The sequence below is a fragment of the Leptolyngbya sp. DQ-M1 genome (genome assembly GCF_039962505.1).
Classification (GTDB): Bacteria; Cyanobacteriota; Cyanobacteriia; order Leptolyngbyales; family Leptolyngbyaceae; genus Leptolyngbya.
The window spans coordinates 634,117-691,787 of record NZ_JAMPLJ010000002.1; the positions used below are offsets into that span (position 1 = coordinate 634,117).

45 protein-coding genes (2 of these 45 only partly in view) are annotated in these 57,671 nt (G+C 48.2%); 18 read left to right on the top strand and 27 right to left on the bottom strand.

Annotation, left to right across the window (positions count from 1 at the left end):
* The 4 genes from NC981_RS08920 to NC981_RS08935 form a co-directional block, all read left to right on the top strand.
* Window positions 1–123, top strand: the end of a protein-coding gene (locus NC981_RS08920; RefSeq protein ID WP_348242504.1) for a glycosyltransferase family 2 protein. Its footprint begins 633 nt before the window's first position; the window shows 123 of its 756 coding nt (coding positions 634–756); the start codon falls outside the window, past its left edge; its stop codon occupies window positions 121–123.
* Window positions 120–1,064 carry an SDR family oxidoreductase gene (locus NC981_RS08925; RefSeq protein WP_348242505.1) on the top strand — a complete coding sequence of 315 codons (945 nt, stop codon included), beginning with the start codon at window positions 120–122 and terminating at the stop codon, window positions 1,062–1,064. The genes NC981_RS08920 and NC981_RS08925 overlap by 4 nt, the downstream gene beginning before the upstream one ends.
* Window positions 1,065–1,131: 67 nt before the next feature.
* Window positions 1,132–2,172 carry a glycosyltransferase family 4 protein gene (locus tag NC981_RS08930; RefSeq protein ID WP_348242506.1) on the top strand — a complete coding sequence of 347 codons (1,041 nt, stop codon included), beginning with the start codon at window positions 1,132–1,134 and terminating at the stop codon, window positions 2,170–2,172.
* 286 nt (window positions 2,173–2,458) lie between these two features.
* On the top strand, window positions 2,459–3,160 hold the full coding sequence (locus NC981_RS08935; protein ID WP_348242507.1) for a response regulator: 702 nt from the start codon (window positions 2,459–2,461) through the stop codon (window positions 3,158–3,160).
* A gap of 327 nt (window positions 3,161–3,487) precedes the next feature.
* Here the strand turns inward: NC981_RS08935 and dnaN are convergent, their stop codons facing one another.
* The 4 genes from dnaN to NC981_RS08955 all read right to left on the bottom strand — a co-directional run bounded on the left by dnaN (window position 3,488) and on the right by NC981_RS08955 (window position 7,512).
* Window positions 3,488–4,621, bottom strand: a complete 1,134-nt coding sequence (gene dnaN, locus NC981_RS08940; protein WP_348242508.1) for a DNA polymerase III subunit beta — start codon at window positions 4,619–4,621, stop codon at window positions 3,488–3,490.
* 520 nt (window positions 4,622–5,141) lie between these two features.
* Window positions 5,142–5,918, bottom strand: a complete 777-nt coding sequence (locus NC981_RS08945; protein ID WP_348242509.1) for a hypothetical protein — start codon at window positions 5,916–5,918, stop codon at window positions 5,142–5,144.
* Entirely contained in the window at window positions 5,852–7,123 is a 1,272-nt protein-coding gene (locus tag NC981_RS08950) for an NACHT domain-containing protein (protein ID WP_348242510.1), read from the bottom strand. The genes NC981_RS08945 and NC981_RS08950 overlap by 67 nt, the downstream gene beginning before the upstream one ends.
* 2 nt (window positions 7,124–7,125) lie before the next feature.
* Entirely contained in the window at window positions 7,126–7,512 is a 387-nt protein-coding gene (locus NC981_RS08955) for a hypothetical protein (RefSeq protein ID WP_348242511.1), read from the bottom strand.
* 95 nt (window positions 7,513–7,607) lie between these two features.
* Between NC981_RS08955 and NC981_RS08960 the strand changes: the two genes are divergently transcribed.
* The gene (locus tag NC981_RS08960) at window positions 7,608–7,817 is read left to right on the top strand and encodes a hypothetical protein (RefSeq protein WP_348242512.1); all 210 of its coding nucleotides are present in this window, start codon (window positions 7,608–7,610) and stop codon (window positions 7,815–7,817) included.
* A gap of 140 nt (window positions 7,818–7,957) precedes the next feature.
* Window positions 7,958–8,347: a hypothetical protein gene (locus tag NC981_RS08965; protein WP_348242513.1), complete on the top strand. Its 390-nt coding sequence runs from the start codon at window positions 7,958–7,960 to the stop codon at window positions 8,345–8,347.
* A gap of 75 nt (window positions 8,348–8,422) precedes the next feature.
* Here NC981_RS08965 and NC981_RS08970 read toward each other — a convergent pair whose 3' ends face one another.
* From NC981_RS08970 to NC981_RS09000, 7 genes are all read right to left on the bottom strand, one after another.
* Entirely contained in the window at window positions 8,423–9,397 is a 975-nt protein-coding gene (locus NC981_RS08970; protein WP_348242514.1) for an S-layer homology domain-containing protein, read from the bottom strand.
* 109 nt (window positions 9,398–9,506) lie between these two features.
* Window positions 9,507–10,187, bottom strand: a complete 681-nt coding sequence (locus tag NC981_RS08975; protein WP_348242515.1) for a Coq4 family protein — start codon at window positions 10,185–10,187, stop codon at window positions 9,507–9,509.
* Window positions 10,188–10,250: 63 nt separating this feature from the next.
* Complete coding sequence (locus NC981_RS08980; RefSeq protein ID WP_348242516.1) at window positions 10,251–10,592, bottom strand: urease subunit beta; 342 nt, start codon at window positions 10,590–10,592, stop codon at window positions 10,251–10,253.
* A 12-nt stretch (window positions 10,593–10,604) separates the two neighbouring features.
* Window positions 10,605–10,907: an urease subunit gamma gene (gene ureA / locus NC981_RS08985; protein ID WP_190376903.1), complete on the bottom strand. Its 303-nt coding sequence runs from the start codon at window positions 10,905–10,907 to the stop codon at window positions 10,605–10,607.
* Window positions 10,908–11,166: 259 nt separating this feature from the next.
* The gene (locus tag NC981_RS08990; RefSeq protein ID WP_348242517.1) at window positions 11,167–13,119 is read right to left on the bottom strand and encodes a HEAT repeat domain-containing protein; all 1,953 of its coding nucleotides are present in this window, start codon (window positions 13,117–13,119) and stop codon (window positions 11,167–11,169) included.
* A 79-nt stretch (window positions 13,120–13,198) separates the two neighbouring features.
* Entirely contained in the window at window positions 13,199–14,641 is a 1,443-nt protein-coding gene (locus NC981_RS08995) for a hypothetical protein (protein WP_190376901.1), read from the bottom strand.
* Window positions 14,642–14,788: 147 nt separating this feature from the next.
* On the bottom strand, window positions 14,789–15,643 hold the full coding sequence (locus tag NC981_RS09000; protein ID WP_348242518.1) for an urease accessory protein UreD: 855 nt from the start codon (window positions 15,641–15,643) through the stop codon (window positions 14,789–14,791).
* A gap of 153 nt (window positions 15,644–15,796) precedes the next feature.
* Here NC981_RS09000 and NC981_RS09005 point away from each other — a divergent pair, with 153 nt between their 5' ends.
* Entirely contained in the window at window positions 15,797–16,258 is a 462-nt protein-coding gene (locus NC981_RS09005) for a DUF2141 domain-containing protein (RefSeq protein ID WP_347272604.1), read from the top strand.
* 3 nt (window positions 16,259–16,261) lie between these two features.
* Here the strand turns inward: NC981_RS09005 and arsS are convergent, their stop codons facing one another.
* The 3 genes from arsS to NC981_RS09020 form a co-directional block, all read right to left on the bottom strand.
* Window positions 16,262–17,290 (bottom strand): arsenosugar biosynthesis radical SAM (seleno)protein ArsS, encoded by a 1,029-nt coding sequence (gene arsS / locus NC981_RS09010; protein ID WP_348242519.1) that lies wholly within the window; start codon window positions 17,288–17,290, stop codon window positions 16,262–16,264.
* A 3-nt stretch (window positions 17,291–17,293) separates the two neighbouring features.
* Window positions 17,294–17,626 carry an arsenosugar biosynthesis-associated peroxidase-like protein gene (locus tag NC981_RS09015; protein WP_068393759.1) on the bottom strand — a complete coding sequence of 111 codons (333 nt, stop codon included), beginning with the start codon at window positions 17,624–17,626 and terminating at the stop codon, window positions 17,294–17,296.
* A gap of 63 nt (window positions 17,627–17,689) precedes the next feature.
* Window positions 17,690–18,352, bottom strand: a complete 663-nt coding sequence (locus NC981_RS09020; RefSeq protein ID WP_348242520.1) for an L-threonylcarbamoyladenylate synthase — start codon at window positions 18,350–18,352, stop codon at window positions 17,690–17,692.
* 48 nt (window positions 18,353–18,400) lie between these two features.
* Between NC981_RS09020 and larC the strand changes: the two genes are divergently transcribed.
* Window positions 18,401–19,777: a nickel pincer cofactor biosynthesis protein LarC gene (gene larC, locus NC981_RS09025; RefSeq protein ID WP_348242521.1), complete on the top strand. Its 1,377-nt coding sequence runs from the start codon at window positions 18,401–18,403 to the stop codon at window positions 19,775–19,777.
* On the opposite strand, the gene NC981_RS09030 is transcribed toward larC, so the two are convergent.
* Window positions 19,774–22,239: a PAS domain S-box protein gene (locus NC981_RS09030; protein ID WP_348242522.1), complete on the bottom strand. Its 2,466-nt coding sequence runs from the start codon at window positions 22,237–22,239 to the stop codon at window positions 19,774–19,776. The genes larC and NC981_RS09030 overlap by 4 nt on opposite strands.
* A gap of 328 nt (window positions 22,240–22,567) precedes the next feature.
* On the opposite strand from NC981_RS09030, the gene NC981_RS09035 reads away from it, so the two are divergent.
* Window positions 22,568–24,028, top strand: coding sequence for a protein kinase (locus NC981_RS09035; RefSeq protein ID WP_348242523.1), 1,461 nt, complete (start codon window positions 22,568–22,570; stop codon window positions 24,026–24,028).
* Window positions 24,029–24,096: 68 nt separating this feature from the next.
* On the top strand, window positions 24,097–24,807 hold the full coding sequence (locus NC981_RS09040; protein ID WP_190376894.1) for a MarC family protein: 711 nt from the start codon (window positions 24,097–24,099) through the stop codon (window positions 24,805–24,807).
* A gap of 389 nt (window positions 24,808–25,196) precedes the next feature.
* On the opposite strand, the gene NC981_RS09045 is transcribed toward NC981_RS09040, so the two are convergent.
* The 12 genes from NC981_RS09045 to NC981_RS09100 form a co-directional block, all read right to left on the bottom strand.
* Window positions 25,197–25,619: a hypothetical protein gene (locus NC981_RS09045; protein WP_348242524.1), complete on the bottom strand. Its 423-nt coding sequence runs from the start codon at window positions 25,617–25,619 to the stop codon at window positions 25,197–25,199.
* Between the two features lie 13 nt (window positions 25,620–25,632).
* Window positions 25,633–25,845, bottom strand: a complete 213-nt coding sequence (locus tag NC981_RS09050; protein WP_348242525.1) for a hypothetical protein — start codon at window positions 25,843–25,845, stop codon at window positions 25,633–25,635.
* Window positions 25,846–25,862: 17 nt separating this feature from the next.
* Window positions 25,863–29,300 (bottom strand): DUF6519 domain-containing protein, encoded by a 3,438-nt coding sequence (locus NC981_RS09055; protein ID WP_348242526.1) that lies wholly within the window; start codon window positions 29,298–29,300, stop codon window positions 25,863–25,865.
* Window positions 29,301–29,312: 12 nt separating this feature from the next.
* Window positions 29,313–35,462: a hypothetical protein gene (locus NC981_RS09060; RefSeq protein ID WP_348242527.1), complete on the bottom strand. Its 6,150-nt coding sequence runs from the start codon at window positions 35,460–35,462 to the stop codon at window positions 29,313–29,315.
* Complete coding sequence (locus NC981_RS09065) at window positions 35,459–41,761, bottom strand: putative baseplate assembly protein (RefSeq protein ID WP_348242528.1); 6,303 nt, start codon at window positions 41,759–41,761, stop codon at window positions 35,459–35,461. The genes NC981_RS09060 and NC981_RS09065 overlap by 4 nt, the downstream gene beginning before the upstream one ends.
* Complete coding sequence (locus NC981_RS09070) at window positions 41,758–44,433, bottom strand: putative baseplate assembly protein (protein WP_348242529.1); 2,676 nt, start codon at window positions 44,431–44,433, stop codon at window positions 41,758–41,760. Before NC981_RS09070 ends, NC981_RS09065 begins: the two co-directional genes overlap by 4 nt.
* Window position 44,434: 1 nt before the next feature.
* Window positions 44,435–44,791, bottom strand: a complete 357-nt coding sequence (locus NC981_RS09075; protein ID WP_348242530.1) for a GPW/gp25 family protein — start codon at window positions 44,789–44,791, stop codon at window positions 44,435–44,437.
* Window positions 44,792–44,793: 2 nt separating this feature from the next.
* Window positions 44,794–45,117 (bottom strand): hypothetical protein, encoded by a 324-nt coding sequence (locus tag NC981_RS09080; protein WP_348242531.1) that lies wholly within the window; start codon window positions 45,115–45,117, stop codon window positions 44,794–44,796.
* A 111-nt stretch (window positions 45,118–45,228) separates the two neighbouring features.
* A complete protein-coding gene (locus NC981_RS09085) occupies window positions 45,229–46,032 on the bottom strand; it encodes a phage baseplate assembly protein V (protein ID WP_348242532.1) in 804 nt (267 codons plus the stop codon).
* A gap of 8 nt (window positions 46,033–46,040) precedes the next feature.
* The gene (locus tag NC981_RS09090; RefSeq protein ID WP_348242533.1) at window positions 46,041–47,180 is read right to left on the bottom strand and encodes a hypothetical protein; all 1,140 of its coding nucleotides are present in this window, start codon (window positions 47,178–47,180) and stop codon (window positions 46,041–46,043) included.
* A gap of 10 nt (window positions 47,181–47,190) precedes the next feature.
* On the bottom strand, window positions 47,191–47,481 hold the full coding sequence (locus NC981_RS09095) for a hypothetical protein (RefSeq protein WP_348242534.1): 291 nt from the start codon (window positions 47,479–47,481) through the stop codon (window positions 47,191–47,193).
* Between the two features lie 80 nt (window positions 47,482–47,561).
* On the bottom strand, window positions 47,562–48,251 hold the full coding sequence (locus NC981_RS09100; RefSeq protein WP_348242535.1) for a hypothetical protein: 690 nt from the start codon (window positions 48,249–48,251) through the stop codon (window positions 47,562–47,564).
* 883 nt (window positions 48,252–49,134) lie between these two features.
* On the opposite strand from NC981_RS09100, the gene NC981_RS09105 reads away from it, so the two are divergent.
* The 8 genes from NC981_RS09105 to NC981_RS09140 all read left to right on the top strand — a co-directional run.
* Window positions 49,135–49,569, top strand: a complete 435-nt coding sequence (locus tag NC981_RS09105; RefSeq protein WP_348242536.1) for a hypothetical protein — start codon at window positions 49,135–49,137, stop codon at window positions 49,567–49,569.
* 70 nt (window positions 49,570–49,639) lie between these two features.
* On the top strand, window positions 49,640–51,193 hold the full coding sequence (locus tag NC981_RS09110) for a phage tail sheath C-terminal domain-containing protein (protein ID WP_348242537.1): 1,554 nt from the start codon (window positions 49,640–49,642) through the stop codon (window positions 51,191–51,193).
* A 64-nt stretch (window positions 51,194–51,257) separates the two neighbouring features.
* A complete protein-coding gene (locus NC981_RS09115) occupies window positions 51,258–51,791 on the top strand; it encodes a phage tail protein (RefSeq protein WP_348242538.1) in 534 nt (177 codons plus the stop codon).
* Between the two features lie 6 nt (window positions 51,792–51,797).
* Entirely contained in the window at window positions 51,798–52,535 is a 738-nt protein-coding gene (locus NC981_RS09120; RefSeq protein ID WP_348242539.1) for a phage baseplate protein, read from the top strand.
* The gene (locus tag NC981_RS09125) at window positions 52,532–54,097 is read left to right on the top strand and encodes a hypothetical protein (protein WP_348242540.1); all 1,566 of its coding nucleotides are present in this window, start codon (window positions 52,532–52,534) and stop codon (window positions 54,095–54,097) included. Before NC981_RS09120 ends, NC981_RS09125 begins: the two co-directional genes overlap by 4 nt.
* Complete coding sequence (locus NC981_RS09130; protein ID WP_348242541.1) at window positions 54,094–55,350, top strand: DUF4255 domain-containing protein; 1,257 nt, start codon at window positions 54,094–54,096, stop codon at window positions 55,348–55,350. The genes NC981_RS09125 and NC981_RS09130 overlap by 4 nt, the downstream gene beginning before the upstream one ends.
* Entirely contained in the window at window positions 55,347–57,380 is a 2,034-nt protein-coding gene (locus tag NC981_RS09135; protein WP_348242542.1) for an ATP-binding protein, read from the top strand. The genes NC981_RS09130 and NC981_RS09135 overlap by 4 nt, the downstream gene beginning before the upstream one ends.
* 252 nt (window positions 57,381–57,632) lie before the next feature.
* Window positions 57,633–57,671, top strand: partial view of a DUF4157 domain-containing protein gene (locus tag NC981_RS09140; RefSeq protein WP_348242543.1) — the 5' portion only. 1,653 nt of this gene lie beyond the right edge of the window; the window shows 39 of its 1,692 coding nt (coding positions 1–39); its start codon is at window positions 57,633–57,635; the stop codon falls past the right edge of the window.

Below are 57,671 nucleotides of genomic sequence, written 5' to 3' on the forward strand. Positions count from 1 at the left end.
AACTGGATTCTGAACCGCGAGATTGTTCGAGGATGCCTTGAGAACGGTATTCAAACCAATATGACAAAGGTGCTCTCGAAATACTTTGTCAAAGTCTTCCAACTCGTTGTACGTCCAGCATGAACTTCTTGATTACTGGAGCGACAGGCTTTGTTGGCTCAGCCCTTTGTCAGCTTTTAGAATCCTCAGAACATACCCTCTATGGTGTGATTCGTAATCCTGATGCAATCTTACCGGCATCAGTAAAGCCAATTCTGGTGTCCTCGATCGCACAACTCAGCGACCATCCAATTTTGCCCAAGATTGATGTAGTGATTCATCTGGCTGCAAGAGTGCATCAGATGAAAGATACTGCAACTGATCCACTGACTGAGTTTCGGTTAGTTAACACTGAAGCAACAAAAAATCTAGCGATCGCGGCAGCAGCAGCAGGTGTAAAGCGATTTGTCTATCTCAGTTCGATCAAAGTCAACGGCGACGGACAAGCGGAACCCTACACCGAACAGAGCCAACCGCAGCCCAACGATCCCTATGGCATCAGCAAGTGGGAAGCAGAATGTGCCTTAAAGTCGATCTCCGATGAAACGGGTTTAGAAGTGGTGATTCTCCGTCCGCCGCTTGTTTACGGTGCTGGAGTCCGAGCTAATTTTCTTAATTTAATCAAGCTTGTCGAGAAAGGCATTCCTCTGCCCTTGGGAGCCGTCCATAATCAGCGCAGCTTAGTCTATGTCGGAAACCTCGTTGATGCGATCGCCACCTGCGCTACGCACCCAAATGCGACGGGACAAACGTTTCTCATCAGTGATAACGCGGAAGTTTCAACGGCTGAATTAATTCGGAATTTAAGTATATTTCTCAATCAACCTGTCCGGTTAGTGGCAATTCCTCCCGTAATACTAACCATGCTCGCCCAGATCTTCGGCAAAACGGCAACGGTCGATCGCCTACTTGGTTCACTGACGATCGACAGTTCAAAAATTCGCCAAACCCTCGATTGGCAACCTCCCTTTAGCCTAGCTCAAGGTCTGGAACATACCGCGAGATGGTTCAAAAAGATTGATTGACTTGTCAAAGTAACAGTCGCCTTGGAGGTTGTGCCCTGACCAGTTAGAGCAAATAAGTGTTCTCCTGATGAATATATCTCTCAGTCTTTTGCTGGCGAGTGGCGGCTTGAGTTTTCTGCTGGTTGCCTCAATCAAGCAGTATTTCAGTCGCTTTCTATTGGACATTCCCAACGATCGCAGTTCTCACACCCAACCGACTCCCCGTGGAGGTGGACTTGGCTTTGTCGTGGCATTTGCGATTACCAGCGCAGCAATTGCATATTTCAATTGGCAGACGGTCGGTCGTGATGTTCTCTCAATTTGGGCAGCTTTAATTCCGCTCGTGGTTGTTGGTCTTTTTGACGATCGCGGTGATGTTCCTGCTCGGATTCGGTATCTAGTTCAACTCAGTTCAGCAGGAATTGCGATCGCAGCTTTCAGCGCGTTTCCGCAACCCTGGCTAACTCAATTTGGCATGATTGGGATCGCGGTCGCAATCGTTCTAACGATGATCGGCATGACTGCACTGATCAATTTCTACAACTTCATGGATGGACTCGATGGACTGGTGGCGAGCGTTTCTGCCGTGCAGTTGTCGTACTTAGCGATCGCGCTCAATCAACCCCTTTTGTTTCTACTCGTTGTAGCACTGCTGGGTTTTTTGTGGTGGAACTGGTCGCCTGCCAAGATTTTTATGGGCGATGTGGGCAGTACAACGCTGGGTGCAATGGTCGCGATCGCGCTGTTGCATCAGTCCGATGATCCCGTTCGTGCTTGGTCATCTTTAGCCATTACCTTGCCGCTCACCGCCGATGCTATTTACACGCTGATCCGCCGCTTGCTGCGTCACGAAAACATTTTTAAGCCGCACCGAACTCACCTGTATCAGCGTCTTCAGCAATCGGGCTGGAATCATGCTCAAGTTGCAACAGCTTATGTCTTGGTGACGATCGCCATTGCTCTAAATCTGTACTTCTTGCACGAAGTTGGAGCGATGCTTAGCGGAGTCGAAGTGATTTGCGCGATCGCGCTCCTAGAGCGTTATCTCAGCCATCAGCAAGGCGTAAGAATGCGAACAGTTATCTATTCTTCGGTACGCAATCTAATTACCGGACTCCGAGCCAGTTAATGCTAGATCTCTAACTGCTTGCTACAGATCCGGGTAAAGACGCGAACACTTTCGGTGCAGCGAAGCTCCTAATTGCGTCTTTATGAAGGGGGACTGATGTGTTGCAGAACTTCTAGGAATTCGCATAAAGTCTTGCTCAAATACGGAGAAACCTCTGCAACTCTGCAAGATTTCTCCGTGTTTACCGAATTGCTTTAATGAAAAACTCAAAATATCTACTGATATCGATCGAATCTCTCTGTAGAAGTAAGCAGCTTATATTTACTGCAACTTACCGGGGTAGTTGATGAATCGCGTTTTGGTAATCGAAGACGATCCAGAAATTTTAGAAAATATTGAAGAAATTTTAGAGCTGCAAAGCTACCAAACTTTAGCGACGAGTAGCAGTCTTACGGGATTACAGCTTGCAAAAGAAATGCTTCCCAGCCTAGTGATTTGCGATGTGATCATGCCTGGACTTGATGGCTATGCCGTTTTGAGTGAACTCCGTCAGCAAACCGAGACGGCAACGATTCCGTTTATTTTTCTCACAGGTCGCGCCGATCGCGCCGATATCCGCCTTGGTATGGAGTTAGGGGCAGACGATTACCTTACTAAACCTTTCACTCAAGCGGAATTAATTGGCGCAGTGCAAAGTTGCCTCACCAAATACGATCGCTTATCGCGCCAATATAAGAGCCTAGCTCAACAAACACAAAGCCTTGAGAAACAGCTACAGACCCTGCAAGAACTCGTAGATTTAAACCGGCTATTGTTGCAGCAGCTCTGCCAGGGATTGCGGCATCCCGTCTCAAACTTGACGATCGCAACTTATCTGCTGAAGCAAGATATCCCGAAAAAAGACTTCGATCGCTACCTTACGATTCTTGAAGAAGAATGTACCCGCAGTACAGCTTTGCTCAGTGAAGTTGCCAGCTTACAGGAATATCTTCACCCCTCTAAACTTAATTTGCTCCGCAGCAAGCTCAACATCCGCCTATCGCCCTGACTTATCTAAATGGAACGTGAGTTCGAGTGAAATGCTTCGGCGCGCTCTGCAACTCGATGCTGAATCATTGTCGAGTGCCTAGCGATCGTCTACATTTGGTCGCACTCTTTAACCGTTATTGAACTCCATCACAGATTTGGGCGTTCCTGAATATAAGGATGAACCGCCCTCATCCCCAACCCTTCTCCCTGAGGAGAAGGGAGCTAGAACGCTCTTGTTCCCTCTCCCTGGGGAGAGAGTTAGGGTGAGGGTAAATCCAGATTCATGCTTCAATTCAGCAACGCCGAAAAGTTATGCTTCCATCGACAATCCTGGAAATGGGTGAGATTACGATCGCACTTGGACAGGCATCACCAAATAAGTCATCTTCAGATTTCCGAGCGGCGAGAGAACCACAGGACTGGTTGAAGTGTTCAACTGCATTTGGATTTCTGACGTGTTGATTGCTTTCAAGCCATCGAGCAAGTATCGCACATTGAAGGCAATCTCCATGCCATCACCAGAGATTTGTGCGGGAACTGCTTCTCGTCCACTTCCCACATCTTGAGCATCAACCGCCAGCGTAAGTTGCTGATTCGTCGGGTCAAGCTGAACTTTGACGATGTTGTTTTTCTGATCCGCAAGCACCGAGATACGCTCTAATGCACTCAGGAAAGATCGACGATCGACTGTCATCTGATGCGTAAACTGGCGCGGCACAAGCTGGCGATAGTTGGGATACTGCCCTTCCAACAATCGGCTCGTCAGACGCTGACCCGTCCACTCAAAGATGACCTGTCCTTGATCAAACTGCACATTGATCGCGTTACCGCTCTGGCGATCGAGCATTTTCATCAATTCCTGCAACGCCTTAGCTGGAACCGTGACATCGAACTGAGAATCTGCTTCTGGAGCATCCTCTTCGACTGTTGTGACCACCGCGAGTCGATGCCCATCGGTTGCAGCAAACTCCAATCCATCAGGCTGCATACTGACGTGAACTCCGGTGAGTACCTGTTTCGTTTCATCGGCACTCGCTGCAAACAGCGATCCTCGTAACCCATCCACCAAACGATCGGCAACTAACTGGGTTTGCTCTCCTTCTTCAATTCTGGGAAGTTCGGGAAACTCTTCAGCGCCCATGCCGCGCACCTGATAGCGTCCAGAGGCAGAGGTGATGGTTGTGACGTGATTGGATTCGATATCGCTTTCGATCGTAATGTCGCCTTCGGGAAGTCGCGATATGATGTCTCCCAGGAGTTTTGCCGGGAGTGTCAGAACGCCGCTCGTTTCGACGTTCGCCGGAAAGCTAGTTTGAATCCCTAAGCTGAGGTCGAAGGCGCTAAGAATGACGCGCTGAGTTGCAGCATCGGCTCTCAGCAGAACGTTCGCCAGGATTGGATGGGTGGGGCGCGAAGAAACCGCCCGACTAACCAGCGACAAGTGTGAATTGAGGTGAGTTTGAGCGCAGACCAGTTTCATAGGAGTTGCCAGAGTATGGAACAGATGGGGGGTTGTGGAAAAGTAAAGCGTACTCTATATAGGTGTAGCTCTAAAATTTGGGGTGCTATATCTAGCGTTTTAATCGATGTTTGAGCATAGTAACACCCTTCGTCGGATCGATCCACTCCCTCTTTAACCTAAGCGCGAAGCTAGAAAGAAACAGTGGTTATAAGTACTATTGTACGATCTGTGGAAATTGTGGAAAACGCAGCAAATCTCGATTCTTGCGGGGGAGTTGCGATCGCAGTCTGTGGAAAACTCTGAATCAATCGATCGCGGCTTCAAAGATTTCCGCAACTTGAGAGTATTTTTCCCACAGGTTTTCCACAGAAACATAAAAGTTTTCCACAGAGGGGGTTTGATAGATAGGAAAAAACTATGGATTGGCAGGGTAATAATAACGTGCGCTTTCGTTGGAGACTCACGTTAATGAGGCTGGTTCAGTTGTTGCAAGGTGCGGATTGGGTTGGAAGAGAGATCGCGCCTCGCTCTCTACCCCTCACTCTTCCATCTGGGCGAAGTGGTCTTGTAAGAGTTTGTGGATGAAGCGGTAGCGACCGCCAATGCGCTGGAGAAACATTCGCTCGGTGGTGTAGTTGAGGAAGCGGGCGTAGTTCCAGGGGATGGAGCGGTTGAAGAAGAGGACGAGGCGGAGAGAGAAGTGTTGAATGCAGGCTAGACCACCGCCAGCAAAAAGGCTGAACCAAATTAGGAAAGGAAGACAATTGGTTAAAACGATAGATGTTTCATCTCTGCTCAAGACTTGACCGATCAATTGAGCTAAGAAGCCTTGCACTAGAAAAGCAATCAACAGAGAAACGCTAATGACAATGATCATATTCTTAGCAGAACTGATTATTCCCTGATTGGGGCGAGTTCGCAGCGTGATCTCAGTTTTTGAAGCATTAATCAGCCCAAACACCAGCCCAAACACCAGCCCAACAATCAGCCCAAGAATCAGCCCACCAATCGCCCCACCAATCCGCCTAACACCAATCGGCCCAAACATCAGCCTAACACTCAGCTCACCAATCAGCCCAACAATTGGCCCAACAATCAGCCCACCAATCAGCCGCCGGATGATTTCTCGTCGAGCGTCGCTCGACATCGAAATTTTGATAGCTTCGATTGGCTCAATACTATTTAGCCCACCAATCAGCCCACCAATCGGCCCATCAATCGGTCCCAGCTCAACAATCAGCCCAAGACTCAGCCCAAGTATCGGCCAAGAATCAGCCCAAATATCAGCGCACCAATCAGCCCAGATATCAGCCAATTAATCAGCCCAAATATCAGCCCAAATATCAGCCCAAATATCAGCCCAAATATCAGCCCAAATATCAGTCGATATGCCCACTTCTGATGAGCGTTTTCTAACCAAGTTGGCTGCATCTTCTCAATCAGAAGTTCTGTTGCATCATCATGCCGTAGCTGCCTTGCCAGGATAATTAACCACTGACGAGTTTGTTCGGCAATCGGTTCTGTGTTCGTAGAGTAGAACCGACTATTGAGTTGACGATGCAGCATTTTGTCAACATAGGCATCGAGCAGAAACGTGAGCCGCTCCTGAGTCGATCGCAGTTGCTCCCACTGTCCCGCAAGCTCTTTTCGGTACGCCACCAGCGTAATGCTCAACAATAAGGGTTGTCGCACCAGATCCAACAATGCTGCATCTGCTTCAAGAACTTGCCAAAGCGAAGCACGATCGACCTGATTCAAATAGCGTTCAATCTGTCGTTCGTTCAATTCTTGTAAATGAATCGCCCCATTCAGATTAAGCTTTTCGGGATACAGTTCATACTCCTCACGCCGACTGCATACGACGATCGCTCTCGGTTGCTCCTCAGCGCTCATCCACTGATTAATCGCTTTCACACAAGCAGGCTGAAGATCCGATCGCACTTCATCTAACCCATCCAGCAAGGGCAGCATCTTTTGATCTTCAAGCCACTTTGCCCCAATCTTGGAGCCAATTCCTTTGGTCGTCAGTTCCGCGATCGCCCAATCTTTGATGGTTTGCTTCGGATCTTTCCAAGATGACAAGTTCAGCAAAAACGGTATTGATTCGTTTGGATCGTCGATCGCGCTTCTCACCAAGGCTCTTGCAAGCTCCAGTAACGTTGTCGTTTTTCCCGCTCCCGGTTTTCCCAAAATCAACAACTTACCTGCAATTTCAGGACGATCGAAGATCTCTAAAATTCCCGTCTCTGGCAAAATTGTTTCGGTAATCTGTCCGCTTTTAACCTCCATATCCCAGAGGCGATTCACCTGTTCTGGCTGCGCCTCCATGCCCAGATTAATTAAGATTTGATTGTGCAGTGAACTCGTTAACCGCCCCTCGATTTCTTTTTCAAAGGCTTTGAGCCAAGTCAATTCTTTATCGGGACGCTTTCTCGATCGAGCCTCTCCGACATAGACATTGCCGTGAACATTCTCGATCGGAATTTGATCGCGCCCTCGATTGTCATACTGCCGTGACACTACTAAGATCCGCCAATTCTAGGATTACCTGTGATGTTATCGATATTAATCTGATCGCGTCCTTGATTGATATATTGGCGATCGGCAGTATTTTGCACATTCGTAATCTGATTCGCAAGCTGTTGCAAGCTTTGGGCAAATTGCACATCGTCCATTTCATCTTCCAAATACACCGAAAGCTTATTCAACGCTTCAGGCGATTGCTCTTTCTCGATTTTCTCGATCGCTTCCTCTGCCTTCTTATTCCCAGCAAACCGCTTTTTAATCAATTCTCGTAGTGGTGCGATCGAGCCGACAGTTTTCTTGGCAATCTCTCCCGCTCCAGCTTTAACAAACTCGCCAAACGCAAGCATCGCAATTCCAGCCGCCGTCATCGTCACAGGTTCCATAAGGCTTCTGCTCAAGGACTACATTTCTCTTGTAACTGATTCTCCCTATTCTGTCTGCCAGCTTCAGCAAAACGACACAATTTAGCCGTGTAACAGTGACGATCGACCCAGTGCTTGTATCTCCTAACCCTGTCGCCGCAACTGGGTTTGTTGTCACCGCGACTTGGTTTCTGATCGTCGCCACAACAAACCCAATCCTAGTGAAAACCGCAACGTTCACCGTATCTCCTAACCCTGTCGTCGCGAATGGGTTAGCTGTCGCGACCAACGGGTTAATTTTCTCAGCAACAATACCGATCGACTAGAAATCAGCTAAAGAAATCACGGCTTTCACTGCCAAACTTTCATTGAATCAACATGACTTTTTGCGCGATTCACTCAACCGCACTGCAATTCAAACCAGCCAGACTAGCATTATCCATTTATCGCAAGGAAGCATTTACCTATGCCTCGTTTACACCGCACCTCGCGGATGCTCGACAAAGGGCAACTGCGAATCTTGAGACTCAAAAACATTGATCCTTACATGAGCTTCGGCAACGATCGCAATCTTTCCACCCTCGAACAGCAGATCGAGCAGCTACACGACAAATTGACTGAGTACAACACCACCCTTGCAGCACTCGACACCGCCAAACAAGAGATCGAGCAGATGGAGAAAAACATGGGTAATCTCCTCGATCAACTGCTTCAAGGCGTGGCGGCAAAATACGGCAACGACAGTCGTGAATATGAAATGGCAGGCGGAACGCGCAAAAGTGATCGTGTTCGCAAAAGTGCTGCAAGTCGGACAAAAAACAGCACAAGAAAGCTTGCTCTAGCTACAAGCAACTAAGCATCCTTGATCGTCCGAAGGAGCATTGTTCTAAAATGCTCCTTAGTGATTCGTGCAAGAAATTCTGCAAGCAGTTTAGCGCGATCGACTAACATTCTCAGCCCGCACCACATACTTCGATGCTGGAACATCCTGCGGTATCGGTTGAGCATAGCCTTTACGCACCATCGCTTGATAAACGATCGCCGCAACTTCCCCGCGAGTTGCAGGGCGTTGTGGCTCAAGCTGTCGAACATTGGGATGATTGACGACTACGTTCAATCGCGTGGCTTCTGCAACCGAGCTAACCGCATACTTTGGAATGCGATTCGCATCGGTGTAGTATTGATTCAACGACAGGGAAGGCTGATTTTTAGGAGTGCTGGCTTTTGCGGTAGAGGCAGCAGTTTGTTGGGCTGGAATTGCAGCAGCAACGCGATTTGCAACCGGAGTCACAAAGGGCTGAAGTAGCATCATGCTTGCCATTGGAAAGGGGAACATTAAGCCGCGATTGGCTCGCCCTTGCGGAGCGGCTTGATTGTTAGCAGGTTGAGTATTCGTGTTTTGAGTAGTGGCAGCTTGATTGTTAGTCGGTACTTTTGAAGTTAGCTCTAGATTTCGTGCCAGTGACACTAATGCTTCCACTTTCGTCACAGGCTGATTCGGGCGAAAATAACCGCCGGGATAACCGCGCATAAATCCGGCTTCGTAAGCTTCTTTGATTGCAGGAGCCGCCCAATAACCCTGTGGAACATCGCGATAGTCGCTACCACTTCTGATCTGTCGTTCTTGGGGTTGGTTGAATGCAGTTCTCAAAATTGCGGCAAACTCATCGCGATCGACGGGCTGATCAGGGCGAAAGGTTCCGTCTGGATAACCTTTGATCACATCGCGACCCGCTAAGGCTTCGATAAACGGTTTTGCCCAGTAATTTTGTGTGTCGCGGAAGCTTGTGTTTTGAGCGGTACTGGGTGTAAAGAGTGAAGATAAGAGGGCAGCAGAACTCGCTGTGATTCCAACTCCAAGTAATGCAGCATTTCTCACCCAGCGATTACTTCTTAAGTTAGACATCGAATTTCCTCCTCAATGGCATTTACCCTTATCAGGGTTTATGCTAGTCGCTTTTGCGAGTAATTTTCTCTGCCGTATGATAGAGACTACGAACGTAATTGCTGCTTTGTCAGGGAATGTAAACGGGCAGCGGTTCAATCCCAAGTTCCGATCGCCAGTGTGCAAGTGGTCTTTCCCAGTGTTCTTCCCATCGTTGCGCAAGAAGGGGCTTGGCTTTTGCGCCCATACGATAGCCCGCAGCAATACGATCGAGCAATCCGCCTAATTGCTCTGGTTGGTTCAGCAGGGTATTGAGAAACGCACCCGCAACGAGTACACCTGCAAGTGGACGACGAGTTTGAGCAATTTCAAACGCTTTTAGCCCAATCTCACCGGGAACATCCACACTCATGCCTGTGACGACGTGCCAAATATCATGGGTTTGGCGCAATCGGAACAGCAGACAAGTTGCATCATCTACGACATCAATCTTGCGATAAAACCCCGGATCAAAGCCTGAACTAGAGATGTATTGAGCAAACGCATACCCTAACGAGGCCGGGGGATAAGTCATTAATTTCTCAATATCTGGTACCGGAGCAGAGTAGCGATCGCTTACTAAAGCAGCAACTCCTGGATCGTTCAGCATGTGCTTGACGGATGCCGCCATTGTTTGGGGATGCGATCGCAAGAGTGCGTCTTCGACATCGTAAACAGATTCAGTTCCGCTTGAACTTTTTAATAAATTGAGAACTGATCTCAGCGTGTTCAAATAATTCAGATTAAGACGACGCATTTCTTTAAAGTGCATAACCTTAGAATTGGGTTAAACGTCATGCTCACCATAGTCGATCAACCTTTTCGATGTGATCGATTATTTAGATTTCTTTTTACCTTTCTTGGGTTTCTCGTCGAGTGCGCCTTCGATCTTGGCATTAAAGCCGTAGACTTGACGCGAACCCGCGAGGGCAACGAGTGTGACTTCTCGATCATCTCCAGGTTCAAAGCGAACGGCGGTACCTGCGGGAATATCGAGGCGCATTCCACGGGCACGATCGCGATCAAACTCCAACGCCGCATTCACCTCGAAGAAATGGAAATGTGACCCGACTTGAATCGGTCGATCGCCTCGGTTTGCCACGCTCAAAGTCACGGTTTCTCGTCCTGCATTCAGTTCGATCTCACCGTCTTCGACGAACATTTCACCTGGAATCATGGCGCTATTCTCCTATCGAATTGGGTTGTGAACGGTGACAAGCTTGGTTCCATCCGGGAAGGTGGCTTCGACTTGGACTTCGTGAATCATTTCGGAAATTCCGTCCATTACGTCGTCTTGCGTCAGCAGCGTGGTTCCGTAGTTCATCAACTCGGCAACGGTTTGCCCGTCTCTTGCGCCTTCGAGAATTGCCGCAGAAATGTAGGCGATCGCTTCGGGATAGTTGAGTTTCAATCCTCTCGCTTTGCGACGTTCTGCGACTAAAGCGGCAGTAAAAATGAGAAGCTTATCTTTTTCTTGGGGCGTGAGTTGCATCGATTCTGTCTCTGGTCGGCTCGGAATTAAATGTATGACAAAAGCAGAGCAGATGTTGTGAAGAATTTTGGAAATCTTGGATGCGTCCAGCTTATGCCCAATTGATCTTTTGATCTTTGAGCGCCACAGATCTTGGTGGCCCCCTAAATCCCCCACGAGTGGGGGACTTCAAACCAAAGAATTATTGGATTCTCAAAGTCCCCCAGAATGGGGGATTTAGGGGGCGAAGAATCTGTAGCATTAACAAACTGATTGAGTATTACAATTGCGCCCCAAGCGTGGAAAGCAGGCTACTTGCTGCTTCTCGCACTTCTTCGGATTCGTCTTTCTCTGCAAGTTGCTTCACAATCTGCTGCACTTCTGGAAATTGGGCTTGAACTTGCCACAGGTTTCTAAGCAGCGCCATTCTGACCTTAACGGATTTATCCGATTGAATGGCTTGTTTTTGGCTTTGGTAATTCTCTGGCGACATTTCGCGGAATCCTAATGCAACTGCCGCTTCAGCGCGCACCGCTTCTTCTGTGTCGCTCTGTAGGGTTTGAGTTAAGCGTCGATCGATCGTTGGCTCAGGAATTAGGCGCAGAGATGAAACAGCGATCGCTCGAATCTCTGCCTGCGGTGAATTTGTCAGCTTTGTAATGGCATCGAGCGATCGAGCCGAGCCAATATTCCCTAACACCAGTAAGTTTTGCTTGATGTCATCGGAAGATTGCGATTTTTGCAGTCGCTCAACAAAGCGATCGGCGATCGGGTTCGCCCGATTCGGCGCAGACTCAAGTAAGTTGTGTGCAGCTGTACCGAGGGCGAGTTGCGCGGTTGAGGCAACTTGCGAGTTGTCAGAGTTGAAGGCGAAATTGCTTAAGAGCGCGATCGTTTCTGGAGTTGGAGATTTTACGGTTGCAAGACTGGGAATTAGTGCCGCGAGTGTTTTCCAATCCTGAGTTTGAGAATTGATGATTTGAACTAAAGCAGCTTGTGCTTGTGAATGTCCAACGGCACTCAGCGCACCTACAACTAATTGCATCGCTGGAGTGGCTTCACTCTTGAGAATGCGTTGAGCAAAAGCTTCACTGGTTTCTGGTTTGAGATAAATCAAAGCTTTGATCTTGAGATACAGATCAGTGGTGTTCTGAGCTTTGTCGGGTGATTTGCTCAGCGCGTCTAACTCAGATAACAAGCTTTCTAAGGTGCTTTCTCCTAACTGTTGGCGCTGAATTTTTGCTTCCGCTTCTTCTTCAGGGATGGTATAGGAGAGCGCGATCGCTTGCGTTTGCCGCGATGCACTAGCTTTTTGTAAGGCTGCTAAATCCGTCGCGTTTAATTGTGTCTGTGCAGAATAACTTAGATTTAGTGTTGTTTCGCTTTGTCCAATCTTTTTCTTAGAGACTTCAAAGCTTTGAGTCTCCTTCCCACTCAGGCTTAGAAGGCGACCTGCTTTGATGTCAAATTTTGCGGTTAATTGTCCTTGTGGAGTAATAATGGGTGTGAGTTTGGTGCTTCTAGGTTTTTTATCGGGTTGTAGATAGCGTAGTTTTGACTTTTGGAACTGATCAAAGTTACTGCGATATTGAGCAATGTACTGTCCGTTCGGATCGTCTTCCTGTGTTTCCCAAGTGCTAACTGTGGGAGATTTTGCGGTGACAAACTGAGTCGAAGCCAGCAGCGATCGTGCAAAACTCTGAGCAATGTTGCTCATGTTCGGATCAAACCGCACCGATAGAATCTTGCCCTGAGCATCAACCTCAGCAAAGATATCTTGAGCGAGATCTTTCTGAATCAATTGAGACTGTTCTGCAATCAATTGACCATTCGAGAGAATCTGCACATTGAGATTTTGCAAACGATAAGCAACTATGACGCGATCGTTCTTCTGCTCCAGAACAGTCATGACTAAATCTGCTTGTATCCGATTGTCAAAATTACTCACAAAGGTACTTGGAACTTCTGCATTACTATCTGGTTTTAGATCCCCAAACAAAGCTCGTAGATCAGAATTTCCAAGATTACGATAGTCCAATTTGTACGTCAAACGATCGCCCACTTTGAACTGATACTGCGGTGAAGGTTGAGCAACAATCGACGAACTCAGAATTGTGCCAAATTCACCAATCTGTTTGCCATAGGTTAGTGTTCCAGGAATTGCTAATGCAAGTAACAATCCAGATAATGCAAACAGCGATCGACGATGCAGAGGCAGCATTTTAGAAGACATAATCTCATCCCAAGAGCAGTAGAGTGGTGTAATTCTGTCTTTCGAGACAGTAAAAGACAGAATCAAATCGAACTAACCGTTACAGCGCAACTTTGTAAGATTCATCAAACAGATAACCGTCGGTCTTGAAGCCCGTCCAGCTCCAGATATTCCAGTTCCACTGTTTCTTCTTCCACGGTGGGATACCAAACTTCGGAACATACATATAGGCATAAGCATAAGCATTACCGCTCAGCGCTTCCAGCGAGTTGTATGCCGATAGCTGCATCATCAAGTAAGGGTTGTTGTTCTGGAGCGCCAGATAAGCTCGACCCCGCATATCTAGATCATCGCGTACTAGAAGTAAGTTCGTACCGACACCTGCACCAGCCACATAGATGTCCGCGCCACCTTGACCATAAGCTCTTGCATCCACAAACGGGCTGACTTGAGCATACGCCGAGACAATGGCTGGATTTGCGATCGCGAGATACTGAATGCCTGCGCTTCCCCGCACCCCAAATGAGGCTCGCATCGGAATTGGGCCTAAGCTAAACCGCAGATCCGCAACCTGACGATCGACAGAACGCGAGAAGCTATCAGACTTGATTAGCAGCGTGTTACGACTGTCTTGGAAGTTATAAACGCTCTGTCCCAGCACATTCAGCCGGACATCAATGGTAGAGTTGCCAGACTTCTGCGAGTTCATTGAAGCAGTCGCCCGGATCAGGTTGGCTTGGTTGTTAAACATATAGCCACCCGCATTGCCCTCCGCATAAGCATTCGAGAAATTCGTCGAGCCTTTAAGCTGAAGTTTTCCGTTGACGTAAGCGGAGAAGGTGCTGGGATTGCCGAGGTTGTAGTTCCAGGCTTTGTTGTAGCCTTTGGGTGCAGGCGGGATGACTCGGATTAAATCGGGATTGATCGGCTTGAACACGGGCGATCGCAGTTGCTTTTGCCGCAAAGTGCCGAGATCGGGCTGCTGGAGAGTATCAAGATCAAATTTAGGATTGAGTTGCGATTGTAGTGCGCCGGGTCGGAGTTCTAAGTTGGGAATGGCTTCGGGTTGCCTGAGAACTAGACTCGGATCAAGCGTGGTTTTAAACAGCGATCGTTCTAGACTGATCTTGCGGTGATCACCTGAAACAGAATCAATCTGCCGTTTCAGTTCGCTTTGATCAATCACCGTCTCTTGCAACAAGACACTCTCTTCTGGTTGTCGGAATGAATAACCAATCTGGCTGAATTGTTGCTCAAGACGATTCAGCTCAGCATAGTATTCGCCTGCTTTGACTTGTTTACCATCTGGCAGCGTCAGAACCGTGTCCGGCGAGATTGGCTTTCCGGTTTCGGGATCTCGCACCTCAAAAGGTTGAAATTGAACGGGTGCCCGCCTGTTGATCCGGACAGTCTCCGGGTTGATTCTTGCAGCATTTGGATTGATGTCGAGTTGACGGGTTTGCGCTGAGACGGACAGGGTGCTTGCTAGATTGAGTGCAGAGAGAGTTGCGATCGAGCTAAGCGCAATTAAACGTTTAGACATAGGTTAGTTCGGCTCCATCGAATGAATGGGGGGATACCACTTCAGCTCTGAACGAGGGGTAGTGAAGTGAATCTTGGTTCAATCGTATGCAGCGCGATCGTGTTTCCCTCTTACCCGTTTGGGTAATTCCTCGGAGAACAAAGTGTTCTAAAGCTGCCAGACTCTCGGAATGCAAATCGGGCGACCAGACATCGATCGCACCAATCCCCAAACTGCAATTAGCCAGCGTCGGACTTCGCTGCTAGAGTGACCCCGATAGCGGCACAATAAGCCCAAGGGTAAGCGCGTTACCCCAATTTCGCCCTCACTGCCTGTCCAAAGGGCGCGTGCTTTTTCCACCAGTTCGGACTCTACGGTCTGTCCAATCCAAGCGAAACTAGCGACGATCGGGCAGCCTGCTAATCCGTGCGGACTGTTGAAAGTCGTTTCACTGCCCGGAAGCCATTGTCGATCGATCCAAATGGGTTTTCCCGCTTGCCAAACTTCGGTGTGCGATCGCCAATTTCCTTCGAGAAATCGTTCCCCTCTGGCACTCCGTCCAAAGCGGGTAATCTCCCACCCAATCCACTCTGCACCCGGAGCTAAGTTCACGCGCATTGCTTGGCGGAATGAGGCTTGATTAAACACGATCGTTTCGAGCGGCAACCATTCTAGACAAGCGCCTTCTGCTAAATCGATCTCGGTGATTTGCTGAGCTTCGCGCCCATTGGTGCGATAGATTTTGGCGGCGGCGGGAGTGGTGATTAGTGCTTGGCTGTGAGGTGCAAGTTTAACATCGAAAGTTAAGCGATCTCCCCCGACGATTCCGCCTGCGGTGTGCATGATGACACTGTGGCAAGTTCCGCTATTTTCTGGATAGAACGGGCGCTGGACTTTGAGCGGCGCTTTTCCCTGATTTTGAATCAGTTGAGTAATCCCACGGCGATTTTCAAATTCGAGGCGCAAACTACCATGCCAATCGGTTTGGGTTAGCTCAGAAGCAACAGGTCGAGGATGATTCACAGCAATAGAGCGGCTAAAGTTTCGTATTTTTAGCTTCTATCGGGAAAGGCAGCGATCGCAAAATTTACAGAAGCTTTTCAGATTTGCGATCGGAATGCCACAATACTCACAACTTTATTACAGAATGTAAAGGCTATTTCAAAGGAGAAAACCGTGCGAAACCCCTACCCGAAGCTTGCAGCCTTGACCCTGTTTGCAGGCTTAATGATTCCGATGATGGCGCAGGCAAAATCGACCAGTAATTTGAAGATCGTGGTCAACGGTATTCAAAGACAGCAAGGACAGGTCTGTGTCAGCTTGTTTGCAGGCAGTCAGGGATTTCCCGACAAGAGCGATCGAGCGGTACGGGCGCAGTGTCTTCCTGTAGGGCAAGGGCGCACCGCAGTCACGTTTCAGAATTTAGCGTTAGGCAATTATGCGATCGCGGTGTATCACGATCGCAATGGAAATGGGAGGCTCGATCGCAATTTTGTTGGCATTCCCACCGAGGGATTTGGGTTTTCGCGCAATCCGGTGATTCGGACAGGTGCGCCGCGATTTAGTGAAGCGGCTGTGTTTGTCGCAGGAACAGAGACAACCGCTCAGATTCAGTTGCAGTATTTACTAGGCGGTTAAGGTCTAGGTCAATGCGCCGCCGCATGAACTTCCTGCCCCGGCGGTGCAGCCGAAACAATGTCGCCCAGTTACGATCGTCCGATTCCTCAGCTTCTCTAAATCGAGATCCCGCAGGTGTGGTGTTTCACATTTCAAATCAAGCATCTGATTAAAGTCGCAATCATATAAGTATCCATCCCATGAGATCGATAGTGTGTTGCGACACATTAATCCGTTGATTGTTGAAGGATTGAACGAATTGACTAACAATTCCATGTAGCCCTGTAAGTTTCCGGTGGATTCGAGCCATTCCAAAAATCGCGAGATTGGCATGTTGTTCAGCGTGATTAAGCGATCGAAGCTCACGCCTTGATATTTCATCAGTCCAGCTTTCCATTCTTGTTCGAGTTTGGCTTGTCCACTGGCAAGAAATGCGCCAACTGGATTGCTCATTAGAGTTAGCTGCCGATCGGGATCTCCCGTGCCATAGCCTGCTGCATTTAAGCGCCTCAAAGCTTCGATCGATTTCTCAAACGTACCATCACCGCGTTGAGCATCGGTGTTTCGTTGGCGATAATGCGGCAAAGAGCAAACGACTTCGACTTTCCGTTCTGCTAACCATTCGGGCAGATCTTCCATCGTGGGAAGCAGTAAAACCGTGAGATTACAGCGATCGATTACTTTTTTCCCACGCGCCACACATTGATCGACCAAGTAACGAAAATTCGGATTAAGCTCCGGTGCGCCACCTGTGAGATCGACCGTGTGAGCATTTGTTTGATCCAACGCCTGCAAACACAGATCCACGGTTTCGCGAGTCATAATTTCTTTGCGATCGGGACTCGCATCGACATGACAATGCCGACAGGTCATATTACACAACTTGCCAACATTAATTTGGAAAATCTCCAGTTCAGCGGGTTGAAGGCTATCCCAACCGTGAACAGCTAAGCGATCGGAGAAATCTCCGTTGTTTAACGGCAGATTGTCTAAAAGGCTTTGCTGATAATCGGTTGAGGTGAGGGGCGATCGGCGCTTTAAAAGTGAAGTCATGCTCTACATTGCTAACTTGTTAACTTGATCCAGCATTTGCAGCCCGTGAATCAGCGATGATCCACCTCGAATGGCTGTGGCAACATGAACCGCTTCGGTCATTTGCTCTAGATCTGCGCCTTGCTGGAGGCACTCTTTAGTGTAGGCATCAATGCAATAAGGACATTGAACCGTGTGAGCGACCGCGATCGCAATCAGCGCTTTTTCGCGCTTCGACAATGCGCCTTCTTCAAACACGGCACCATAATACGCAAAGAACTTTTCAGCCAGTTCGGGATTGCCTTCGCTGATTTTGCCAAAGTTGGGTAAGTGGTCGGGATTGTAGTAGGTATCCATGTTCGATTAAATGGTGGGCTATAACAATCCTAATTGACCGATGGGTTGAGCATCTTGTCTAACCTACTCCAATACCCAATCTGCCGCAGCCTCCCAACCTAATCCTTTTCGCACGATCTCAGGCTCATCGGTGGTGAGATCCAGAATCGTCGATACTGCCTGTGTCGGTTCCTGTCCGGTATCGACAATCAAATCAACCAGCCGATCCATACTGTCGAATAGTTCTGGTAGCGCTAAATTCTCTGGATTGCGTACCTTAAGCGGAATCGTTTCATCCTCCACTGGAACATGGGCAGAAGTCGAGATAATTGGATTTCCGAGCGATTTTAGCAGCGCCTGACAAACGGGATGGTCGGGAACTCGAATTCCAGTCGTTTTCCGCTTGGGATTCATCACCAGCTTAGGCACTAATTTCGTCCCAGGCAGGAGAAAGGTATAACTTCCCGGAACCAGACTCCGCATAATCCGATACGCCCGATCGCTCACCACGGCATACTGAGAAATATCAGAAAGCGAGGAACAAAGAAACGTTAACGGTTTTTCGTTTGCCAACTGCTTGAGTTGCCGGACACGCTGCACTCCGGATTTAGAATTGAGATCGCAGCCGATCGCGTAAACCGTATCCGTTGGATAGAGCATCACGGCTCCGTTACGCAGTTCTGAAACTACTTGATCGACGCTGCGCGATTGAGGTGTATCTGGATGAATTTTGTAGAGGGTTGCCATAGCTGAGCGGGTGTATTGTGGAGAGGTATTTAACCCTTTTCATGTGTGATGAGCAAGATTGCGTACCTGGATTGCCCCACGGGAATTGCTGGGGATATGTGCCTTGGAGCATTAGTCGATATGGGCGTTCCTCTAGGGTATCTAACCGAAAGCCTCGATCGACTAGGCATTTCGGAAGAATATCAGCTTGAAGCCGAAACGGTATACCGCAATGGACAACGCGCAACTAAAGTTCATGTGCGATTAAAGTCGGATGCTCAATTCTCACCTGCTCACGAGCATCCTGCTCAGGAGCATTCCCACGCTCGCGCTCACAATCATCCTCATGACCACGCCCATTCTCACGCTCGCAATCATTCTCCCACTCACAATCATTCGCATAATCACGAGCATTCTCATAACCATGAATATCAGCACGAGCATCACCCCCATGACAAACTACGCCGCCTACCCGAAATCGAGCGCATGATCCACGGTGCAAACCTGTCTCCACGGGCAGAAGCTTGGAGTTTGGCAGTATTCCGGCAGTTAGCGATCGCAGAAGGAGCCGTCCACGGCATTCCACCGGAGGAAGTACATTTTCACGAAGTCGGCGCGATCGATGCCATTGTGGATATCGTCGGCACCTGTCTCGGCTTCGACTGGCTGAACGTCGATCGCATTGTTTGCTCACCTTTACCCACCGGAGGCGGCACCGTCTGGGCGGCACACGGACGCTTACCTGTTCCTGTTCCCGCCGTGCTGAAATTATTTGAACTGCGGCAAGTCCCGATCTACAGCAACGGCATCGAGCGTGAATTAGTCACTCCCACCGGAGCCGCGATCGTCACCACTCTTGCTGCAGATTTTAGCGCTCCGCCAAAGATGACGCTGCAAAAAATCGGACTCGGAGCCGGAACGATCGATCTCCCGATTCCGAATATGATGCGAGTTTGGATCGGCACCACCGAAGATCACCAATCTACAGCGCATCAGATGACCACACCGCAAACGGTTACAGTCCTCGAAACTCAAATTGATGATCTCAACCCCCAAGCGATCGGATATGTCTTCGATCCCTTATTTGAAGCTGGAGCGCTCGATGTGTTTACGCAAGCGATCGCGATGAAGAAATCACGTCTTGGAACGTTATTAACAGTGATTTGTCCACCAGAAAAGGCAGCAGAGTGCGAAACAATCTTATTTCGCGAAACAACCACATTAGGAATTCGACGCACAACACAGCAGCGAACAGTTCTTGATCGTAGATTCGAGAAAATCAGCACGGGATATGGCTCAGTTCAGGTCAAAATTGCTTCTCAAAATGGCGCGATCGTCAACGTGCAGCCCGAATATGAAGACTGTGCCCGCATTGCGCGAGAAGCAGATTTACCCTGGCGAGAAGTGCATCGCATCGCCCTGCAAACCTGGCATTCTACGCATTAGGAAACTTGCTGCCGTAGCGGAATTTCAATGACAAATTCTGCACCTTGTCCAGGCGTGGAAAAACACTGAAGCGTCCCTCCGTGGTTTTCCGTAATAATTTGATAGCTAATCGACATTCCCATGCCTGTGCCTTTGCCCACAGGCTTTGTCGTAAAGAACGGATCAAAAATACGCTGCTTCACCGCTTCTGGGATGCCGACACCATTGTCTGCAATCCGAATCTGAACGCGATCTCCATTCAAGACCTGAGTGCGAATCTCAATGCGGTTGGGAGATGCTTTAATCTGCTCAAAAGAGCGGTGTTGATTTTGCTCCTCTAGTGCATCTAGCGCATTGGCTAAAACATTCATAAACACCTGATTCAGTTGTCCGGCGTAGCACTCCACCAACGGCAAATCGCCATATTGCTTAACCACTTCAATTGCAGGTTGCTCAGCTTTTGCTTTGAAACGGTTTTCTAAAATGATTAAGGTGCTATCAATGCCTTCATGAATGTCCACTTCTTTACAAGCTGCCTCATCCAACCGGGAGAAGGTTCGTAAAGAATGAACAATCTGACGAATACGATCGGCTCCCATCTTCATCGACGTGAACAAGCGAGGCAGATCCGCCTCAATAAATTCCAAGTCGATTTCCTCGATCTTGTCTTGAATGACCGGAGATGGAGTCGGATACTGCGTCTGGTAAAGGTCGATTAATTTGAGCAAATCCTGAATGTACTCACCCGCAGGCGCGACATTACCATAAATAAAGTTCACTGGGTTATTGATCTCGTGAGCAACACCCGCGACTAACTGACCCAAAGATGACATCTTCTCAGCCTGAATCATTTGCAGTTGGGTGCGCTGGAGTTCCTGCAATGCCGCTTCTAGCTCCTGTGCTTTCTGTTGCAGAATGATTTCAGCTTGTTTTTGTGCTGTGATGTTGCGAATAATTGTAGAGAAATATTCAGGAGTGCCATCGGCTCTTTTGTGGGCAATGACGACCTGTGAGACCGGAATTTCACATCCACTACGGGTCAAGACGATCGACTCGCCTTGCCAAATGCCTTGCTGAATCGCGATCGGAAACGCTTGAGCAGCAAGCATTTTACTGGCGGCTGGCGGATGCACACTATCAATTGGAAAACCAATCAGGTCTTCTTCAAGTGGAATTTCAAGTAAGTGGTGTCCCGCCGCATTGAGATAGAGAATTCTACCTTGCATATCCGCAATGCCGACAAAGTCAGAGGTCGCTTCTAGAATAGCGGTGAGTCTTGCCTGTGCTTGTTCTGCAGCTTTGCGATCGCGAATATCGCGAATGATTGATAGAGCGCAAGGCTGATTGTTATAGAGAAAAGGAACCGCAGTGACTTCAATATCAATGCAAGTGCCATCTTTGTGCAGATTGATCGCCTCGCAGAAAAACTGTTTTCCTGCCTGAATTGTCTCAACAAACCGAAAGAACTTTGGAAAAGAGTCTGCATGAATGTACTTAGACGATTCAAACTGAAGAAATTCTTCGGCGGTATAACCATGCATCTGGCAGAACGCAGGGTTAACGGCGACGACCCTGCCTGTTTCTAAATTAACGATGCTGATCCCATTGTTGATCGCTTCAAAGATACTGCGGTAATGGACTTCTGCCTGTTGCAGCGCAGTTTCAGCCGCTTTGCGATCGGTGATGTCAAACGAGGTCACGACAATCCGGCAAATTCTGCCGCGATCGTCTTTAATCGGATTGAGAGTGGTTAACCACCAGACATCACGTCCTCCGATTGGTAAAAACTCTTCGTAGGTAATTGAAGTGCCCGCGTCTAGGCAGCGATGATAATCCTGCCGTACCATTTTGCCATGCAGTTCACCCATTAACGATTCTGGCGTTTGACCGACGATCGCTGCACTGGAAATTCCGGTAATTTTTTCGGTTGCAGGATTCCAGCCGACAAAACAGAACTCTCCATCTTCTCGCACATCAACCGTCGTGATGCTGTGTTCGACCGCTTCGTATACACTGCGAAGAAGTTGCTCCTGCTCTTGCAGGTGGATCTCTGTGGCTTTGCGTTCCGCCTCGCGGTGCTTCGCATCGTCGATGTCTCGCACAATTCCTTGCAGCCCGATCGCGTTTCCACTGTTGTCTTGAATTAATGCCACATTCAACGACACCCAATGCCAGCTTCCATCTTTGAGCGCATGACGAAACTCAATACCTGAGAGGTTTTCACCCGTTTTGATTACATTCTGTAAAATTGCTTCGATTCGGAGAAAGTCTTCAGGATGGCTCAGGGGCATCCACGATCGTCCCACCCATTCTTCTGGTGCATACCCGAACAATGTCTGGAGTTGAGGTGAAATGTAGGTTAGTGTCCAATCTAACTGACAAACCCAACTGAGATCATTGGCTGCTTCAACCAAGTGCCGAAAGTTGATGACATCCTCCGGTTGAGCATTCTTTTCTAGGTGACGGTGAATGGTATCCTGCATAGAATTGAAACAGGGACAAAACAGGTAAAGGGCGTTACCTCAGCTCAAGCGATTGAGATGGGGTGTATGTTTCCAGGATGCCCCTGTATTAACTTTTCTATCGAGCAGTACAAAATCTATTCCTTCAAGAAATCGTCGTCTGTGCGATCGGTTGAATCAACAGTGACTTAATATCTCTAGAAACCGATAAATTACAATTCGATCGCGGCTCGGAACTTTGGAGTCAATTTGTCAAACGAATTAATTCTCTTTTCACCCACAGATACTTAGAGATCGAACGACGGTAGCTTACACTAGAAGCGTTTGTTAACCCATTACACCGATCGTCATGACGATATTTGTGGGCAAAACGCTCTCAAACGGCAAATATACCCTCGATCAAGAACTCGGACGGGGAGGGTTTGGCGTGACCTACCGTGCGACTCACCATTGGCTCGCTCAAGTCGTGGTGATTAAAACAATGAATGATGCACTGCGGCAAGACCAGAACTTTGCCAACTTCCAGCGTCAATTTCAAGATGAGGCAAAACGGCTCGCGATGTGCGTTCATCCAGGCATTGTGCGGGTCAACGACTTTTTTGCCGAAGAAGGCTTGCCCTACATGGTGATGGATTATATTCCGGGTCTGACGCTGGCGCAGGTCGTCGCTCATTCGCCCTTGCCCGAAGCGACCGCGATCGCCTTCATCCAGCAAGTGGGAGCAGCGTTAACAGCCGTGCATCAGTTGGGATTACTGCATCGGGACGTGAAGCCACAAAACCTGATTTTGCGCCAGGGAACCGATCAGGTGATTTTGATTGACTTTGGCACAGCGCGGGAATTTTCTCCAGGCTTAACGCAAGCGCACACGAGTATGTTTTCCGAGGGCTATGCGCCGATCGAGCAGTATTTACCCCAAGCCAAACGTACCGCTGCAATCGATGTCTATGGACTGGCGGCAACGCTTTATACTCTCGTCACAGGTCAGGTGCCGATCGCATCAGTTTTGCGCGATCGCCAACCCCTCCCGGAACCGCGATACCTTCGCCCCGATCTGAGTCCGAGAACGAATCAGGCGATTTTACAGGGCATGGCACTTGAACCGCACCACCGACCTGCCACCGTGGAAGACTGGTTAGCCTTGCTGCCAGACCTAAAGCAGGAAGCGATCTCGGCCCTGCCGATCGCATCGGTTCCGGCTCCAAGAGCACCCATTAGTCAAGTTGCTACCCTCGCGGTTGGATCACCTCATTCTGATCGAACGGATCGAATGGATCGCGTGAACGTTCACACAGAACCGCCGCTCCCCCAACGCCACGATCGATCCAAACAGCCTTGGCTCTGGGGTGGGATTGCTGCGATCGGGTTAGCAGTTCTGAGCCTGTGGGCAACCCGATTCTCAACACCATCCAGCGCTCCAGTGTCTCCTCAACCCACTGCGTCACCCCAGGATGAGCCATCGATCAGTCCAAGGCAGCGTGAGGATATCGTTGCACCGTCTGCGCCAGCGCGTCCCAAGCCAGCACCGACTCCAGCCAGCCAACCGTCTGCTCCTGAAGCATCGCCCTTGGATACACCAGAGCCATCCCCTGATCCCCTACCGCCAGAACCAGCGCCCGCTCCAGAACCGCCAACGATCCCATCGCCTTCTGCCAGCCCGACGACTTCGCCGTCTCCAGATCTAACCCCTGACCCGCTACCCCCTGCGGTGCAACCCATTCAATCCGAGCAGGAGGACAAAAAAGAAAGAAAAGAGCAGCGCCACGACGAGAAACGAGAAGAAAAAGGGGAGAAGCCAGACAAAAAGTAGCTACTTGTGCCGATTCGGCGTAGGCTCAAATTCTGCAAGCTGTGTAAATAGACCTAGATAGAGCAGTTATGTTTGATTTTCAATTTGTGTCGTTCCCTGCTGACTGGCAGGCTTTGGCGCAACATCTCCCCATTGCTTTCATCGCAAAAGCCTTTTTAACACTCTTTGTGATCGTCGATCCGATCGGATTAGTTCCTCTGTTTATTACCCTAGTTGAAGGTCGATCGCCGGAGGAACAATCTCGCATTGCTCGACGCGCTATTTTAGTCTCAGCCGGGATTCTCTCAACCTTCGCCCTCACCGGAGCCTTTGTCTTACGCTATCTTGACATCAGCATGGAGGCGTTTCAGGTTACAGCCGGAATTTTGCTCTTCAAGATTGGGATTGATATGGTGTTTGCCCAACGAGAACGGGAAACCAAAGAAGAGGAGCAAGAAGCGCAACTGCGTGAGGATGTGAGTGTCTTTCCGTTGGCAATTCCATTAATTGCAGGTCCTGGTACGCTCGCCAGTATGCTGATTTTGATCAAGGAAGCGGATAGCCATGTGCTGGGAGAAGTAATCGTTTTGACAGATGCTGCGATCGTGCTGGTGATCGCTTACGCATTGTTGATCCTGGCAAAGTATTTAGCTCAAGCCCTGGGTCGAACCGGGGTCAATGTGGTGACTCGGATTTTAGGGGTGTTGCTGGCGGCGCTGGCGGTGCAATACATTGCGGATGGCACGATCGCTTTGCTACAAACGGGCGTGATCCACTTTTTGCAGCAGTACCAAGCTTAGGACTCTGTTATGCAGAGAGTTGTAAATTGCAGCTTGCTAACTTCGGTTGCTTATGTGAAGTAGCGATGTCATTGATGCAATGGCGAAGATTGCTCAGGCTGATGCTGCTTTGTACAGCACCAAACGTCAGGAACGTAATCGGGCGATCGCTGATCAGGCTTAAGTCAGTGTCCTCGCTGCAATTACAACTGATTGGTTACTAGTTCAATAGTTTAATCATTCTAGATGTAACGAAGCCAACAATGAAAGCAAGCAGAAATGGCACAATAATTACCCAAAAAATGAAAGTTACGATCATAATGTCCACACCAGGAAGAGAAATATTGGAATTTGAGTTGAGATCGAAGTGTAATTGATCGGTTCTAATGGCTCCTAGCTTCAGACAGAATCTACCGTTGTGTGTTAGATGACTGCCACCCCGGCAGATACCGCTTAACATAGTCATCCGCCCACCCAACTAGATGCTGAAGCGATGATTGTAATCGCGTTATCAAGTCCTGTTGCATCTTGTCGGGGTCTTGTCCTAAAGCTGCGCCTAGTGCAAAACCAATGCCCCAAATCGAGAAAATGAGCGCGATCGCAAAGAGCAGTAGGAAAAACAGCAGCGCGATCGCTTGCTTCAGGAGCATCCAGGTTTTACTCAGCGCTTGCTTATAAATCACAGCCGTTTCCCGCTCTGTGAGCGTTTCCCAAAGGGCGGTACTGTAGATTTGAATCGGAGTCGTTTGGGCTGAAACTTTCTGGAGCTCGCCCCCGGAACTAAGCTTTACCATAGCCGATTGAGATTTAGTGTCTACTGAAGGGGTATTCATCACCATTGCTCTCCTATTGTTCTAAGGATTTCATTTCTAATACCTGATTGTTTTTTGTGGTCATTGTTTTTGTTAACTCCTCTTCTAATACTTGAATCGCGCCACTAATTCGCAGTAACGTCTCTGTAAGATGTGTCTTTTGACTCTCTAACTCAGACAATGCTTTCTGACCTGCCGTAAATTCTGCTTTTAATTCTTTAAGCCGTTGTTCTAGTTGTTCTTGCATGAGTAAAATCCGTTTTCTTAGCCAAACCAAGATTTTTTATCTGCTTTCTGTTCTAGCATTTTAACTTGTTCTTGTAACCTACAAATCTCCCATTGCTGGCGATCGCAGAGATACGACAATGTTAGGGTTGTCTGTCGTTGATCTTGAATCGCTTTTGTCAGAATTGCCAGGATATCTAGCGGGTTAATGGCTTTCTTGTCCATTGATGCTACTAAATCGGGAGCATCTTCAGAAATGAAACCTACCCGAATTTTATCTGCCTCCGCTATATAATTAAACTTAACTGGATGCAATTCCTCTAGAAGTTGATCCACCTCTTGGCTAGATAGTTGAGTGATGTTCTTTTTCAACGTTCGAGAAGAAAGTTGCTCAATGTCCCCTCTCACATTGTTGCCAAAGATATGTCCATTCACATACAGTTTTGTTTCTAACAACGGTGTACTGAACTGAACTGGACGATCGGAATCGAGTTTGCCAATGACGACTAGACCGTCTGCGGTAATCATTAATTGATTTTCGCCCTTGCTATTTGCAAACCGTGCGATCGGCTGGTTGTATTGCAGGGTAGCTGCTGTTGGAGCTGTTTCAAAGTGAGGGACGAACGAAAACATAGAACCCTCAGCACGAGTAATGAGCCGCGGGGATTGTCCTGCGAGCGTAATCGTATCACCTACATGCAGAGCAGCATTCGATCGAACTAGGGTGGAACCAATATTAATCACATTGCCTTGCTGAGCAGTAGAGCCTTGCACATACAATCTGGCAAGTTCTCCGGGCTGAAGTTCAGTTGCAGGGGTTGTGGTTAAATTCCCGGTGATCGTCAGTGTTTTAGTGGTAAGGTCTGTCTCAGCAGATTCATCAGTGTTCGAGGGATTAGCAAGACGAGATAAGCTTTCTGCTAACCGAGTATCAACATAGGTTTTGACAGCTTGTTCCGTTGGTACAGCCCTCGTTGTATTTCGTAACCTTCCATCTGTAGAAAATTCATTGATGTCGGCACCATGCAGCAGTTTCAGAATGCCATCAACAGCCAAATTTTGGACACTAAAATCAACTTGATTAGAGCCATTGAGAAGTGCTCGTTCATTGAGCGTTGTATTCAATCGGTTAAAGCTGGCATCAACGTAAGCTTTAATCGCTAGCTGAGTAGAGAGCGTTTGGTCATTGGCATTTTGAAGCCTGCCATCTGTAGAAATCTGATGAATGGACTGTCCTGTACTAAATCTAAATGAACGATTGATCACTAAGACACCAGTTGTACTGGTATTCGTGACACTCAAGTTTGTTGTATTGACTTGACCATCTACCCATACTGTTGCCGTTTCCTCCCCTGCTTTTTCGATAAACACATGATTGTCGATCGTAAGTCCCCCTGTGGCACGGCTACTTAGCTTGGTGCTTCCTTGAGTAAACTGGAGTGCATCGCCTTCAAATTCTGTTGCTTTGACTATCCCTGTTACTTCTAGGGGAGCCGAGGCGAACAGACGATCGTTTTGTCCTTTTAAGGCCCCTCCATTCACCAATTCCAATTGCTCTTGGAGTTGAACAACTCTTGCTTTCAGCGTTCCTACTTCAAAGGTGCTTTGTGGCGGTAGCTTGAGGTTATCTGTCTCGATCGTGCCTCTCACTTGTAAGGCTTCGGTAGGGGTCTCTGTGCCGATGCCAACTTTTCCATCAGCCGCCACAATCAGGCGAGTAGAGTTTGTGCTGTCTAGAAAACGAGCGATCGCAGATTGGTCTGATTGTCCTTGAACAGACAGTTTTGCTGTTGGTGTCTCTGTTCCGATGCCAACGCGACCTTGGGCAGTAATGATGACTTCAGTCTTGTCTTCATTGTTCTCTAAGCGCGAGAAACGAGCGATCGGCTTTTGATAACGGAACTGCCGATCGGCACCTAGATCGATCGGAGGCTCAATTTGCAAAGTTCCAGACTGATCGTCTGGTAAAATCTTTGTGATCAGCGTGGTTTGGCCATTAGCAATAATCGTGTCGCCAGGATTCAAATCCTCTTTCTTCAAACTTTCTTTGTCATCGATGCTTGTGACTGTTACTTCGTTGGGTTTATTCCCTGGGGAAATCCTGCCCTTTTCGATTTTTTCAGCCCCTTGAACATGCAGTTTTGCAAGTTGCTTTGCTGCTCCTAGGTTCAAACCTTCGGTCGTCTGTAAACAAGTAAACAAAGGAGAAAACTTTTGCCGTAAGTCCTTTACTTTGCTAAAAGCTCCGTCCTGATAATGCACCTGTGCTAGGCGACAATAATGATGATGAATGCCTTCACGAGGTCTAAACGCGGAAGAATCAGCCACATTATCCCCGCCATTCACCCCTTCAATCTCCTTGGCAGCACGGGTTGGAATTAGCCAGTAATCTCCAGTCTCGTAAACAAATTCTGCTCCAAACTGAACTTGAATACCCTCGTTGCCCAACGGAATCGGTTTTGCTGAATCGGTAGGAATGCCAGGCTGAGTCGTATCAGAGGTGTAGTCCCAACGACGAACTTTAAGCTTCTGGTCTTTAGCTGCCTTCTCGGAGATAAATTCTGGTAGTGGCACATTGGAGTTGTCTGAAGGGGCAATTTTGCCAAAAAACAGCTTATCATCAAAAACTTGTACTAGGCGAACTAATGTTCCTGGCTTTCCTTTTAATTCTTGTGCTTCATCGGTAATTTCGAGCCACTGATCTGGCTGAGAAGATTGCCAACTCTCAGCACTTTTCCGACTAATCGTAATAATATTGCCTTCAATGCTCCCGATTTTACTCACAATCGTTCCATTGTTGCGTGACCATTTAAAGGTTGCAGTTCCAACGGGTCCAGGAGCATGAATTTCAATTCGATATAAATTATTCTCTAGCGTACCGCTTGTAGATACTTGGATCGCTGGCTTGCGATCTTGTTTTGACTTAAAAAACTCATCCCATTGCTCATCAATGGAACCTGTGCCTTTTAGTAAGTGTAATTTGACTTGGGCGATCGTTTGAGTTCGCGTTGCCGTGTCTGCTCCATTCAATGCAACTTCACAAATGCCTGGATCTTCGATCGCAGTGATATGACGTTGCCAAACATCAAGATAGACTAAATAGTCTTTGTTATCTTCTAAACCATTCTTTAAATCTGTTTTGAGTGCGTCCTGATAGTGCTTTTGCGTTGCGTAGGTGATGGATTCCTCTAATTCACAAAGAATGCCATCAACGTAAATTCGCCCCCACCCAATCTTCAGATCTTTGCCATCGGCTGTTGGTTCGATATTAAAATTTTTAGGTGATGTGGGGTCTTCCACCGCTCGTGGTGCCCCACTTAACCCAATGATGTCCCGCACTTGAGTTTCCATCAAGTGATTTTGAATATCAACTTGCTCATTCCAGTCAGCATCTAACTGCAACCGTCCTTGCTGCATTCGGACACTGCTATAGTGTTTCTGTGGTTGAAATGTAGACCGAGTAAAATCCCCTTTCATAGCTCCCGCTCCCTAAGTCATGTAAAAAATGCTTGTTTTCAAACCAAACCGCAAATACTCTTTGAGACTTGCCCGTAAATTTTCTTCCTGTTGGGGTTGCTTCAGAAAATGGAACGCACCCATTTCAGACCCATCCTCCGCGCCTCGGCGAATTGCTTGAGCACAGGTTTGGCTCAGTTGCCCATAACCGGGTTGACCATGATCAGGAGAAGTCCAGATTGGCTGAATGCGGCTCAGAATTGGAATTGTATTGTCAATGCTGGGTAAGCCTTGATTGTGAGGAGCCCAACTGTTCCCGTGGTCGGTGGAATAAAGAACGCTGCCGATCGATGTCCCCGCGCAGATCATGCCTGTTTTTGCATCGACAATGATCGTGGTGATGCTGCGATCGCTCAAGCGGAATGGCGACGTAACCACTGTCCAATTCTTGCCCTGATCGCTCGATCGCCAAATTCCACTGCTCATGGTGCCTACAAACAGATAGGAACTCGTAAACGGCACTTCGCCTGACACTTCAGGACAAAATTCACGATCGAGCGTGCTTTCCCATGTCTGCGGGTTCACCTTACCCACAATCCGTGTTTGTCCTCGAATGGTAATCGTGCTTCCCTCAGCTAAGTGTTGCAGATCCGTGCCTTGAATGCTCAACCCAGCTACCGTAATCTTGCCCGTCACTGATTGAATTGCTAACGAAGTGATGGTTGATCCAGATAGGTTCTGGCTCACGGCAGACCAGCGATCGCCCGGATAAGCGGCGCGAAAAACTTGACCCGCTTCAGTTCCAACAAAAAGTTGTCCATTATGGTCGATCGCTAGGGCAGTAACAAGCTGATTTTCTAATCCTCGATTCAGCGATCGCCATTGCATAGGTTGATCTGTCGAGCGGAACAAACCACTTCTCGTTCCCACTAAAATGCGTCTTTCTGAATCGATCGCTAGTACAGTAATATCCTGGTTTGGTAAGCCTTTCATCGGCTTCCAACCCGTTGACTCGCTGAACTGAAAAACGCCATCTCCGGCGGTTCCAGCTAGTAGCATTGCCTCCTTAAAGGGTGGTGCGTCAGCCACAAGGGCGGTAACTCTTGTTCTGATTGGGCTGTCGCTCTGCAAAACAGTCCAACTTGTTTTACCATCTATTTTACTGTCCATCAATCGATAAACTTCTCCACCCCCTGCTCCAGCTAAGAGCGAGAGCTTAGTTAGAACAAAGAAGAAGGGAGTATTCGATAAATTACGGCTAAAGGGTTTGTCGATCGTTAGAGTATGGTCAGAAGCAATATCTTCAATGCTTCTCATTTCATTACCAATAATAATCAGGCTTTGTTTCTTTAGCTGTGTTGTAAATTTGGTAGTGTCGCGATCCACCGTACTATCTGTAATCGTTAGTCCATTGCAATCTACATTGCCGTTTCCTTGACTTGGAATCCAGAAAACGGTTTCCGTTTCCAAATCGGGTTGAAAAGGTTCGTCGATGCTGACTACTGTATTGCTATAGCCCGCGACGATTCGGACTTGTTTTTGAGCGATAAAGATACCCCTGTCTGATACTTCACGGCTAAAGTTAGTTTGATCACTGCCAATGATAGTATCACCGATGCTAGAAATTGTTCCTGTTCCAGGTTGTGCAGTAAACAGCGCAGTTTCTTCTGGTATCTCGGAACCGAATGGTTCATCGACGGTCAAATCATTGCCGTTAATGCTAACAATGGTGCGAATGCGCTGATCGGATGAAAAAAGGATGCTGCCTTCTTCGACATTGAAATTATCGAGAAGCGTGCCTGGAGCGGTCTGAAATGTGGTGCGATCGCTTAAAATGCGTCCTGTTAATCGGTGTGGGAAAAATAGGGTTGTACTTGCTGGTACGGTTTCGCCAAATGGCTCGTTTACAGTAAGTTCATTCTCATGAATAGCAGTAATGGTTCTGATGCGTTGATCGGCTCCTAGCACAACATCTCCTATCTTCAAGTTCAAGTTATCAATCAAAATGCGATTACTGACTTGGAACTTAGTACGATCGCTTGAAATCTGTCCTGTCTCCTGTAGAGGAACGAAAAAGAACGGCTGATTCTGCAACTCAGGATCAAACTTTTCTTGAATTTTAAGCGCAAAATCTTTCACGGTTCGGATCTGATCTTTGGCAACAATCGGAGTGCCGATTCTCAATTGAGCGGTGAAGTCTGTGTGAGTTCCATGAACAGTGATGCCCGTACTCTGAATCTTTCCTGTTCCTCGCAGCGAATCTGTTTCATAGGTGTGTAGTGCAGAACAATCTAACAGAGCAGGAGGAGTGCTTGAGTCCTGTTCCCATTGTTTCTTTGAGGTGTCCCACTCGAAGATACCGCGTCCTGCGGTTCCTAAAATCATCTGCTCGTTAATTGGATTGATCGCGATCGCAGTGATCGCAGCAGGTAATTTTGTTAGTTCTTGGAGTGCCAGATCCGGTTGGCATCGATAGCGCGAGGGCGTTTTTGAACCAAGAGGAACATAGCAAAACCGCATACAGCCCGATTGTTGATCAAGGACAGACACGAGTTCAGCAAAAATGCTATCGCTGGTGCTGAGGCTCCGAACTCGCGTAGCACCGAAAACGGTTGTGGTTTGAATCTTTACTGTTGCTCCCGGCGCGACGATCGCAGTCTTTCCAATGGAGCGCAATCCATTTTCATCAATACCAACATCAATAATGCTGTCCTGAATGCTTAATTCTGGAACTGAGTCTGCCAGGAGAATGCGTCCGCAAATGCTATGGTCGATTGCGATGGATAGTTCATCCTGCATTCCCAGGTTGGTTGGAACGGTGTCTGGACAGAACCATGAGGACAAGCATGAATCGATGGAGCCGTCTTGCTCTGAGCGCTGACACTGAGCGAGGTTTTCTTGTAATGCACAGTAGACTTGGGACAGCCCAATTTTGAGAAACTGAGTGAGTTGCTGAAGGCGGTGTTGGGGAGACAGATCACGACGATCGAAGCTGAGTTGAATCAGTTGCTTCAGCATTGTGAGACTATAAAGCATGATCGCAAGCAATCCCCAGCTATCGGAAGGTTGCTCCTCATCGCGATCGCGATTTGACTCTTCTTGGATAGTGGGCTGCGTTGATGCAGTTTTGACTTCTAAGCCCCACTCGGAATGAGGAACTAGGGTGCAATGGGCAAGCCGTAGCTGTTTGAGATAACCCGGTTGAATCGTGAGTTTGCCTTCAATTAAAAACCCATCCAGCAATAACTCACCGGGCTGAAACAAGGATTTCTGTGCACCAACTGGAACACTCGCCTGCACTGAAAGATCGCCGCAGAGGTGAGGACGGCATCCATTAGCAGCAACGATCACTAACTGTGTCTGCAGCTTCTCAGTGGAGGGAATTACAAGGGTGAGATCTCCTGTGTAAGTCTGATTGTCTTTCACAAGAATTACGCCCATTTTCTTCGATCGTTTATCTTGGAACTGAGGTTCTACAGGAACAGTCCCAAGATGTTGCCAGCTTTTGCTCATTTCAGCAGGCTTCACATCAAGGGGTTTCCATCCCTGATTTCGTTCGTGAGCAACGAAGAGAACTAGCGATCGATGAGGGTACTTGCCGAGATCCACTTCACACGGCTCTTCTAAGGTGATCAATCGTCCTAAACAATCAGCAGCTTTCCCTGCGCTAACGCTCACTTTGCCATTGGATAGTGAAGTGACACTCAGACCCTGAATAATGCCTGGATTGAATTGAACACGGGCATCTATCGGCGACGCTGTGAGTCTTCCTGTGAGTCCGATCGACAAGCGAGCTAACTTCAAATAGTGCTGGTTTACAGGGTCGGCGGCGGCTTCAGCGCTCAGAAATTTGATCTCCCACTTAGGTTCCCAGGGCTGAGATCGAGCCGCGATCGCAACTGTCACGGTTTGATTGCGATAGCGTGCTAAATTGCCAATTCGATAGGGACGGTCTAGCTGAATTTCTTCTCCTGTTGCACCGATCGCTCTCCCCGCAGCAATGGTTAAGCTCCAAGCTCCTTTCTCGGCTTGCACCTGTAAATCTTGCTGCTGAATCACACCAGGTGTAAAAGGAGGCAGGTTAGATGGGCGATCAAGAATATCAGTCTTGACAATAGGTACAGAAATCTCTGCCAACCGAATATATATTGCTTGGGGATAGTGCTCTAGCTCTGTTTTAGGCAGAATATGGATTTGCCAGTTTGCATCAGCGGGCATTTCAGAATACACAATCGCCAAGACGATCGTTTGATTTTGATAGTCTCTCAGATCAATCGGGATGTTGCGATCGAGAAGCATGGTTCGACCTAATTGGTCTACTGCGGTTCCTGGGGTCACGATCGCTTCTAAAGTCTCTGGAGGCGTGAGCACTGTCAAGCCCTGTACAATTCCGGGTTGGAAGGAGCCAGATTGCGGCGTAAACGAGGTTTCAATCTTGCCTTGGGCATCGACGCTAAGTCCAACTAATCGTAGATAAGTGCCTTCCGAATACTGCTCTACTTGCGCTTGAGAAATGACATTCAGTTGATAGCGAGGTTCGATCGAGGTTGCCCAATAGGAAAGCACTATCCAGAGTGTTCGTTCTGCTCGAAGCTGAGCACTCAACTGGCTCAGGTGCAGGACATCTATTTGGTCGTACTCGATCGCACGTCCCTGAGCATCGACCGCTAATCCCGTATTCACAATCACTTCATCGGTTCCGATAGTTGCGATCGCGCTCAATCCCTTAACAATTCCCGGATGAAACCGAGGGCGGGTGTTAGCTTGGCTCTGGCTCACTCGACCTGGAGAAATAGTGATCTGGGCAAGGGGAATGTGAGTCAGATCATGCAAATTCTGCCAAGCTTTCACTGTTCCATTCCAGGTCTGAACAGCTTCAGCTAGAGGGTTTTGATTGCCCGATCGCGCTTGTTCCACTTCCCAATACAACGGATATAGATATTTGCTGTCTGCGTCTTCCCTAGAAGATGAGTTTATCCATAGCTCTGAAGACAATTGTTCTGAAGACCAAAGTGGTGTGAGCGATGCACCGCGACCGTAGGAACCGCCACCCATATCACCGCTAAAACCATAGGCATAGTTGACTTCTACTTGGCTAGGGAGTTTGTCGTTGAGAAAAGCGATCTGTCCCAATTTAGGATTGACGGCAACGACTTTAGTTGCTGCTGGAGGTTGCGTCAATAGAGACGGCGTTTGTTGTAGAGTTTCTAATTGGGTATTCTCGTCGATCTCCAGATGAGTGATCAGCACCTCTTGGGCTGGAATTGGCTGGGGCTGACGATTGATGAAAATTTGAAAAACGGGTGGCTCCGCACGATATCCAGCATAGTCTGGGTCAGGTCGTAATTTGCCTGGAACATTTACTTCCTCAGCAAGCTGTGTGATCTCTGTTTGCGTTTGAGGTTGGTTAAAGAGATTAACCTTGGCATCTCCTAAAGGATTAAACGTGTAACAGCGATCGCGGAGTGAAGGATGAACTTTTTGAAGAACGCCAGCATTTCCTTTAGTAATGGGGTAACTTTGCAGCCGCCAGAGAAACAGACCCAGGTTAGCAATGTTATAACGACCTTGTTGGCGCACTTCTGCGGTGTAAGCAACCTGTTGTTCAAATGGGGTTCCTAACCGTTGGAGAGCACTGGACGATCGCAGATCGACGGTCGCATTTCCAGAGCGGATATGGTTCACATTTTGACTGATTGCCAGTTGCTCAAAAAATTCGACAGCCCTAGCCTGCCATCTCGTCACATCTCGCGCCAGTTGTTCTACAACCGAAGCAGTTCCCTTTCTGCGCCGATACGCTAGCGTATTGGCGACATAAGCTCGTTGTTCCTGTTGCCCGTAAGTGCGCGATCTTAAGCTTGTGATGGCATTACGAGTGCTGACCCCGCTCACGCCTAACAAATCTCCGATATACGGAACCACCCAATCCGCGCAAGTTTCAATGAACCAGTTTTCGTAGAGTTCGGCAATATCGCCCTCTAGAACATTCAGTTCTTGCTCAATCAACCTCAGCAGCGATCGGAGTTCTTGCCGTTCAAGATCGAGTTCTTGCGGGTCTTGCCGTTCGAGGTCGAGTTCTTGCGGGTCTTGCTGTTTGAGGTCTCGGAGCTTTTGTCGATCGAGATCTCGTTCGCGGTAAATCGCGGGTAATAGTTTATAGAGGCGATCTGAAGGGAGAGTCATAGCGTTGCAACTGGGGTGAGCGTAATATTCGGGAGACGAAGCAGTAACAATTGAGCAGGCTGAATTTGGTTTTTCTGGGCATCCCAGGCTGCCGGGTTAGCAGATAACCTCGACTGAAGCGTTCGGCTAGCATCGCGCCGATGTAGGGCATCTAGATCGACCGCCAGAACCCCCGGAACAGACTGAATGGCAGCAATGACTTCAGATTGGGTCACGGGTTGAGCAAAGGCTCGTCGCTCGAACGCAAACTGAGCTAAAAGCTGCTGGCAGATAGCAGCCTCGACCTTATCTGCTTGATAACCCGCCTGCACAAGAAACCTTGCGTCCAATTTGAAAAAGAGCGGTTGAAACGAATTGACTTGAACTCGTTGAATGGGATCCCGAACGGCATCGATCGCGCTCACTAAGCTGCGATACAGGTCTGAATCGGTGGCGACCGTTTCTCCTGCCACTGCCGCAACGGTCAGATGTACAATTTCTGCTTCGCCGTTCCACAATGACACTGCCTGAGCTTTTCCAATTCCAGCAAAGGTTTGGGCAAAGTCTTCAAAATCCTGTAGCGACACAATGCGATCGAGGGTGCGGGTTATGGCAGGAACGCTTGTGCGGGCTGAGTCTAACGATTCTCTAGGTGCAGCTCCGGTGGCGGGAAGAGGATTGGTCACGCCCAGAATACTCGATGGCCCCGTTTTCTTTTGACTGATGCGACCGGCTCCTGTTTGTCCACTCAGACCAATTCCACTGCGATACACGACCGAGATATTTTCCCGTCCGCTGGGCAACCGTGCGCCCCGTTGACCATCGCCAAACGTGAGCAGGGTCGTTCCATCTTCTTGAATTTGCACGATGTAGCGTTGATCTTGCCTGCTGAGCGGATAGAGAGAAGCAGCCTCCGTCCATTCAACGTCATTGACAAAGACTTTGAGCGTACTCTGACCACCGCTGGGGGTTGGGGCGGCAGTATAGGTTAGCGGTGGCTTATTTAAGGCAAAGCGTTGGTTGGGAATCGCACCATTTCCACTGCCCAAGATTTCGCGAACGGTTTCACCATGCGTTGCTTCAACTACATTTGCATAAACGCTTACTGTTGCTGGATCATAGCTATATTGCAAGGGCTGTGCGAGCGTCAGAATAGGGCGGTCTTCGTCGTCAGGAGGAACTTGCAAAACACAGGTTTCACTCACGATCGGATCGTCTTCGATCGCGGGTTCTAACTGGATATCTCTAGCATCTATGATCGTGAGCTTGCCTTGAAACCCGTTGCGATCAGAAACAATCCATTGCTTTGCGGTTTGGAAGTTAGAATCGGTTTCTGATAGGACAGTTGGGGCTTTCACGACTTGGAGCAAGTCATCGACTTGTAGTTCTACAGAGGTGAGAGAATCCAGTGATGATAAGATGCCAATTCCACCAACATAGAGATTGCGCTGTTCAATCAAAATGGCGCGAACATCAATATTGGTCAGCTCGGTTTGAAAATCTGCATTGGGTAGCTTGGTTCCTAGCGGTTTCCAGGAGGCGCCTTGATCAATTGATCGAAACACACCACTCATTGCAGTGCCAACAAGCAAATCCTGAGTTTCTGGATCAAAGCGAAGACAGCGAATTTCTAAATCATTGGGATTCAATCCGGTATTAATGGCTTCCCAGCGTTGCCCTTGATTGGTCGATCGAAAGATTCCACTCCCCGCAGTTCCAGCAAGCAGGACAAAGGATGTTCCGGACGGAACTAATGCCAAAGCAGTGATGTATAGATTTGATAGACCAGTGTGAAGCGTGAACTGTGTTCCTAGCTTGAGCGCAGGTTTGAAAGGAGAATCGACCACCAGGATTGCAGGATTGTTCGGATCGATGCTAATGACTGTTCGGGTTTGTCCTTCTGCTTCAAGCGTATCGCCTGGTCTGAGTTCTGCTAAAAAGTTAGTACTTTTTTCTCCGGTGACGATCGCGCCTGTGCTAGAAATTGTGACTGCTCCGGTTCGAGTATCTGTTAATTCTTTCCAACTGCTGCCTTGATCAGTAGAAAGAAAAATACCATTGCCATAACTGCCTGCGACGATCGTTCCATTACGGCTGGCTAAGGTTCGGACGTTCTGCTTGGTTAAACCAACAGGCATCCAGGTTTGACCAATATCGATCGATTTATAGATTCCATTGCTTGTTGTTCCTGCAAATAGAATTTTTTGATCCTGATGCTCATACTTCATTAAGGTTTGTACATTGGGACGAACAACACCAAGGTTAATAGGTTCCCAGCTTTTGCCGCGATCGCTAGAATAAAACAATCCTTCCTTTGTTCCGGCAAAAACCTTAGAGTCAGAGCCTGAGATCGATTCAACGTGCAAGGTTTGAACTTCTAGATTTCGTAGCCCTTGATTCACAGGTTCCCAACTTTCTGCTTCAGTTTTGGAGCGAAAAACACCCGATCGAGTTCCAGCAAATAGATACAGTTGATTGTCTATGCGACCAGAAGCCAGTGCTTGGACAGTATGGTAAGCAAGACCTTGATTCGTATGCTCCCAGTGAACATCCGTCCAATTTTTACCATCATCGGACGAGCAGAAAATCCCTGCATTGGTACTTGCTAACAGGAATCTTTTCTCGGTATCGATCGCAAGACTATAAATTTCTGGACTTGCCAATCCAAAATTAAGCGGTTCCCAAGAATTACCATGATCGTTAGAACGAAACACACCTTTGTGTGTGGTTCCTGCAAACAAATAATTCTTGCGAGAATTCACAGCTAAGCTACTAACCTGATTCAGATCTTGATTATTAATTAAGTCCCAAGAACTACCATCATTGTTCGATCGAAACACTTCTGAACTAGCAGTTACAGCAACAAGATAGGTAGTGTCAGATTTTGTATAAACTACTAATGCCGTGACGGACTTTAGTTCTAGCTTCGATTCGCTAATAAACTGTGGCTGAGTTGAGGTCGTTTGCTTAAATACACCTTGATCCGTTCCGATGTAAAGTTGCCCATCTACCGAGTTAACAGCTAAAGAGCGAACGGAATTGATACTAGCAATTCTCTGCCATGCTTGTTTTTTATCAGCATTCACACTTAAGCGAAAAACTCCGTCCTCTGTTCCCGCAAACAATGTGTTGAGATCATACGATCGAGACCTCCATGAATTTTGGGACAACGGACGATCGATAGTGAGATAGATTTGCTGAGGGATTTCATCCTTAATATTGGTAATGATTCTAGATTGTTTCTCAATAACGATCGTATCTCCAACTTGCGGTTTGTTGGAATCAGAAATACTACCACTAATTCGTATATTCAATCCGTCATTTGCAGCGACTTCTCCGCCTCCTTTTCGTGTATGGGCTGCAAGGCACTGAACCTCTTTGTTCTCTGGATTTTTAATCAATTCTTTCCAGGATTTTCCCTGATTCTCAAAGTATAAAATTTGATCTTTAGTGCTAGCAAAGATAGCACTATCAGGCTGATAAATGACAAGAGATCGAACAGCTTTATCGACAGGATTTGCTGTGGAAAAATCCCAATTGCGCGATCGAAAGATCCCTCCCGTATTTGCCCTTGCGCGAATATGCTTACCGCTCACAACGAGCATTTTGCCTGGTGCTAAACCATGAGTGTACTGGTTCAAGAAGATCTCATTATCCCAAATTGGATCTTGAAAAACTTTCTCCTTCTGTACAGAAACCGTTAGGCTTTCTTCTGCGATCGTTAACAATTCGCTTTGAACTAATGCAACGCTTGTCCGCAAGCCAAAATCTCTAAAGTTACTAATATCTTGTTCTGGCAAAATACGAGTAACTTTTGTGTCTAATGTAAAGTCTTGACGCTGAACGGTTGAAACGTCTGCAACTTGTACTACAGCGTGAGTGGGTGTTTTGTCGGCATCAGCTTGATTGCCGTCTTTCTGATTAATTAGAACCATCCAGCTATCTTTCAAGACTTTAGGATAAAGACTATCTAGATCAACTTGGTTCTGCCGGACATGAAAATTTTTCCATTCTGCTGGTTCTGAAGGATCTTGTCTTTCTTCAACAAAGCCAGAAAAACGTGCGCTAGTAAATACTTTCTGGGTATCTGGACTGATGACGATCGAAGTCAAATCTGTAGTAGTTAACCCTTCATTAATTTTTTTCCACTGCCAGTTTTGATCAGCAGGTGGAAGCAGGGTCGCTTGAAACATGCCCTGCTCGGTCACTGCAAAAACTTTTTGAACGGTATCATCCGCATAGATCGAAAAAACAGTTGTCCCTTCTACATTTTTTAGTTGCTTTTCTAAGGTTGGTGGCGATGAATTGATGGAGTAATACCAGACCCCTTCATTTGTTCCTGCTAATAAATAGGCATCTGTTCCAACTTGATAAGTTGTTAACGAGTAAGTAATTTTGTTTGAAAGAGGTTCTTCCCAACTTTCGCCATGATCAATGGAAACATGGATTCCTTGATCCGTTGCTGCAAAAATTTTACTTAATGTAGACTCAAATGATTTTTTCTCTAAATCTTTCGGAAAATTCCGATCAAGTGTAAGTACATAGCTTTCTATTTTGGAAATTTTTTGCGTTTGTGTCCCAACAGTGAGCGTATCTCCAGTCTTCAGGGTTCCCTTCGGCAACTCAACCGTTATCGCTGTACCGCTAATTTCGCTAAGTGTCCCAGCTGCATCTGTAGAAGATGTAAACGATGCTCCACTGATCACGCTAGCGTCAAAACTTTGCTCAAGATTGATTTTAATCGTGTTAATTTCAGTGATTTTCCAAGTTTGCCCATCAACAGCGATCGGGCGACCGATTACAGGAGTATTAGTCGCATCTTTAACTGTAATTGTTTTGTTACCGGAAGCTGTCTCAATTTTGCCAGTTGTAATTCCTGAAGTTTCTGAAATACTCAGCAAATCATACACAACTCGATTGGGCAAGCCCTGTAGATGCTTATAGGTTTTTGGATTTTGGATATCTGTTGAAATCTTTTCTGAAGACCAATCTTGTCCTTGGTTGGTCGTGCGATAGATGCTATCGTCTGTTCCCGCAAAAATATAGTAAGTCTGCCCCGTTGCATAGGCGAGCAATGAGCGCACAACCACATTCGGCAAACCCGTATTCACTGCTTTGATTTGATTTCCCGCGCCTTTTTCAACACGGACATTGCCAATATGAATCGGACTCCAGGTGTCGCCATTGTCCTTCGATCGATAGACTCCGCCTCCAGGAGTTCCAGCAAACAGATCTCGCTCATCGTGCACAAACAAGGCTTGCACATTCAGATTGTTCAATCCCGTATTCACTGCCGTCCATTGCATGGAATCCGCTTCAGACGCTGGAATACTACTGCGGAAGATTCCTCCTCCGGCTGTTCCGGCAAAAAGCAATTTGGTTTGATTCGTAGATTTAGATGCAAGACAAAAAATATCTTGGTTAGGCAATCCCTTGCTGTTCGCCTCCCACACAGGTGACTCAGCAGTCGTAGAAGCCGCAAAGACCCCTCCTCTGAGTTTGGCATTGCCCACGGTGCGCTTGATGTCATCGGAAACGTTCTGCCAGCGAGGAGCACTGTTGCCGAACAGTCCAGCCCGTTGTCGAAACGCAAAAATCTTGGGGTTGCGGAGGATTGTTTTACCGTCTAGCTCTAGTGGCGGTTCCCAGGTAACGAAAGTGTTGTCAGCCTCCAGATTCTCCTGAACTGTAGTAAGAGTGAGCAAAAACCGCTTGGGCTGTTGGTCTTCTATTCCCGTGAGTAAAATCCAATCTCCTGCTGCCAGCGATGTATTAATGCCTGCAAGATAGAGTTGGCTCGTATTGCGCGTAATAACCTGCGGTTTTGTAAGACGTGGCTTCAGCGCATTCCAGTGGGGATGCGCTAGCAAATTTTCACTCGTTTCAAACGTTTGAGGCGCACCTCCCTCATTGGGAACACTCATCAATTGTGTTCCCTGGGGAATCAGAACCGTGTCCGGTGCTTCAGGATTGTCTTCGATCGTAAACGCAATCTGGGTACTCGCAGCCACCCCTGGCTTGAGTTCGTATCCCACCAATCGCGCCAATTCGATCATGGATTGTCGTTCCGTGGCGGTTCCCAAAAAACCTTCATTGGCAAGGCGTTCTTGATAAAACGTCAGCACATCTGAAACAACTGCCCAAGCATCCAGCAACGCGATCGCACTGTCCTCTGGATCACGGGTTTTCAGTCGGGGGAGCAATTCCGGTAAGTGAGCCAGCAAGCGTTCCCGAAAGGTAAGATAGGTACCAATTCGGTAATTTAATGCGGATAAACCAGGGCGATTATTGATTTTTGGGGGATCAGGAATGCCGTTCATAAGCCGCCCTCCAGGTTAAATTCAATGCGTCCTTGATGAGGATTGCCAGGATCGTTATTCAGGCGAGGAATTTCTAAAGCGCCAAAGGTCATTTCTCCGGTTTTGAGTTCTGCTTGAGCACGTCTACCCCAGCGTTGGAAGCGAGTCACCTCCACCGATCGAACGCCCTCAACTTGTACCGCCGTTTGAATCACCTGGCTCAAAAAGATCGATTGCCCAAAGGTCAGTTGATCTGGATAGAAAAATCCAACCTGCCCATTGGGAAGCACACGGTTACTAAAAACATCTACGAGGGCTTGCTTCACAGCCGTCTGGAAATACCCAGGATCAACCTGTACCGCGATCGCAATGTCCAGCGGCACAAAGCGCGGTTCCTCGATCGCGAGATCCTGCCCTGCCATGCGAAAGGGTTCTAAAAACGATCGCAGATTTTGTGTAAACGACTCGTCTAAGGGTTTGCCCCCCTCGCGATCGACAGCTAGAAAAATCGTGTACCAACTGCCCGTCCAGCGCTGAGTCGCCCGGACTCTTTGCACTTCTGGAAAGCGTTGAGCTACTTCCTCATAATCTTTTGTCGTTACTGCTCGTTGCGGCACCCGAAACGCTTGAGGAGCATACAATTTGACCTGCTCGATCGGTTCTGGATCAATCCCGCCTTGAGCCGGTATAGGATTACGAACAGCGAGAATGCCCTGCTGCTCGCTGACAATATGCGCGATCGCCTCGGCACCCACATTGCCCGCACTCCCATTGCCTACCCGATACGTTACTTCAAAATAAGTCCCAACTTCGGGCTGCTTGCCTAACACGCCATCACCAAAGCGCAGATAAGCTTGTCCATCATCTTCGGTCTCGACGACAAAATCGCGGGAAAATCGCTCACTATTGAGCAAATCCCGCTGATAGTTCCAGCTAAATTCCTGAGCATTGTATTCTTTCAGGGTAATACTGGGACGCACAAACCGCCGTTTTTGATCCAGTTCTTCTCGCGTTGCTTCTTGTGCCTTATATTCTTTCTGGGCAAGCCGAGAACGAGTCTCGCGGTTTTGCCACTTCAGCACCGCTCTAGCCGCTTTTTCAGGGTCAACTAACACCCATCCACCCTGTTGACTCAAGACATAGCTTTGTTGAGTGAGAGGACTATATTTGAGGCGAGGGCGGTAGCGATCGAGCGGCATCACCCGATTCAGTTTACTGGCATCCAAAAGGGTTGGATTTTGATTTGCTTGCGCTTTTGCTGGTTCAATCAGATCTTTGTCGATCACAGCATCTGGATACGTGCGACCGTGATCCACTAAAACGACATTGCCCCGGACTACACCGATGTCGGAGTAAACTCTGCCTTCAATGCGTTTAGAAATCCATAGATCAAAGGGAAGTGCATCTTCTGCATACCATTCCACTTCAACTAAGCTTTGGCATTGAGTTGGATCATTGGCATCTGCTAGAAGCAGGTCTGTTTTAGGTTGCACGTTCTTGAGCCGAACGGCGTGGCGGTGAGTCAAGTCAATGCCTTGTCCTTTGCCCGTATTGGGATTGCGGATTTCCTCGAAGATAAGCACCTTTCCCTGAGTTAAACAGTGCTGTAACTTACCGCCGGAATCTTTCAACGTTGCTTGAGTAGTGCCCACAGGCAAGTAGCAGTCTGGTTCTCCCCAAGTGTAAATGTGAATGTTATTGCAAGCTTGGTATAGCGTAATGTTCTCTAAGGTTTCAAAGACTTGGGCATCAGAATTCAAGGCTTGGCGGATCTGCTCTTGATTGTCGTGCGGATGCAATACGGGAGGCAATCCGTTAATTTGGCTGAAGAAGCGAGTTCCAGCACGGCGATCGCGGGGGGAAGCTCCCAAAAGGTGAATCCCATCGGTTCTAGGATTGAATCGTTGCGGATCTGCTTGCGGTTTTTCCACCTCTAAAGCGACCCAAGCTCGTGCATTGCATCCGTCATGCACAAAGTAATCTAACAGGCGAGCATGACGACGCACCGAAACCCGTTTGCGAGCCGTTCCGAGATAGGCTTCTGTCGCCACCGCATCTTGATGGTAACTAAGGTGATCAGCAGCGTAGGCGAGTATCTCCACCAGCATCACACCGATATCTGACGGGTTCCGTTCTTTCCATTTCGGCAGAGTGATGGTTAATCGATCGAGCATCAGTTGCCGAAAACTAGCATAGTCCTTTGCCAGATAGTCAATCTCCGGTGGCGGTACGATCGCATCTAATGGCGGAGCTTGAGGTTTGCAATCAATGTCGCTATTACCCGGTGATCGCAACGAGAATTGAATTTCAGAGAGTTGGGGATCGAATCCAGTCGGTGGCTCGATGCTGTTCAATTGCCCTAATTGGAGGCGTTGTAGTGGAGATGCCACCAAGCGCAAGAAATAGCTAGATGCGCGATCGCCATCCGGTTTCAGCCGCAGGCTGAACCGTTTACCCGTGGCACTCGCACTGTCGATCGCAACACTCTGACCTGTAGCGGTTGTGATTTGAATGTTGTCTGCTGTGAAGCGATCGTTGCTCTGTAGCTCGTGCAGCAGATGAACGATCACCGTATTTTGATCCGAAGCAACCTCCAGATAGTCAATGCCGTTAACATACTGCCCATCCACTCCAGGCTGAGTGCGAGCGATCTGACGGCGAAGCTGATTCTGGCAGTGATACTGGCTGAGCATCTCAGACCTCCCGGACAAATCGGCTAACCTGGCGCTGCTGAGTTCGGCGCACAATGTATTGAATCGTGATCACCAAGCGAGAGTCGTCACTATCGACTTGAACTCCCTCCACGACAATCACATCTTCTAACCAAGTCGTGAGTGCACCTTGAATCAGAAATTGAGTAGCGGTAGCTAGTTCGTCGCTATTCGGCGCAAACACCAGTTGTAATAAGCCGCAACCAAAGTCAGGGCGATTGACTCGTTCTCCCGGATTGGTAAACAGCACCTGCTCAATCATTTGGCGGACGTGAGCTTCGTAGGGCGTTTCTGCGACTCGTCCCCGACGATCGATTTCAAAAGGGTAAGCAATATCCATCATTACATTCCTCTCACACGCGTCTGCGTCAGAACAACCGTGAGCGGTGTTCCAGTAGGGGCACAGATTGCTTGGCTATCCTGCAACAAAACTGGCATTCCCATCGCTTTGACCCGCAGAGCCGCTACAATCCACATTCCAGTGATACAAGGCCCAACGTTGGCAGGTGGGGGCGGGTTGGCGCACCCAACAATGACATAGGGCGGTGGCTGTACTGTTACGGGCATTCCCATGACTTGCACACGCGGGACTGGCATGGTGGGTTTTGCCTGTCCACCGTGGGCACAAATCACAACACTAGAAACATTGAGTAGGAATCCGGGCATAACATATCCTCTGAGGGGCAATGAGGAGAATTAGGAAGAAGGAAGCGCGATCGCACGGTAGAGAGAGGCGGTAGAGAAAGATTGTGGCAGGAGTTGCAACGGTAAGCTGAACTAAATGACTTCTAATGCGCCGTTATTAACATTCACGGTGACGGGTGAAAGCTTGATGTTAGCGGCAGCATTACTAAGTTCGATTTGAGCAGGCGTAAGCTTTACGCTGGGGGCTGCAACGCTCAGTTCAATGCCCGTCGAATTTAGTTTTGTGCTAGCAGGACTATTGTTTAACTCAATTCCCGAGGCGGATGATAGCTTGACTGTCGCTGGATTGCAGATCAAATCGATCGTAGTGGCTGTCAATTTAGTTTCAGTGCTACTTTCTTTGAGCTGAATGGTGTCTGCTGTCAGGGTGACGGTTGAATTGGCTCGATTTTTTAGTTCAATGATATCAGCTTTGATTTTAATCGTGGTTTCGTCCTTGTTATTAATTTCGATGCCCTCTGCATTAAAAATCATCTTTAGTTTCCGTTCGACCGTGGGCGACTCTACCTCGATCGTTAATCCTTTTTTGTTCTCCAGATTACTGAGTGTAAGGGTCATGCCATGGGTTCTAAATACCTGCACTTTGTCCTGTTGCTCGACTTTGGCATACTGCGGCAATTCATCTTTTCCCCAAAAACAACCGCTCCAAATCGGATAATCGGGATTACCTTCCTCAAACTCCACCCAAATGTTCGATCCCACGGGCGGCACTGTGAAGAACCCAATATCCTTACCGGCATAAGGAACGGAAGGAAGTGCCCAAGAATTCCGCTCGGCTCCAAAAACGGACGGTACCTGAACTCGGATGCGCCCTAAATTCAGCGGATCTGCCACAGCCGAAACTTTGCCTCGATATTTCCCAAAAAACTTTCGCATGTTGGATCTCACACAGGTAATCGATCAACAGTTGAGGTAATCCCCTCACGAGTTAGCGTAAAGCTCTGTTTGTACTCTCCTTTTCGCAGTTTGTGTGTAACTTGTTTCACGTAATAGTGACCGTCATAGCTATAGCCCAGTCCCCGTAGCCCTACCAGTTGCCGGATTTGCAGCAGTGCTCCATAACGCACAGTATCCACTTCTCCTGTCGCCGTCACAGCAGCATCCACCGATTTGTTTGTCATCGCTTGGGCGCGGCTACGGGCTTCAGTGAGGGTGTGTCCGGTTTGCTCGAAAAACGTTTGCTTCACACAAGTTTTGTTTTGGATTGATGGATTGGCGGATAAGTGGGGTCGATCGCTGTCTGCGATCGTAAAGTCTTCAATCCGGTTGCTTTGGCGATCTTGCAATCGACCAACCACCTTAGTAGGCGAGAGCGCATTGTGCTGGAAGCTAATCGAATCGAGATTGGTGTACGAACCCATATTCGCAGTGAGGGCTTTTTGGGCTTTTTCTCTCGGTTTTTTCGGTGGCCCCCAGTAGGCAGTATTCTTTTCTAATCCAGGGCCTGGAGTGATGTAGAAGACAAAGCCATTGCGCTGGGCAAGAAACTGAATTTGTCCTAGATCGGTACCTTGCTTCATGGGGATGCGGTCTTGCTCAGAAGGCGCACTCAAGGGTGGTTTTTCCACTTGAGGCTGCACACCATAATCGCTGTAGTTCTTGAGCAACTGTTCAACAATTCTCTGCTCATCTTGCTTTGGATGTTGAGCGGGCTTTTCTGCTCGATCCATCATGACGCTCACATCTTCACCGGTGATTGTGAAGCTAGAAGCACCTGGCTCCATACTCGGTGAAAACTGTTGATGCGTAATGATTCCATCTATGAGCAAATAGGCTTTGGCATTGAGGGTAACGATTAGGATGACCCGATGACCGGGTGTCAAGAGCGGATGTTTGAGCAGTTGATAGTTCTTTAAATCCGCAGGGCCTAAACGACCCACTTGCAGCACGATCTGAAAGCCCGATCGCCCCTCATCTCGATGAGTAACTTCCACCGATTGAATCGCATCCACGATCAGTCGGGGAGCAGGGTCGGTTTTCTTTTCGCCGAGACGTACTGTTAACGTAATCCCCGTTGGCAACATACTGTTCTCCTCATACTTGCGGCATGGGGATACGGAGCCGTTGCCCAAGTTGAGCCGTGAGTGCCGCCGGATGCATCGCATCATTAGCATCTGCAATCTGCCAGAATTGTTCTGCCTCTCCTAAAGTCCGGGCGGTGATTTGATCGAGTCGATCGTCTTCCCGAATCGCGACTTCTTCCAAGGTGGGCAGTGCTTTTCCAGCAGGCAAAAAGCGCCGCTGCACGTGAGTAATGGTTCGCCCATCTAAAGTGGTAAATTGGGTCGTTTTGAGATTGTAATAACGGCTTGTGGGTTCAAACATCGTTTTCTCCAATCTAGTTTTTCGGTGCTTGCTCTGGTATTTCTAGCTTGTTAAGTAGACTCCGGAACAGAGCGCGGTAGCTATCGGAAAATTTGTTGAACTTCGACTCCAGTTTGCTTGGCATCGTATCCAAAGTCTCGTTGAGTTGCCAAAGCTTCTTTGCGCTGGTGGTGTGCAAAAAATAGCTTAGAACCCCGTTGATTCCAGGGTAAGTCATCGTAGTTCAACACGCGCACACTGAGTGAGACCTTGGCGCGAATGGGATTGAGATTTACATCGTATAGTTCTTCGGTGATGCTGAAATCGGTTAGTCGTACCGGTAGCACCCGATTTTTGCCCCAGATCAGTAACGTCATCGGCGCTTCCAGGGGCACAATTTCCACGATGCCTTGTTCTGCTTGTTGCATTGTGTCCCTAACTTGAGCACTCTTCGGGTAAATCAGGGTTTCCAACGCAGAGAGTTGGGGATAGATTCCCAAGCTGAGGGCGTTCTCTTTTTCGGTTTTGGACAGTGGGCCGGTGGAATCAAACTCAATGTCTAGTTTGATTGTTTCGATCGGCGCACCCTTGAGCCGCAGGGTTTCGCTGCGATCGCCGCCTTCTTTCCCGCTCGCTTGGGCTTTGAGGGTTCGTGTTAGCGTTTCTGGATTGTATTGGAAGTATAGAGTGCTAGAGATCGCATTGGCTGAGGGGTCAAGCACAACGATCGCACCCTTGAGCAAGCGGGGAAAATTGCTAGGAAATTGAGTCGGGGGCTGAATAGTGACCATGCAAATTAACCAAGAATGAAGGCAACACGAATCAATCGATTCTTGGTACACCCATCTCTCACCAGGAGCTAAGGCAGGCAGACTCTGTTACCAAAAATAGAATTGATTTCGTTGACGTAGCAAGTCGTAAACTTTGTTTCGGAGCGTTAGTTTAATCACAGATCTGCTATTTTGTTCAAGCAAATACTGTTGTCAAAATAAATCAGTTCTACAGACGTGACTAAATCGTAAAGCTGATTTCGGAGCTTTGCTCTAGTAACAAGCGGGTTAGTTCTAACGTCGGTCAATTATTAGTCAATCTGCCGTCCAAGGGATTGCCCCCAGATGTTGTACTAGAGGCATAGCTTGTAGTTCTAGGCTTGTAGTTCTAGATGCACCTTCAAAGATAACTTCTTCATTTTGTTTTGCCTCGATTCTTAACCTTTTGTCTTAAACTTTCATCGTTTTTCATACACTACCTATTTATTCTGGAGCATTATTCAGCTAGACAAGGCAGAGACAAGCGAACAACGAATGTAAAAACCATTTATGTCTTTTTTTTACAACTCTGTTTGTTTCTAGACAAATTTGATTTCATTGAAGGAGAGCTAAGGCAATTTTCTGAAGTTGTGTTGTTTCGGACTCGCCTGATCGAAGTATTTCCATTAATACCTGCGGGTATCTTACGTCTGATGACTACCGAGCTATCACGGCAAATTACGCTTCACTAGCCAGCTGTTAGGGTTTGCTTCAACTGCGATGAATTTTATGCTGCTCGTAGGTCTTTTGATAGCGCAGGCTTAATTCCTCTTAAAGACTGACTTAAGCCGCTCATTATCTCTCTAGGTTGAATTGCTAAATTCTGCTGCACTCACACTGAATAACAATAAGGAAGGTTTGATCCATGACTACGATTAAAGTAAGCATAGGGGCGCAAATTGAGAAAGGACCTCAAGTTTCCATCTCTAAAGATATACCGGTTAATACTTACGATAAAATCGACGAAATCGTCATTGCTCCAGGTCAAGAACGAACGGTCAATGTTCAACCCAGTTCTAAAGATCAAATCAGCTTTTTATTGATTACTTCTAGCTTATACACTGATCCCAGCAAGCCAGAGCAGAAGATAAGTTACGGGGTTGATGCCCCGACAATTGGATTAGATCAGCCCCATATTTACTTGGGCAAAGGCTCTGTGTCGGTCTTAGGGGGCGATCCGAAGGTTCTTAAATTTAAAAATGACTATCCTGCTCCTGCGGCAGACGACAAAAACGCGCCCAAAAATGAAGCGAAAATAGAAATTTTAGTCGGACGAGATGCGCTACAGCCTTCTGCATAGCCTCATTAATCGCAGCCTGGTTGATTCTTTTATTGGATTGTTTCACGCTCAATTAAGAAGGTAAAGAGTTATGCCTGTTACCCCAACCTATCCTGGTGTTTACATTGAAGAAGTTCCAAGTGGTGTTCGCACGATCGTGGGGGTCGCGACATCCATTACAGCATTTATTGGACGCACGGCGAGGGGTCGTGTCAACGAACCGATTCGGATTCAAAGTTATGCTGATTACGATCGAGAGTTTGGCGGGCTGTGGGGAAAAAGTACAGTCAGCTATGCAGTGCAGCAGTATTTTCAGCATGGCGGACAGGATGCCATTATTGTGCGCGTCCACAAAGGTGCAACGAATGCAACTTTGAGTATTTCTGGTCTAGACCTTCAAGCATCTAGTCCAGGCGCTTGGGGTAACCATCTCAAAGCTACGATCAATCACAACACGAGGGACGAAGATGGTGATAATACATTATTCAATCTCGTGATTCAGCAGCTTGAAAATCCAGCCGTATCCTACAACAAACCCCTTACTTCAGATGATGTGGTGGCGACAGAGACGATCCGAAACCTCTCGACTGCTGAAGATTCTCCTAGATACTATAGGACGGTAATCCGAGAAGAAGCAAAGCTGATTGATCTGCGGAATGACACACCACTTACAGGACGACCGGGCGAAGCTACAGCAAATGCAGGTGGCGGCAGTGATGGGGAGGACATTACTGATGCTGAAATCACTAGCGATGATTTAGAAGACAATCGACAAGGGCTATATGCGCTCGAAAAGGCAGATTTGTTTAATATTCTCTGTATTCCACCCCTGACCCGCTCGAAGGACGTTCCGCTTCCGAGCTATGCAAAAGCAGCAGCATACTGCAAAAAGCGTCGGGCAATGTTGATTGTTGATCCTGCCTCAACTGTGAACACAATACCTGAGGCAGTAGAGGCGATCAACAGGCTCCGTGGCGAGATCGGCAACAAACTCGGTACAAACGTCGCCGTCTATTTCCCGCGCCTGAGAATGGCAGATCCGCTCAAGGAAAACTTGACCGAGGAGTTTGCTCCCTCTGGAGCAGTTGCAGGCATCTATGCTCAGACCGATGTGAGCCGTGGGGTTTGGAAAGCACCTGCGGGCATTGATGCTTCACTGGTCGGAGTCCGCGAACTTTCCTACAAAATGACGAACGGCGAAAACGGGATCTTAAACCCATTGGGAATGAACTGTCTGCGATCGTTCCCGGTTTATGGACAAGTGGTATGGGGCGCAAGAACCCTGGTAGGAGCCGATCAGCTTGCCTCAGAGTGGAAGTATGTTCCCGTGCGTCGATTTGCGTTGTTTTTGGAAGAGAGCCTTTATCGAGGAACCCAATGGGTCGTCTTTGAGCCAAACGATGAACCATTGTGGTCACAGATTCGGCTCAATATCGGGGTGTTTATGAACGACTTGTTCCGTCAAGGTGCGTTTCAAGGTAAGACTCCGAGTGAAGCTTACTTTGTCAAATGCGACAAAGAGACGACAACCCAAAGCGATATTAATCGGGGCATTGTCAATATCATTGTCGGTTTTGCTCCGCTGAAACCCGCAGAGTTTGTAATCATTAAATTCCAACAACTTGCTGGTCAACTCGTCACGTAAGCAGGCGATGGAAAACTAATACGGCTCAGTACAACGGCAATTGCAAGCAAGGAGAATTCAACATATGCCTGCCCCTCAATTTCCTGTGAATACTCTTCGGTACGATCCCTATAAAAACTTTAAGTTCCGCGTGAAGTGGGATGGTCGGTATGTTGCTGGCATCAGTAAAGTCGGTGCTCTGAAACGCACAACAGAATCGGTTGAACATCGTGAAGGGGGCGATCCGAGTATGGCGCGGAAATCTCCTGGCCGCACGAAGTATGATCCGATTACGTTAGAGCGAGGTGTGACCCACGACAAAGATTTTGAACAGTGGGCGAACATGGCATGGAACTATGGTTCTGGGCTAGGAACAGAAGTCTCGCTAAAAGACTTTCGTAAAGACATCATCATCGAATTGATGAATGAAGCGGGTCAAGTCGCGATCGCTTATAAAGTTTTCCGCTGCTGGGTGTCAGAATTCACGGCACTGCCGCAGTTGGATGCGAACGCCAATGCGATCGCAATTCAAAGCATTCAGCTCCAGAACGAAGGCTGGGAACGAGATTATAGCGTGACTGAGCCAACGGAACCAGAACGATTGATTGAACCCACGTAACCTGTAATGCACGCTTTATCTGCTCGTGAAATTGTGCAAGTTTGGGAAGCAGGGCAAAGTCAGCACCCCATTGATCGAGCTTTGGCGCTGCTGGCTTGTGGCTCTCCAGAGCTATCCGTGCCCGATCTGGTGACGCTCACCGTTGGACAACGAGATGCTTACTTGTTGACCTTAAGGGAGCTCACGTTTGGATCTAAACTCAATAGTGTTGCCGCCTGTCCTCAGTGTCGGGAACAGCTAGAGTTTGATCTGGATGTGCCGGATATTCGCGTAGCTGATCTGGAGCGTCCCATTCAACCCGAATATGCCTTGACGACAGAAGGGTTGAACTTACGCTTTCGCTTGCCCAACAGCCAGGATCTTGCTGCCATTGTTGGGTCTAAGGATGTTGCGATTGCAGCAGCAACGTTAGTTCAGCGCTGTGTGCTAGCAGTCGATCGCGGTGATAAGTCAGAGATAGATGAACCGTTGCCGCAGAGTGCGATCGCGGCACTAGCAGAGTATATGACTGAGTGTGATCCACAAGCTGAGATTTACCTTGCACTGACCTGTCCGGCTTGTGGTCACGCTTGGTCAGTTCTGTTTGATATTGTGGATTTTTTCTGGACAGAGCTGAGTGCTGAAGCTCAACGCTTACTACAGGAAGTGCATTTGCTTGCTAGGTTCTATGGTTGGAGCGAGGCGGATATTTTGTCGATGAGTGCAGTTCGACGGCAGTTCTATCTCAATTTAATCGGATCATGAGTGACTTTTTCACACGACTTGCTAAACGCACGCTGAGATTCCTCCCAACGGTGAAGCCTCTGATTGCTCCGATGTTTGCACAGGGGCTGATCTGGGGGCGAGATCGTGCTTTTACTGCTTTGTTCCGTCGTCAAGCCAAAGCTAATCTATCGGAGCAGGAAGAAGCATCAAAAGGGTTGATGAAGCCTTCTACCCTGCGGGTGCCTCCATTAGTTGCTACTTCAGTTACGACTTCAAATCAGATGGTTCCTTCAGGGTTGAGTTCTGCACCGATAGCAGATAGAGCTGGGAACAATTCCTCTTTTCCTGGGGAAGTACCTGCTGTTGCTCAGACAGTTCTGGAGCCACCTCACCAAGCGAGTTTGAGCAAGGCGCTAACGATTTCTGCGTCTGGGGAGGTGCAGTCTTCGGAAACAATTCAGCCTCAAACTCACTTGGCTCATTCCGTTATTCAACGTTCTTCGGATCAGGCGATCGCTCTCCCAGAGATTGATTCTTCTGAAGTGCGAGTTGTAGAAAATCCGTTACCAACATCTAGCACATCTAGTTTTCCTAGTAATCTAAGCGAGTCTAGTTCAACTGGTCTAGAAATTGACTTGAATCGGTCACTCCCTGAATCCGAGAGAACTCAACTGCGGACTAATGCCATAGCGCCGCTTCCGATGGAAAACCAGCCGTTTGACTTTGCTCCAACTCACAACTCAGATTCTCGCGATCGATTAGAGCAATCCATCTCAACTCATCTTCAAGCAACACAGTCCCAGTCTTTGGCTAGAACTGTAGCAGATTCATCGAATCCGTCGGTGTTCTCTAGTTCTCCTGTCTTACCGCTTGTACGATCGCACTCTTCCCAGGCTAGGGTTCCTTCATTGCGCCAAAGTAGCGTTGCTGAATCAAGAGATGAGTTGTTGTGGGATGGTTCATTGAGGAGCGATAACTCGGTCAGTCCTCAAAATTCCGCCAATCTGAAAGATTTTGAAGGATTGGAAGCCAGAGACATTTCAGGAACTTCACCCATTTTTCTGTCCGATGCTTCTTCCCTGATTCGATCGAGTTCTGATTTGGAAGTTGCACCACTAAAACTGGCTTCGCCCTCGGCAATAGAGATCGAAGAAGATCCACTAACGCCAACATTACCCACATCAACATTACCCACATCAGGAACGTCAACATTACCGATAACGTCTACAGAGCAACAACTCGTTCCTCCGAGGGATTTTGAAGCTGCGCGATCGACAAATCCACGATTCTATTTCCGCTCTAGCCTGACCGCTGCGGCGGCTCCCGTTGCTGTTAAACCTCGTCTCGAACCGACAGAATCCTCCGTGATTGGGTCTGACTTTCCTGGAGCATTACCCTCTAGTTCAGCAGAGCGCCGATCGCTATCTCACCCATCACTCACAACTGAACCTGCCCCAACTATTCAGGTGACAATCGGGCGCGTAGAAGTTCGAGGCGCAACGCCTGCCCCTGCTGCACGATCGCAAGAGCCATCCACTCAGCAGAGATCACGGCTTTCCTTAGAAGACTACTTGAAGCAGCGAGAGGAGGGACACGGATGAGTAATGCCTTAGCGATCGCTCACATTACGGCTGCGCTAAAAAAATTCCTCCAGGAAAAAGCAACCTGGAGCGTTCCCGGTGCAGAAGTAACCACACTACGCCCTCAAGCAATGACGAATCGGGCTGCTGATACGGCAACCCTTAACTTGTATCTCTATCAAATCGTTCCAAATGTAGCATTTCGGACGGCAGATTTACCCACCCGCCGATCTGATGGCACCGTGATGCAGCGCCCTCAATCCGCTTGGGATTTACATTACCTCTTTAGCTTCTACGGCAATGAACTGGACTGGGAAGATCAGCGGCTGCTCGGTAGTACCGTCAACATTTTGCACGCACAGCCTTTTCTCAATCGTCAAAAGATCCGAGAAGCGATCACCGACAATGGTTTTCTTGCAACCTCCGGTTTGTCGGAACAAGTGGAATCAATCAAGTTTTCACCGCTGCTGCTCAACCTGGAAGAACTCTCGAAAGTGTGGTCGATCTTCTTCCAAACGCCCTATGCCTTGTCGATCGCATACCAAGCTTCTGTAGTGTTGATCGAAGCTGAAGATACGCCGCAGCCTGTATTACCAGTACGAACCCGCAACATCTATCTCGTCCCATTCCGTCAGCCACTGATCGAGCGTCTACGATCGCAAGCCGCAGAAGGACAGCCTATTCTGACAGATCAACCGATTTTGCCGGGATACCGATTAATTCTAGAAGGTCAACAACTGCGAGGCGACGATACTCAAGTCAAAATCGGTCGTGTAGAAGTGCCGCTCAATCCAAATGAAGTGGGCGATACGCGCATCAGTTTTGTCATTCCTCCAACCGTCAGGGCAGGGGTACAAGGACTGCAAGTGGTGCAGCGCATTCCCATTAGTGAGCCGCCGCGCCCCTACCGCTATGTCGAGTCCAACATCGTAGCGTTTGTCTTGCGTCCCCGCATTACTGGCGAAATTACCCCCGCAGCGGGACAACTCACGATTCCTGTGACTCCCGCGATCGCGCCCAAACAGCGTGTGGTTCTGCTGATGAATGAATTGTCTGGTGATCCATCTCGAAGCGATTTGGCAGCCTACTCTTTCACCGCTCCCCTCAGAACTGAGGAAACCAGTTCGATTCCGATTCCAATTACTAACGTTCGACCAGGGCGGTATCTTGTGCGCTTGCAGGTCGATGGCGCTGAAAGCTTACTTGCTCTCGATCTTGATCCCAATAGTTCTACGTTCAACCAATACAATCAACCCACTGTGCTCATCTCATGACTTCTTCTGCCCGCGATCGCTGGCTGGAGTTGAACCAGCATTACTTGATGACGGCTTTAACAGAAGTGCGCCAATGGCTAGAACTTCTGCTAAAGCGTCTGCGCCAGGCTGATCTTGCTCAGCCTGAGCAAGATCAGCACAACGCTGTTCCTAACGTAGATGCAGCATTAAACGCGATCGCAGCAGAAATGCAAGATCCCCCAGAGATCGAGCAGCTTTGCGAAGTCTTCGGACTCACGCCGTTTGAACGCAAAATCCTGCTCCTCTGTGCGGGTGTGGAACTAGATTCTACGGTGGCTGCTTTGTGTGCAGCCATCCAAGAAGACTCACGGCACGCCTATGCCACCTTTGGTTTAGCGTTGAGTGCTTTTCCTGCATCCCATTGGAGTGCATTGTATCCAAACCGTCCGCTACGTCGCTGGCGTTTGGTCGAACTTGCAAATAGTGGGAGTCTCACCCGCAACGCGCTACAGATTGATGAGCGAGTGTTGCACTATCTCACAGGTGGGCAGGATCTCGATGCGCGATTGACGAGCCTCGTCGATCGAATTCCAGTTCCTAAGGATTTAGTTCCTTCTCATCAGGTGTTAGCGGATCAGATCGCTGCAAGTTGGGTTCAAACCTCTTCAGGAACTCGCTTGCCTATCGTGCAACTATCTGGAGAGGAAAGCGGAAGTCAACGTGCGATCGCATCTCGTGCTTGTGCCTCATTAGGACTGGATTTATATGTTCTATCCGCCCAAAATCTTCCTCTAGCACCCGCAGAACTAGAAGCATTAGTCCGGTTGTGGGAGCGAGAAGCTGCATTCAGTCAAAGTGCACTCTTGCTGGATTGTCGATCGCTGTCAGATGCTAGCCGAGAACCTGCGATCGCTCAATTCATGGAAACGCTCAACAGTGGATTAATCCTTGCGAGTGCAGAGCGTCGCCAGGCAGAAAACCGAACATTGATTACGATCGATGTTCATTCCCCGACTTCTGAAGAACAACAATCCCTCTGGCAACAGACGTTAAAGTCAGCTTCTGTAGATCTCAACGGAACGATTCCCGCGCTCGTGGCGCAGTTTGACCTGAGTGCTCCAACGATTCGATCGATCGGAGCAGAAGCACAGGCACAAGCCGCGATCGCGCAAACTGCTTCAGAAGGAATGCCCACATCCCCCAACCCATCACTGCAAACGCTTCTCTGGAATGCCTGCCGTGCTCAATCTCGTCCTCGTTTAGCAGAATTAGCCCAGTGGATTGCTCCCGCCGCCACCTGGGAAGATTTAGTTCTACCAGAGCCACAAAAACAACTCTTGCGCGAGATCGCCATTCAAGTGCGCCATCGTAACACGGTCTATGAACGGTGGGGATTTGCTTCCAAAGGCGCACGCGGGTTAGGCATCAGTGCCTTATTTTCCGGGTTAAGCGGCACAGGCAAAACAATGGCGGCAGAAGTTTTAGCAAATGAGTTGCAGCTAGATTTGTACCGCATTGATCTCTCGTCGGTAGTGAGTAAATACATTGGTGAAACGGAGAAAAATCTGCGGCGAGTATTTGATGCGGCGGAACAAGGGGGTGCAATTTTGTTGTTTGATGAAGCAGATGCCTTGTTTGGGAAGCGGAGCGAAGTCAAGGATAGTCACGATCGCTATGCCAATATTGAAGTGAGCTATCTACTGCAACGCATGGAAGCCTATCGAGGGTTAGCAATTCTGACAACAAACCTGAAAAATGCCTTAGATACTGCCTTTCTCCGTCGCATTCGCTTTATTGTGCAGTTTCCCTATCCAGACGTGGCACAACGCGCCGAAATTTGGCAACATATTTTCCCCGCCAAGACCCCCACAGAAGCATTAGATGTACAGAAGTTAGCGCGACTGAACGCATCTGGCGGAAATATTCGTAATATTGCAGTATATGCTGCCTTTCTCGCCGCAGAGGATCAAGAATCGGTGCGAATGAAGCATCTTTTACGAGCTGCCCGCATGGAGTTTGCCAAATTTGAGAAAACGCCAACTGAGGCAGAAATTCAGGGCTGGGTATAGGGAAATCAGGAGGATGGTTCTATGGGAAGTCGTCGAGTTCATACTGAAGCCAAAAAAAATACCACGCTTCTAACTCCTACAGTTACCTTGCAGCGATCGCGCTTGCTACAACGAAATCCTGACGAGAACGACCAGGAAACGATTCAGACAAAACCCTGCGGTTGCTCAGGACAAGCTAGTGCTTTGCCTCTCGGTCACAGTTTTGGACAAGTCTCAACACAAAATTTTCCAGTGTCACGCATTCAACCTAAGTTGACGATCGGTCAACCGAATGATCCGTATGAGCAAGAA

Coding starts and splice junctions, on each gene's coding strand:
- NC981_RS08925 (WP_348242505.1), top strand. CDS start 120: ATGAACTTCTTGATTACTGGAGCGACAGGCTTTGTTGGCTCAGCCCTT.
- NC981_RS08930 (WP_348242506.1), top strand. CDS start 1,132: ATGAATATATCTCTCAGTCTTTTGCTGGCGAGTGGCGGCTTGAGTTTT.
- NC981_RS08935 (WP_348242507.1), top strand. CDS start 2,459: ATGAATCGCGTTTTGGTAATCGAAGACGATCCAGAAATTTTAGAAAAT.
- dnaN (WP_348242508.1), bottom strand. CDS start 4,621: ATGAAACTGGTCTGCGCTCAAACTCACCTCAATTCACACTTGTCGCTG.
- NC981_RS08955 (WP_348242511.1), bottom strand. CDS start 7,512: ATGGAACCTGTGACGATGACGGCGGCTGGAATTGCGATGCTTGCGTTT.
- NC981_RS08965 (WP_348242513.1), top strand. CDS start 7,958: ATGCCTCGTTTACACCGCACCTCGCGGATGCTCGACAAAGGGCAACTG.
- NC981_RS08970 (WP_348242514.1), bottom strand. CDS start 9,397: ATGTCTAACTTAAGAAGTAATCGCTGGGTGAGAAATGCTGCATTACTT.
- NC981_RS08975 (WP_348242515.1), bottom strand. CDS start 10,187: ATGCACTTTAAAGAAATGCGTCGTCTTAATCTGAATTATTTGAACACG.
- NC981_RS08980 (WP_348242516.1), bottom strand. CDS start 10,592: ATGATTCCAGGTGAAATGTTCGTCGAAGACGGTGAGATCGAACTGAAT.
- ureA (WP_190376903.1), bottom strand. CDS start 10,907: ATGCAACTCACGCCCCAAGAAAAAGATAAGCTTCTCATTTTTACTGCC.
- NC981_RS08990 (WP_348242517.1), bottom strand. CDS start 13,119: ATGTCTTCTAAAATGCTGCCTCTGCATCGTCGATCGCTGTTTGCATTA.
- NC981_RS08995 (WP_190376901.1), bottom strand. CDS start 14,641: ATGTCTAAACGTTTAATTGCGCTTAGCTCGATCGCAACTCTCTCTGCA.
- arsS (WP_348242519.1), bottom strand. CDS start 17,290: ATGACTTCACTTTTAAAGCGCCGATCGCCCCTCACCTCAACCGATTAT.
- NC981_RS09015 (WP_068393759.1), bottom strand. CDS start 17,626: ATGGATACCTACTACAATCCCGACCACTTACCCAACTTTGGCAAAATC.
- NC981_RS09020 (WP_348242520.1), bottom strand. CDS start 18,352: ATGGCAACCCTCTACAAAATTCATCCAGATACACCTCAATCGCGCAGC.
- larC (WP_348242521.1), top strand. CDS start 18,401: ATGAGCAAGATTGCGTACCTGGATTGCCCCACGGGAATTGCTGGGGAT.
- NC981_RS09030 (WP_348242522.1), bottom strand. CDS start 22,239: ATGCAGGATACCATTCACCGTCACCTAGAAAAGAATGCTCAACCGGAG.
- NC981_RS09035 (WP_348242523.1), top strand. CDS start 22,568: ATGACGATATTTGTGGGCAAAACGCTCTCAAACGGCAAATATACCCTC.
- NC981_RS09040 (WP_190376894.1), top strand. CDS start 24,097: ATGTTTGATTTTCAATTTGTGTCGTTCCCTGCTGACTGGCAGGCTTTG.
- NC981_RS09045 (WP_348242524.1), bottom strand. CDS start 25,619: ATGAATACCCCTTCAGTAGACACTAAATCTCAATCGGCTATGGTAAAG.
- NC981_RS09050 (WP_348242525.1), bottom strand. CDS start 25,845: ATGCAAGAACAACTAGAACAACGGCTTAAAGAATTAAAAGCAGAATTT.
- NC981_RS09055 (WP_348242526.1), bottom strand. CDS start 29,300: ATGAAAGGGGATTTTACTCGGTCTACATTTCAACCACAGAAACACTAT.
- NC981_RS09060 (WP_348242527.1), bottom strand. CDS start 35,462: ATGACTCTCCCTTCAGATCGCCTCTATAAACTATTACCCGCGATTTAC.
- NC981_RS09065 (WP_348242528.1), bottom strand. CDS start 41,761: ATGAACGGCATTCCTGATCCCCCAAAAATCAATAATCGCCCTGGTTTA.
- NC981_RS09070 (WP_348242529.1), bottom strand. CDS start 44,433: ATGCTCAGCCAGTATCACTGCCAGAATCAGCTTCGCCGTCAGATCGCT.
- NC981_RS09075 (WP_348242530.1), bottom strand. CDS start 44,791: ATGGATATTGCTTACCCTTTTGAAATCGATCGTCGGGGACGAGTCGCA.
- NC981_RS09080 (WP_348242531.1), bottom strand. CDS start 45,117: ATGCCCGGATTCCTACTCAATGTTTCTAGTGTTGTGATTTGTGCCCAC.
- NC981_RS09085 (WP_348242532.1), bottom strand. CDS start 46,032: ATGCGAAAGTTTTTTGGGAAATATCGAGGCAAAGTTTCGGCTGTGGCA.
- NC981_RS09090 (WP_348242533.1), bottom strand. CDS start 47,180: ATGTTGCCAACGGGGATTACGTTAACAGTACGTCTCGGCGAAAAGAAA.
- NC981_RS09095 (WP_348242534.1), bottom strand. CDS start 47,481: ATGTTTGAACCCACAAGCCGTTATTACAATCTCAAAACGACCCAATTT.
- NC981_RS09100 (WP_348242535.1), bottom strand. CDS start 48,251: ATGGTCACTATTCAGCCCCCGACTCAATTTCCTAGCAATTTTCCCCGC.
- NC981_RS09105 (WP_348242536.1), top strand. CDS start 49,135: ATGACTACGATTAAAGTAAGCATAGGGGCGCAAATTGAGAAAGGACCT.
- NC981_RS09110 (WP_348242537.1), top strand. CDS start 49,640: ATGCCTGTTACCCCAACCTATCCTGGTGTTTACATTGAAGAAGTTCCA.
- NC981_RS09115 (WP_348242538.1), top strand. CDS start 51,258: ATGCCTGCCCCTCAATTTCCTGTGAATACTCTTCGGTACGATCCCTAT.
- NC981_RS09120 (WP_348242539.1), top strand. CDS start 51,798: ATGCACGCTTTATCTGCTCGTGAAATTGTGCAAGTTTGGGAAGCAGGG.
- NC981_RS09125 (WP_348242540.1), top strand. CDS start 52,532: ATGAGTGACTTTTTCACACGACTTGCTAAACGCACGCTGAGATTCCTC.
- NC981_RS09130 (WP_348242541.1), top strand. CDS start 54,094: ATGAGTAATGCCTTAGCGATCGCTCACATTACGGCTGCGCTAAAAAAA.
- NC981_RS09135 (WP_348242542.1), top strand. CDS start 55,347: ATGACTTCTTCTGCCCGCGATCGCTGGCTGGAGTTGAACCAGCATTAC.